Origin of the sequence: Arachnia propionica (assembly GCF_003859805.1) — a bacterium.
In the GTDB taxonomy this organism is placed as follows: Bacteria; Actinomycetota; Actinomycetes; order Propionibacteriales; family Propionibacteriaceae; genus Arachnia; species Arachnia propionica_C.
In genome coordinates this window covers 113,894-171,564 of record NZ_RQZG01000003.1, presented here as the reverse complement: position 1 = coordinate 171,564, position 57,671 = coordinate 113,894, and the positions used below count along the sequence as shown (strand labels likewise).

The 57,671-nt window shown below is 67.2% G+C and carries 48 protein-coding genes (2 of these 48 running past the window's edge); 20 read left to right on the top strand and 28 right to left on the bottom strand.

Annotated features, from left to right (window positions below; genetic code table 11):
* Window positions 1–3,661, bottom strand: the 5' portion of a protein-coding gene (locus tag EII34_RS04320; RefSeq protein ID WP_185711170.1) for a S8 family serine peptidase. 1,229 nt of this gene lie to the left of the window's left edge; the window shows 3,661 of its 4,890 coding nt (coding positions 1–3,661); it begins with the start codon at window positions 3,659–3,661; the stop codon falls past the left edge of the window.
* A 288-nt stretch (window positions 3,662–3,949) separates the two neighbouring features.
* On the opposite strand from EII34_RS04320, the gene EII34_RS04315 reads away from it, so the two are divergent.
* Window positions 3,950–5,398 (top strand): hypothetical protein, encoded by a 1,449-nt coding sequence (locus EII34_RS04315; RefSeq protein WP_124843271.1) that lies wholly within the window; start codon window positions 3,950–3,952, stop codon window positions 5,396–5,398.
* 116 nt (window positions 5,399–5,514) lie between these two features.
* Window positions 5,515–5,940 carry a hypothetical protein gene (locus EII34_RS04310; RefSeq protein WP_124843269.1) on the top strand — a complete coding sequence of 142 codons (426 nt, stop codon included), beginning with the start codon at window positions 5,515–5,517 and terminating at the stop codon, window positions 5,938–5,940.
* A 24-nt stretch (window positions 5,941–5,964) separates the two neighbouring features.
* Here the strand turns inward: EII34_RS04310 and EII34_RS04305 are convergent, their stop codons facing one another.
* Window positions 5,965–7,380, bottom strand: coding sequence for a heparan-alpha-glucosaminide N-acetyltransferase domain-containing protein (locus EII34_RS04305; RefSeq protein ID WP_185711169.1), 1,416 nt, complete (start codon window positions 7,378–7,380; stop codon window positions 5,965–5,967).
* A 268-nt stretch (window positions 7,381–7,648) separates the two neighbouring features.
* On the opposite strand from EII34_RS04305, the gene EII34_RS04300 reads away from it, so the two are divergent.
* From EII34_RS04300 to EII34_RS04285, 4 genes are read left to right on the top strand one after another with little or no spacing between them, the layout of a single operon-like run.
* Window positions 7,649–9,142 carry a methylmalonyl-CoA carboxytransferase subunit 5S gene (locus EII34_RS04300; RefSeq protein ID WP_124843265.1) on the top strand — a complete coding sequence of 498 codons (1,494 nt, stop codon included), beginning with the start codon at window positions 7,649–7,651 and terminating at the stop codon, window positions 9,140–9,142.
* An 8-nt stretch (window positions 9,143–9,150) separates the two neighbouring features.
* Complete coding sequence (locus EII34_RS04295) at window positions 9,151–10,707, top strand: acyl-CoA carboxylase subunit beta (RefSeq protein WP_124843263.1); 1,557 nt, start codon at window positions 9,151–9,153, stop codon at window positions 10,705–10,707.
* A gap of 12 nt (window positions 10,708–10,719) precedes the next feature.
* Window positions 10,720–10,977 carry a hypothetical protein gene (locus EII34_RS04290; protein WP_124843261.1) on the top strand — a complete coding sequence of 86 codons (258 nt, stop codon included), beginning with the start codon at window positions 10,720–10,722 and terminating at the stop codon, window positions 10,975–10,977.
* Between the two features lie 16 nt (window positions 10,978–10,993).
* Window positions 10,994–11,356 (top strand): biotin/lipoyl-containing protein, encoded by a 363-nt coding sequence (locus EII34_RS04285; RefSeq protein WP_124843259.1) that lies wholly within the window; start codon window positions 10,994–10,996, stop codon window positions 11,354–11,356.
* 95 nt (window positions 11,357–11,451) lie between these two features.
* On the opposite strand, the gene EII34_RS04280 is transcribed toward EII34_RS04285, so the two are convergent.
* The 5 genes from EII34_RS04280 to EII34_RS04260 all read right to left on the bottom strand — a co-directional run bounded on the left by EII34_RS04280 (window position 11,452) and on the right by EII34_RS04260 (window position 17,490).
* On the bottom strand, window positions 11,452–11,955 hold the full coding sequence (locus tag EII34_RS04280) for a universal stress protein (protein ID WP_124843257.1): 504 nt from the start codon (window positions 11,953–11,955) through the stop codon (window positions 11,452–11,454).
* Window positions 11,956–11,972: 17 nt separating this feature from the next.
* Complete coding sequence (locus EII34_RS04275; RefSeq protein WP_124843255.1) at window positions 11,973–13,328, bottom strand: MFS transporter; 1,356 nt, start codon at window positions 13,326–13,328, stop codon at window positions 11,973–11,975.
* Window positions 13,325–13,792, bottom strand: coding sequence for an SRPBCC family protein (locus EII34_RS04270; protein ID WP_260425053.1), 468 nt, complete (start codon window positions 13,790–13,792; stop codon window positions 13,325–13,327). The genes EII34_RS04275 and EII34_RS04270 overlap by 4 nt, the downstream gene beginning before the upstream one ends.
* 105 nt (window positions 13,793–13,897) lie before the next feature.
* Window positions 13,898–14,905, bottom strand: a complete 1,008-nt coding sequence (locus EII34_RS04265; protein ID WP_124843251.1) for a YeiH family protein — start codon at window positions 14,903–14,905, stop codon at window positions 13,898–13,900.
* A 233-nt stretch (window positions 14,906–15,138) separates the two neighbouring features.
* Window positions 15,139–17,490, bottom strand: a complete 2,352-nt coding sequence (locus EII34_RS04260; protein WP_124843249.1) for an ATP-binding cassette domain-containing protein — start codon at window positions 17,488–17,490, stop codon at window positions 15,139–15,141.
* 91 nt (window positions 17,491–17,581) lie between these two features.
* Between EII34_RS04260 and EII34_RS15895 the strand changes: the two genes are divergently transcribed.
* A complete protein-coding gene (locus EII34_RS15895) occupies window positions 17,582–17,743 on the top strand; it encodes a hypothetical protein (RefSeq protein ID WP_185711168.1) in 162 nt (53 codons plus the stop codon).
* Between the two features lie 119 nt (window positions 17,744–17,862).
* On the opposite strand, the gene EII34_RS04255 is transcribed toward EII34_RS15895, so the two are convergent.
* The gene (locus EII34_RS04255; protein ID WP_185711167.1) at window positions 17,863–18,933 is read right to left on the bottom strand and encodes a hypothetical protein; all 1,071 of its coding nucleotides are present in this window, start codon (window positions 18,931–18,933) and stop codon (window positions 17,863–17,865) included.
* A 130-nt stretch (window positions 18,934–19,063) separates the two neighbouring features.
* Between EII34_RS04255 and EII34_RS15890 the strand changes: the two genes are divergently transcribed.
* Window positions 19,064–19,900, top strand: coding sequence for a CPBP family intramembrane glutamic endopeptidase (locus EII34_RS15890; protein ID WP_185711166.1), 837 nt, complete (start codon window positions 19,064–19,066; stop codon window positions 19,898–19,900).
* Window positions 19,901–19,965: 65 nt separating this feature from the next.
* Here the strand turns inward: EII34_RS15890 and EII34_RS04245 are convergent, their stop codons facing one another.
* From EII34_RS04245 to phoU, 4 genes are all read right to left on the bottom strand, one after another.
* Window positions 19,966–20,715, bottom strand: coding sequence for a phosphoglyceromutase (locus tag EII34_RS04245; RefSeq protein WP_124843243.1), 750 nt, complete (start codon window positions 20,713–20,715; stop codon window positions 19,966–19,968).
* Window positions 20,716–20,744: 29 nt separating this feature from the next.
* Window positions 20,745–21,683 carry a polysaccharide deacetylase family protein gene (locus EII34_RS04240; protein ID WP_124843241.1) on the bottom strand — a complete coding sequence of 313 codons (939 nt, stop codon included), beginning with the start codon at window positions 21,681–21,683 and terminating at the stop codon, window positions 20,745–20,747.
* A gap of 95 nt (window positions 21,684–21,778) precedes the next feature.
* Window positions 21,779–22,366, bottom strand: a complete 588-nt coding sequence (locus EII34_RS04235; RefSeq protein ID WP_221620194.1) for a DM13 domain-containing protein — start codon at window positions 22,364–22,366, stop codon at window positions 21,779–21,781.
* Between the two features lie 73 nt (window positions 22,367–22,439).
* On the bottom strand, window positions 22,440–23,105 hold the full coding sequence (gene phoU / locus EII34_RS04230) for a phosphate signaling complex protein PhoU (protein WP_124843331.1): 666 nt from the start codon (window positions 23,103–23,105) through the stop codon (window positions 22,440–22,442).
* Between the two features lie 60 nt (window positions 23,106–23,165).
* On the opposite strand from phoU, the gene EII34_RS04225 reads away from it, so the two are divergent.
* The 5 genes from EII34_RS04225 to ispF all read left to right on the top strand — a co-directional run bounded on the left by EII34_RS04225 (window position 23,166) and on the right by ispF (window position 26,751).
* Complete coding sequence (locus EII34_RS04225; RefSeq protein WP_221620193.1) at window positions 23,166–24,332, top strand: sensor histidine kinase; 1,167 nt, start codon at window positions 23,166–23,168, stop codon at window positions 24,330–24,332.
* Complete coding sequence (locus EII34_RS04220; RefSeq protein ID WP_124843239.1) at window positions 24,329–25,009, top strand: response regulator transcription factor; 681 nt, start codon at window positions 24,329–24,331, stop codon at window positions 25,007–25,009. Before EII34_RS04225 ends, EII34_RS04220 begins: the two co-directional genes overlap by 4 nt.
* Window positions 25,010–25,101: 92 nt before the next feature.
* Entirely contained in the window at window positions 25,102–25,587 is a 486-nt protein-coding gene (locus EII34_RS04215) for a CarD family transcriptional regulator (protein ID WP_124843237.1), read from the top strand.
* Between the two features lie 4 nt (window positions 25,588–25,591).
* Complete coding sequence (gene ispD, locus EII34_RS04210; RefSeq protein WP_124843235.1) at window positions 25,592–26,293, top strand: 2-C-methyl-D-erythritol 4-phosphate cytidylyltransferase; 702 nt, start codon at window positions 25,592–25,594, stop codon at window positions 26,291–26,293.
* A complete protein-coding gene (gene ispF / locus EII34_RS04205) occupies window positions 26,290–26,751 on the top strand; it encodes a 2-C-methyl-D-erythritol 2,4-cyclodiphosphate synthase (protein WP_124843233.1) in 462 nt (153 codons plus the stop codon). Before ispD ends, ispF begins: the two co-directional genes overlap by 4 nt.
* Before the next feature lie 4 nt (window positions 26,752–26,755).
* Here the strand turns inward: ispF and EII34_RS04200 are convergent, their stop codons facing one another.
* Window positions 26,756–27,838: a neutral zinc metallopeptidase gene (locus tag EII34_RS04200; protein WP_124843231.1), complete on the bottom strand. Its 1,083-nt coding sequence runs from the start codon at window positions 27,836–27,838 to the stop codon at window positions 26,756–26,758.
* 239 nt (window positions 27,839–28,077) lie between these two features.
* Here EII34_RS04200 and EII34_RS04195 point away from each other — a divergent pair, with 239 nt between their 5' ends.
* The 4 genes from EII34_RS04195 (at window position 28,078) to EII34_RS04180 (ending at window position 32,645) form a co-directional block, all read left to right on the top strand.
* A complete protein-coding gene (locus EII34_RS04195; RefSeq protein ID WP_124843229.1) occupies window positions 28,078–29,739 on the top strand; it encodes a DUF2207 domain-containing protein in 1,662 nt (553 codons plus the stop codon).
* 132 nt (window positions 29,740–29,871) lie between these two features.
* Window positions 29,872–31,095: an inorganic phosphate transporter gene (locus EII34_RS04190; protein ID WP_185711173.1), complete on the top strand. Its 1,224-nt coding sequence runs from the start codon at window positions 29,872–29,874 to the stop codon at window positions 31,093–31,095.
* Window positions 31,092–31,382, top strand: coding sequence for a hypothetical protein (locus tag EII34_RS04185; protein WP_124843225.1), 291 nt, complete (start codon window positions 31,092–31,094; stop codon window positions 31,380–31,382). The genes EII34_RS04190 and EII34_RS04185 overlap by 4 nt, the downstream gene beginning before the upstream one ends.
* 33 nt (window positions 31,383–31,415) lie before the next feature.
* Window positions 31,416–32,645, top strand: a complete 1,230-nt coding sequence (locus EII34_RS04180) for a glycoside hydrolase family 3 N-terminal domain-containing protein (RefSeq protein WP_124843223.1) — start codon at window positions 31,416–31,418, stop codon at window positions 32,643–32,645.
* A 15-nt stretch (window positions 32,646–32,660) separates the two neighbouring features.
* Here EII34_RS04180 and EII34_RS04175 read toward each other — a convergent pair whose 3' ends face one another.
* Window positions 32,661–37,484, bottom strand: a complete 4,824-nt coding sequence (locus EII34_RS04175) for a WD40 domain-containing protein (protein ID WP_185711165.1) — start codon at window positions 37,482–37,484, stop codon at window positions 32,661–32,663.
* 165 nt (window positions 37,485–37,649) lie between these two features.
* Entirely contained in the window at window positions 37,650–39,119 is a 1,470-nt protein-coding gene (locus EII34_RS04170; RefSeq protein ID WP_124843327.1) for a glycine hydroxymethyltransferase, read from the bottom strand.
* A 27-nt stretch (window positions 39,120–39,146) separates the two neighbouring features.
* Between EII34_RS04170 and EII34_RS04165 the strand changes: the two genes are divergently transcribed.
* Window positions 39,147–40,163 (top strand): SMI1/KNR4 family protein, encoded by a 1,017-nt coding sequence (locus EII34_RS04165; RefSeq protein ID WP_185711175.1) that lies wholly within the window; start codon window positions 39,147–39,149, stop codon window positions 40,161–40,163.
* On the opposite strand, the gene EII34_RS04160 is transcribed toward EII34_RS04165, so the two are convergent.
* From EII34_RS04160 to EII34_RS04145, 4 genes are read right to left on the bottom strand one after another with little or no spacing between them, the layout of a single operon-like run.
* Entirely contained in the window at window positions 40,164–41,903 is a 1,740-nt protein-coding gene (locus tag EII34_RS04160; RefSeq protein ID WP_124843217.1) for an ABC transporter ATP-binding protein, read from the bottom strand.
* On the bottom strand, window positions 41,897–43,681 hold the full coding sequence (locus EII34_RS04155; RefSeq protein WP_260425052.1) for an ABC transporter ATP-binding protein: 1,785 nt from the start codon (window positions 43,679–43,681) through the stop codon (window positions 41,897–41,899). Before EII34_RS04155 ends, EII34_RS04160 begins: the two co-directional genes overlap by 7 nt.
* Window positions 43,659–46,166: an ATP-binding cassette domain-containing protein gene (locus tag EII34_RS04150; protein ID WP_124843215.1), complete on the bottom strand. Its 2,508-nt coding sequence runs from the start codon at window positions 46,164–46,166 to the stop codon at window positions 43,659–43,661. The genes EII34_RS04155 and EII34_RS04150 overlap by 23 nt, the downstream gene beginning before the upstream one ends.
* 3 nt (window positions 46,167–46,169) lie before the next feature.
* On the bottom strand, window positions 46,170–46,769 hold the full coding sequence (locus EII34_RS04145; RefSeq protein ID WP_124843213.1) for an ECF transporter S component: 600 nt from the start codon (window positions 46,767–46,769) through the stop codon (window positions 46,170–46,172).
* Window positions 46,770–46,981: 212 nt separating this feature from the next.
* Here EII34_RS04145 and EII34_RS04140 point away from each other — a divergent pair, with 212 nt between their 5' ends.
* Complete coding sequence (locus EII34_RS04140; protein ID WP_124843211.1) at window positions 46,982–48,688, top strand: alpha/beta hydrolase; 1,707 nt, start codon at window positions 46,982–46,984, stop codon at window positions 48,686–48,688.
* A gap of 67 nt (window positions 48,689–48,755) precedes the next feature.
* Here the strand turns inward: EII34_RS04140 and rlmB are convergent, their stop codons facing one another.
* From rlmB to EII34_RS04095, 9 genes are all read right to left on the bottom strand, one after another.
* Window positions 48,756–49,700: a 23S rRNA (guanosine(2251)-2'-O)-methyltransferase RlmB gene (gene rlmB, locus EII34_RS04135; RefSeq protein ID WP_124843209.1), complete on the bottom strand. Its 945-nt coding sequence runs from the start codon at window positions 49,698–49,700 to the stop codon at window positions 48,756–48,758.
* Window positions 49,700–51,130 (bottom strand): cysteine--tRNA ligase, encoded by a 1,431-nt coding sequence (cysS, locus tag EII34_RS04130; protein WP_124843207.1) that lies wholly within the window; start codon window positions 51,128–51,130, stop codon window positions 49,700–49,702. The genes rlmB and cysS overlap by 1 nt, the downstream gene beginning before the upstream one ends.
* Before the next feature lie 74 nt (window positions 51,131–51,204).
* Window positions 51,205–51,534, bottom strand: coding sequence for a helix-turn-helix domain-containing protein (locus tag EII34_RS04125; RefSeq protein ID WP_260425051.1), 330 nt, complete (start codon window positions 51,532–51,534; stop codon window positions 51,205–51,207).
* A 62-nt stretch (window positions 51,535–51,596) separates the two neighbouring features.
* Window positions 51,597–51,872, bottom strand: a complete 276-nt coding sequence (locus EII34_RS04120; RefSeq protein ID WP_260425050.1) for a type II toxin-antitoxin system RelE/ParE family toxin — start codon at window positions 51,870–51,872, stop codon at window positions 51,597–51,599.
* Between the two features lie 36 nt (window positions 51,873–51,908).
* A complete protein-coding gene (locus tag EII34_RS04115; protein ID WP_124843205.1) occupies window positions 51,909–53,279 on the bottom strand; it encodes a DUF4032 domain-containing protein in 1,371 nt (456 codons plus the stop codon).
* A 76-nt stretch (window positions 53,280–53,355) separates the two neighbouring features.
* A complete protein-coding gene (gene pflA, locus EII34_RS04110; protein WP_124843203.1) occupies window positions 53,356–54,243 on the bottom strand; it encodes a pyruvate formate-lyase-activating protein in 888 nt (295 codons plus the stop codon).
* Complete coding sequence (grcA2, locus tag EII34_RS04105) at window positions 54,240–54,491, bottom strand: autonomous glycyl radical cofactor GrcA2 (RefSeq protein ID WP_124843201.1); 252 nt, start codon at window positions 54,489–54,491, stop codon at window positions 54,240–54,242. Before grcA2 ends, pflA begins: the two co-directional genes overlap by 4 nt.
* A 26-nt stretch (window positions 54,492–54,517) precedes the next feature.
* Complete coding sequence (locus tag EII34_RS04100; RefSeq protein ID WP_124843199.1) at window positions 54,518–56,623, bottom strand: pyruvate formate lyase family protein; 2,106 nt, start codon at window positions 56,621–56,623, stop codon at window positions 54,518–54,520.
* A gap of 102 nt (window positions 56,624–56,725) precedes the next feature.
* Window positions 56,726–57,637, bottom strand: coding sequence for a nucleotidyltransferase domain-containing protein (locus EII34_RS04095; RefSeq protein ID WP_260425049.1), 912 nt, complete (start codon window positions 57,635–57,637; stop codon window positions 56,726–56,728).
* Here EII34_RS04095 and EII34_RS16465 point away from each other — a divergent pair.
* Window positions 57,617–57,671, top strand: the 5' end (the start) of a protein-coding gene (locus EII34_RS16465) for an AAA family ATPase (protein ID WP_260425048.1). Its footprint extends 443 nt past the window's final position; the window shows 55 of its 498 coding nt (coding positions 1–55); it begins with the start codon at window positions 57,617–57,619; the stop codon falls past the right edge of the window. The two genes, EII34_RS04095 and EII34_RS16465, sit on opposite strands and share 21 nt — an antisense overlap.

Below are 57,671 nucleotides of genomic sequence, written 5' to 3'. Positions count from 1 at the left end.
GCTGGGCGTCCTGGTTGACGATCTCCAGGTTCTGGAAGGCGGGATTGACGAGGTAGGCGGACTGACCGAACCGGCCGCCCCGCATCATCGGGTCGTCGAAGATGGCGTGCAGGCCCTCCTGCGACGCGCGTCCCGCGATGGGCCAGGCCTTCGCGGCGGAGTTGGCGTAGTCCTCCCGTTGCTTGTACGTGGATGCGTGGTCGAGGGCCACCAACACCAGGAAGGACTGCTGCTCGGTCGGGGTGAAGACGTGCGTGAACCGCCCCTCGTCGTCCAGGGTGATCTCCTCGAGCCCGTTCTCGAGCAGGGCCACATCGGTCGGAGCGGCGAGGTCGTCGCTCACCCGGCCACTGATGGTCACCGTCCCGTCCGGGGCCGGTACCAGCTCTCCGTTCTCGTTGAGCGGGGCCGAGGTGATCTGCAGGGTCGGTGGGGTGGTGTCGTACCCCAACCAGTGGTCGGTACGACCCAGCTCATCCCCGTTGGCGGAGTGGGCGACGAAGTCGAGCTCGGTCCTGCCCGGCGTCAACGGGACCAGCACCCGCGCCCTGCCCTCGGTGATCTCGACGGGGGCACCGTTCCACTCCACCCGGGCCACCCCCGGGGCCACGACGAGGTCGATCACTGCCTTGCCGTCGATGATCTCCGGGTGCAGGAAGGGCACGGAGTCCTTCCCGATCCAGCGATCCACCTTGTGGCTGTTCAGGACCCTGATGGGACGGGTCTGGTAGAAGTCGCGCAGCTCCGTGGTGTTGCCGGCCTTGTCCATGGCGAGGATCTCGACGTAGGAGTCGCCGCCCGCGATCGCGGCCGGGATGGTGAAGGTGTAGGTGCCCGGGGAGGTGATCGTCGGCTCGAACACCGTCGCGCTGGCCGCGTCCCTGGCGAACACCCCGGCGGGGTTCTCCAGACCGGAGCGGTCATCCGACGCGGTCACGGTGTACAGGCGGGACCCGTCGGGCTGCGGCACGACGGTGAACGAGGCCTCGGGAGCGACGGTGTCGATGCCGATGGACAGCTCCGTCACCTGCCAGTCGAAGTCCTCGGACAGACGCGAGCGGATGCGGTAGCGGTAGGTGCCGAGATCAGCATCAGGGACCTTCTCGAAGGTGGCGGTGTCGGGATCGTAGAGGGTGCCGTCCCAGGCCTGGTTCGTCGCTCCCTCGGCCGCGGACTGGATCGCAGGCGGAACCAGGCGCAGCGGCAGTCGGCTCATGTCGCGTTCGGTGCCGAAGCTTCTCACCACGGCGCCGTCCTTGACCACCTCGAACTGGATCTCACCGGCGGAACGCAGCAGCATGTACAGCGGGAACAGTTCGTCGAAGAAGCCGTCACCGTTCGGGGACATCCACTGTGATGAGGTCTCGGTGTGGCCCAGGGGTCCGTAGAGCTGGGTCAGGTTGGCCTGGTCCGGGCCCAGGACCCCGTCCAGGACGGGGGTCCTCCCGTCCTGCCGTGGATGGTCGATGATCGGTTCGGCGTTCCAGTCGCCGACGAAGCCGAGGTAGGGGATGGCCAGGTCGGGCTGGTCGTCCTCGCCCGAGTCGAGGGTGGCCCACCCCTGGATCCAGTGCCGCTCCGAGGTGTCGGGGGTGAGGGTGTAGTCGAGCGTCGCGGTGCCACCGGCCGGGACGGTGACGCTGCGGACCTGTGGGCTGAGCTCCTCGGTGTCGTGGCATCCGGTGGTGTTGGCCTCGCCCGCCTGCTGGCTCTCGGTGACCACGCAGGTCGCGCCGGTGGTGAAGGTGTGGTCACGGTCGTCACGGTTGGTGAGGGTCACGGTGAAGGTCCGGGGTCCGTCGACCTGGCGCAGGGCGATCGTGGGGTGGCCGTCGACCGTGGCGAACACCCGGGTGTTGACGGCGTCGACGGTCTGGATCAGACCGGCCCCGATCTGACGGGGTGCGTAGGGCTGGCCGGGGCTGTGCTCCAGGATCTTCGCGGTGTTGGAGAAGGCCGTGCGGAGCAGCTGGTTTCGTTCGCCCGCCGTGAGATCCGGGTACATCTCCCGGTACTTCGTCAGGGCGAGGGCGAAGGCGCCCGCCACATGGGGTGCGGCCATGGAGGTTCCGGACTCCTCCAGGTAGGCGTTGTCGTTGATCGTCGAACGCACGTTGCCGCCGATTCCTGCCAGCTGCGGCTTGAAGTCCAGCTCCGGGGTGGCTCCCCAGGAGCTGAAGTCGGAGGCCCGCAGGGTGGGGCTGAGCTCCAGCAGCCTGGTCTTCCCGGTCAAGGTGATCCGGGCAGTTCCGTCGTTGTTCGCGATGGCCTGTTTCAGTTGCTCGCCCACCGAGTGGAACATGAACGCCCCGGGAATGGTGAAGTCCTGCAGACCTGACATCCCCGTGAAGTTCTCACCGCCAGCGGCGTTGTTGTAGACGATGACGCCGATGGCCCCGGCCTCGACGGCGTTGGTGAACTTGTCGGTGAAGGACACCTCGCCACGCTCGATGAGGGCGAAGTTGCCGGTGGTGTGGGCCGGGAAGTCCTCCGGGCGTCCGAATCCGGCGAAGACGATGCCGTGTTCCTGCTCGTCGGTCCGGCCGATCTGGAGCTTGTAGGGAAGCTCCACCGGCCCGTTCGCGGTGTTCACCGTCGCGAGGGTGGCCAGGCTGTGGCTGTTGTCCACCGACGCGATGGACAGGGCCTCGGTCGTCGAGGCCGGGTTGCCCATGGTCCCGTCGTCGAGCATGGAGCTGTGGTCGACGGTGCTCCCGTTCGAGGAGCCGTTCAGGCCGTCGTTGCCGGCGGCGACGATGACCTGGACACCGGCGGCCTGGGCGGCGGCGATCGCCCTGCCCTGCCCGATGGAGGACTCGTTGGTGCCGTTGGCGGCGCCCAGCGACATGTTAATGATGTCGGCCCCCATCGTCACCGAGTCCTCGATGGCGGCGATGATGTCATCCTCCTTCGCGCCCCCCTGGGCCGGATCGTTGGAGAACACCTTCATGGCCAGCAGCTGGGCATTGGGGGCGATGCCGTTGATCCGACCGTTGGTGGTGACGTCAGCATCCGGGCCGCCGTTGGCCGCGACGATCCCGGCGACGTGCATGCCGTGCATCGAGGCGGTGGCGTCGACGAAGTTGGAGTTCTGGTCGGCGTAGTTCCAGCCGTAGGGCACCTTCGCCGTGGCGTGCTCGCCCTGGGGGGTGAGCTTGGTCGCCACGCCGTCGTCGAGCCGCATGTCCTGGTGTGTCGGGTCGATGCCGGTGTCGATGACGGAGACCACGATGCCGGCGCCGTCGACACCCAGGTCGGTCCGGGCGGCAACACTCTGGGTGAGCTCGCCTGCGGTCTGCATCGAGGTCTGGTAGGTCTTCACCTTCTGGACCGTCTCGACGTCCGGGTCGGCGGCCAGGGCCCGGAGCCGACTCTTCGGGAGGGTGGCGGAGAACCCGTCCACCAGGTGGCCGAACCTGCGGCGGACGTCGAACCCCTCGACGCCGGCCCAGCGGCCGAGCACCCGGTCCAGGGCCTCTTCCTGCTTCAGCAGGACGATCACGTGCTGGGGTTCGTCAGGGCTTCCCGGGCCGGTCCCCGGCACAGCGGGGGTCTCGCTCCGAAACGGTGGTGGCGCAGGGGGTTCCTCGGCCACGGCGGATGGGCTCACCAGGGTGAGCAGCAACGACAGGGCAGCTGTCGTCACCAGGGCTTTCCTCATTGATCGTCCTCGGGGTCGGGGCCCAGCGGTTGGGCCTGAAGGTCGCGTCATCCTAACAACGCCGACTCGTGGGAGGAAGGGCTTGTCCAAGCCCTTCACCTTTGGCCAGGAACTGCTTCTCGGGCCCATTCCGAGGGGGTCTCCGCGCATCGTCGCACCCCCGTGAAGTGGCAGTCGGCCACAAGGATGACACCCGGTTCGTGGTATCCCATCCGATCGGCCACCTCGGGATGACTGCCACACTTGCGACGTGCGGACGCGACGGCGTCCCCGTGGTGAGGAGGAAACGTGTCTGATCTTGGTCTCCAGGAGCTGGTCGGGTGGGTCGAGCACTCAGGGACCCTGTCGCAGTTCATGCACCGCCCGCTCGGTGAGGAGATCGTCGCCGCGTATCGAAGGCATGCGCGGCGACTCCACCCCCGGCTCCACATGGCCGGGCTCTCGGCCAGAGGGGCGGTGCTCGCGCTGCGTTGCGACGGTGCGCTGACCCACGTGCTGGCCGGGATGAGGGCATCCGGCCGCAACGAGTTCCTGGCCGAACCCGAGGCGTGGGAGTCCTGGGTCCAGCTGTGCTCGTCACGCGGCGCCCAGTGGACAGAACGGCTCGTCGCAGCGGCGGGAGGCGGTGACCTCGATGCCCATCCCCTGCTGGAGCGACTGGTCACCGAGCACGGGTTGTCCGAGCCGGGATGGTTCCGGCTGGCCCGGCTCGGGCACCCGGACGGCGTCGGGGTCGTGCCCGAGGCCGGTGACGAGGTGCTGTGGTACCGACATCTGCTGGAGGCCCTCGACGCCATGCCGCAGGCGGAACGCGCGGAGACCGGAGCCGCCGTCGTCGAGGCGTTGACCGACCACTCGACATGGCACCCCTGGCACCTGGGGGACTGGGCGGTCCCACTGCTGGTGCGGCTGGGTGCCACGGAGGAACAGGTCCTGTGGCGACCCCGTGAGTGGCCGGTGTCGGTCACGGCTGGAGAACGCGAGCGGTACCACGACGAGTTCCTGGCCGCCGTCGTGGAGCGCGGTCACGGATTCGCGGCGGAGGTCGTCGCGGTGGCCGAGGGTGATCCCTTGGCCCTGCGTGGTGCCCTCGACCTGGTGGAGCTGCTCGTCCACCACCACGACCTCCCGTTGCCCACGCGGCGGGAGTACTGGAAGGCGTGGTGGCGCGACTCGTCCACCCCGAAGGTCGGGCGACGGTGGCAGGAGCAGTTCCTCGCCGCCTGCGCGGTCCGGGATGCCATGGCGCCCTTCGCGGAACCCGAGGAACGCATGCGTGAGGTCGAGGATGCGGCCGTAGCGGTCCGCACCGCCGGGGAGGTCGATGATGCGGCCCTGACCGGCGCGCTCATCGCGGTGTGGGAACGCGGGGACCGGGTCTCCTCGCAGCGGGCCGTGGTGCAGTGGGTCCAGGCGCTCGCTCTGGCGGATCGCCTTCGTGTCGAGCGTGCCCGGCTCATCGCGGTCCTGCCCGTGCTGGACGGGGTGGCCGTGACCTTCGTGACCGAACTGCTGCTGACCCTGGACCTGGACGAGGCCGAGCTGACCGAGATCGCCCTCGTCGTGCTGCCCCACGGCTCCCGAGCGGTTGTCCGCAAGGTGCTGGGGGCCCTGGAGGGGATCGAAGCGGTGTCCGGGGAACTCGTCGAGACCGTCGCGATGGTGGCGGACGGAGCGGATGTCCGAGCAGCGCAGCAGGCGCGGGTACTCATCGAGATCTGGGGTGGGAACGGCTGAACACGTTCCGGTGAGTCAGACTTTTGGCCATCACATCGGGTGGAAGTTCGACCTGGCCAAAAGGCCAGCCGAGTCGTCGAACCCGTCGGGGTGTCCCGCCCTTAGCCTCGCTGAACATGACTGGATTCCATGCGGCCCTGGCCACACTTGCGCCCTTCCCCAGCGAGGCCTCGAGGAAGGAGGACGAGGCCTACCGGTTGGTCTACCGGCGGTGGACCTCGACGGGGCCGCTCGGTTCCCGGGAGTACACGGTGGAGGGGAACCGGGTGCGGCTGGTGGAGGTGGACTCCGCGGACCGTGTCGTGCAGGACAAGGTGCGGCTGCTCAGCTCCACCGAGCAGGACAGGGCCTCCCGGTTGGCGGAGGAGACGCTGCGTGACATCCGTGACCGCGGGGAGGAGGACCCCTCGGCCTGCGAGCTTGCCATCATCCGTGACTTCAGTGACCCGGCTGAGGGGCACTACCTGCGCAGTGGCGACGCCGCCGAGTCCTCGCTGGTCAGGCTGGAGCGCATCCTGCGTGGTGAACCGCTCGCCAGCTGATCGGCCCAGCGTCGACCAGAACTGCTAGCCCCTGGGGCGTCCTGCCAGCCGATCGGCGACGGCCCCGGTGAGCTGCTCCAGCGGGCCGGAGGTGAACACCCGCAGCCACAGCGAACACAGCACGACCAGTCCCAGGGCGAGCCCTCCGGCCACCAGCAGCTCGTCGGGCTGCATCCCGATGCTGGTCAGGACGATGATGTGCACCACGTAGGCGGTCAGGGCCATGGCGCCGACGCCGGTCAGCGGCCACAGCACGAACCGGCTCCAGGCGATCCTGCCGAGCAGCACCAGCCCGGCGATCGTCGCCAGGGCCAACCCGCCGGAGGAGAAGCTCTCGAACGGGGTGCCGGAGTGCGGGGCGAAGTTCCACACCGCGAGCTTGATGTCCACGGGACGGGTGGGGTCGAAGATCGACGGGAACCTGTCGTCCTCCTCCGGGTCGCCCGGCTCCGGGAGGGACTCGTCGATGCCGAGTTTCTCGTTGATGAGTTTCTCGTAGCTGGCGAACTGTTCCTCGGTCATGGTCTCGAGCTGTTTCTCGAGCTCTTCGAGGGAGCAGCTCTTGAGGGCGGTCCCGGATGCGTCCAGACACCAGTTCTCCTCGGGGTCGGGGTAGTCCTCGCCGCCCTCGGAGATGCTGCTGCTGGGGTTGCCGTTCTGCGCGAACAGGGGGTCGAGGGACCTCGCCTCGATGAGGAACGGGGCGGCGAACCCGATGAAGAGCACCAGGCCGACGATGAGGAAGTTCCGCAGGGCGACGACATTGTCCAGGCCGTAGCGGCCGAGGGCCAGACCGGCGAGCACGAAACCCATCCACACGAAGGCGGGGTAGACGGAGCTGGCGATCATGAGAGGGACGAAGGCGTTGTCGGTCCCGCCACCGCCCCAGAGGGGGAACCAGGTGGGCATCGCCATCACGAGGAAGGACCCGAGGGTGGCGTGACAGGCGGCCACGATGAGCAGGGTGCGGGGTCGCCAGCGCAGTGCAGGCAGCGCCAGGATGAACCAGAACGCGTAGGAGGCCAGGATCACCTGGACACTCGTCGGGATGAGCGACAGGCCACCGGCCAGGAAGAGCAGCACGATCGCCCGTCCGAGGATGGTGAGTCGGGCCTGCATGAGCTCGGTTCCCTCGAGACGGCGTCGTCCGCCGCTCATGATGGCCAGCGACACCCCGGCGATGGTCGCGAACAGGATGGCGGAGCGCCCGTTGGCGAAGTTCAGCAGGGCCACCGGGTCACCGGGGGAGGCCGGGGTGAGGACGGTGTGGGCCACCACCATGCCCAGCACCGCCAGCCCACGTGCCGCGTCCAGCCCGCGCACCCGCGGCCGGACGCGGGAGAAGTCACGCAGTCGGGGCCACCAGGGCCGGGCAGGGCGGGGTGCCGCCTCGGGGGCGGCGACGGGCTCAGGGGCGGGGTCGAGAACAGTGCCAGTCACAGGCCACAGGGTAGGGGGCCATGAGGTGGAGTGGAAGGGGCTTCGGGTCGGAATCCGCGGCGGTGGCGGAAGACCCTGGTCGGATGCCTGTCGGACCTGGGGCTGGTGGTGTGTGTCCTGCTGGTGACGCCGCGTCGTGAGAACTGGCCTTTGAACAGCGTTCAACCGTTTGTCCTCGTCAGCCCTTGGTCCGACCAGAATGCGAGTGGGACCTCCGAAGCGGGGGGCGGGTGTCGTGGCCGAACCCCGGCATGGTTGGATAGGGACCATGAGTCCTCGAAAGATCGGCGTCACCGAAGTAGCCCTCCGGGACGCACACCAGAGTTTGATGGCAACCCGCATGGCCATGGAAGACATGGTCGATGCCTGCGCTGACATCGATGCGGCCGGTTACTGGTCCGTCGAGTGTTGGGGTGGCGCGACCTTCGATTCCTGCATCCGCTTCCTCAACGAAGACCCGTGGGTCAGGCTGCGGACCTTCCGTGAGCTGATGCCCAACTCCAGGCTGCAGATGCTGCTGCGCGGCCAGAACCTCCTCGGCTACCGCCACTACGAGGACATGGTGGTGGAGAAGTTCGTCGAGAAGTCCGCCGAGAACGGCATGGACGTCTTCCGGGTCTTCGACGCCCTCAACGACCCGCGCAACATGGCCCGTGCCATGCAGGCGGTCAAGAAGGTCGGCAAGCACGCCCAGGGCACCATCTGCTACACCATCTCCCCGGTCCACACCGTCGAGGGATACGTGAAGCTGGCCGGTCAGCTCATCGACATGGGGGCCGAGTCCATCGCCCTGAAGGACATGGCCGCCCTGCTCCAGCCGCAGCCCGCCTACGACATCATCCGCGGTATCAAGGAGACCTACGGCGACATCCAGATCAACGTCCACTGCCACTCCACGACGGGGGTCACGCTGGTCTCGCTCATGAAGGCCATCGAGGCAGGTGCCGACGTGGTTGACACCGCCATCTCGTCGATGAGCCTGGGCCCCGGGCACAACCCCACCGAGTCCCTCGTCGCGATGCTGGAGGGCACCGAGTACACCACGGGGCTCGACATGGACCGTCTCATCAAGATCCGCGACCATTTCGCGGCCATCCGCCCCAAGTACGCCGAGTTCGAGTCCGCCACCCTGGTGGACACCGACATCTTCTCCTCCCAGATCCCGGGCGGCATGCTGTCGAACATGGAGTCCCAGCTCAAGGCCCAGGGCGCGGGGGACCGTATCCGCGAGGTGATGGAGGAGGTGCCCCGGGTCAAGGCCGATGCCGGGCACCCGCCGCTGGTCACCCCGTCGTCGCAGATCGTCGGCACCCAGGCCGTGTTCAACGTCCTCATGGGTCGCTACAAGGTGCTCACCGGTGAGTTCGCCGACCTCATGCTCGGCTACTACGGCGAGTGCCTCGGGGAGCGCAACCCGGAGGTCATCGAGTTGGCCCGCACACAGGCGAAGAAGGACCCCATCACGGTGCGTCCCGCCGACACCCTGACCCCGGAGTGGGACGAGCTCGTCGCTCAGGCGGGGGCCCTTGAGGGAGCCGACGGCACCGAGGAGGACGTCCTGACCAATGCGATGTTCCCGGGCGTCGCGCCCGGGTTCTTCAAGACCCGTTCCGAGGGGCCGAAGAACGTCGGCAAGACCCCGGAGCAGCTCAAGGCCGAGGAGGAGGCCGCCAAGCGCAAGGCGCAGGGCATCTCCGGCCCCGTCAAGTACAACGTCACCATCGCTGGCCGTTCGCACAGCGTTTCCGTCGAGCCCGCCTGAGGAGCACCATGAGCAAGGAACACACGATGGCCGAGCGCCTCCAGCAGCTGGAGGACGCCCGTGCGAAGGTCGAGGCCGGAGGCGGCCTCGACAAGCTGGAGAAGCAGCGGTCCAAGGGCAAGCTGACCGCCCGCGACCGCATCGAGGCCCTGATCGACGAGGGCACCTTCCAGGAGACCGGGGCCTTCCGCCGCAACCGCACCACCACCTTCGGGATGGACAAGGCCGACATGGCCGCCGACGGTGTGGTGACCGGCTCCGCGACGGTGCTGGGCCGCCCGGTCCACCTGGCCAGCCAGGACTTCACCGTCATGGGTGGCTCCGCCGGTGAGGCCCACTCCATCAAGGTCACCGAGATGCTCAAGGCATCGCTGCAGACCGGTACCCCGTTCGTCTTCATCAACGACTCGGGTGGCGCCCGTGTCCAGGAGGGCATCGACTCCCTGTCGGGCTACGGCAAGGTCTTCTACGCCAACGTCCTGCTCTCGGGTGCGGTCCCGCAGATCTCGATCATCGCCGGGCCCTGCGCCGGTGGCGCGGCCTACTCCCCGGCCCTGACCGACTTCATCATCCAGACCCGCAAGGCCCACATGTTCATCACGGGCCCCGGCGTCATCAAGCAGGTCACCGGTGAGGAGGTCACCCAGGACGCACTGGGTGGTGCCGATGCCCACATGTCCCGCTCCGGCGTGGTCCACTTCGTGGCCGACGACGACGAGCAGGCCATCCTGATCGCGAAGAAGCTGCTGAGCTTCCTGCCGCAGAACAACACCGAGGAACCGCCGATCGTCGATCCGGATGACTCGATCGAGCCCAACGAGAAGCTGCGGGAGATCATCCCGACCGCATCCAACAAGGGCTACGACATCCGCGAGGTCATCGCGGAGATCGTCGACCACCGCGACTTCCTGGAGGTCCAGGCCGGGTGGGCGATGAACATCGTCGTCGGGTTCGGACGCATCAACGGCCGCACCATCGGCATCATCGCGAACCAGCCGTCGGTGATGTCCGGTGTGCTGGACATCGACTCCTCCGACAAGGGCAGCAAGTTCATCCGCTTCTGCAACGCCTTCAACATCCCCGTGGTGAACCTCGTCGACGTCCCCGGCTTCCTGCCGGGCGTGGCGCAGGAGCACGGTGGCATCATCCGTCACGGCGCGAAGATGCTGTACGCCTACTCGGCCGCGACGGTGCCGAAGATCACCGTGGTGCTGCGCAAGGCCTACGGTGGCGCCTACCTGGCGATGTGCTCGAAGGATCTCGGCGCCGACAAGGTGTTCGCCTGGCCGACCGCTGAGATCGCCGTGATGGGTGCCGAGGGTGCCGCGAACGTGGTGTTCCGCCGCGAGATCGAGGCCGCCGAGGATCAGGACGCCCGCCGTGAGGAGCTGGTGGAGGAGTACCGCGAGACCTTCTCCACCCCGTACATGGCTGCCTCCCGCGGGCTGGTCGATGACATCATCGACCCGGCCGACACCCGACGCGAGATCGCCCTCGCGCTGGAGCTGCTCGTCGGCAAGCGCGAGGTCCGGCCTCCGAAGAAGCACGGCCTCGGCCCGGCCTGATCGGAGTTGTTGATGGCTGACACCAATGCCGAGTTGCTCGCAGCGGTCGAGAAGCTGACCGCGCAGCTGAAGGTCCTCGACGAGCGCATCGCGAAACTCGAGGCCCGCCAGCAGATCCCTGAGTCCGACCTGGTCGCGATCGGTGCCGCCGTCGCCGCCTACTTCGGACACAAGGCCAAGATCCGGGCCGTGCGCTTCGGATCCCAGACCCGCTGGGCCGCGGCCTCCCGTGGCCAGGTCCACAACCGTGTTGTCCCGCACACCCGCTGATTGAAGGAGAAAACCCATGAAGCTCAAGGTGACCGTCAATCAGACGGAGTACGAGATCGATGTCGAGGTCGAGGAGGAGGAGCGCCAAGGACTCGGCCCCATCATCATCGGTGGCTCCGGGGGTCCCACCCCGGTGGCCCCGACGACCGCGTCGGTCAGTGCTGTGAGTTCGAACGCCGTCGTCGCCCCCCTGGCCGGTTCCGTGGCCCGGATCCTGGTCAACGAGGGTGATGAGATCGAGGCCGGTCAGGTCCTGCTGGTCCTCGAGGCCATGAAGATGGAGACCGAGATCACCGCCCCGGCTGCGGGCAAGGTGGTCTCGATCCTGGTGAGCCAGGGCGAGCCCGTCCAGGGCGGCCAGGCGCTCATCGAGCTCTGACCAGCGATTCTCACGGCGGGGCCGCACCTGTTGGGTGCGGCCCCGTTCGTCATGTCAGGTCATGGGTGCTCGACCCATGACCTGACCGGGGGTGCTCAGCCGTCGCTCTCCGGGCGGTGCTGATCGCCCTGGGGCACGTCCCCGAAGGGTCGCACCATCAGCACGTCACAGTGGGCACGGCTGACCACTTCGCGGGCGACGTCGCCGAGCAGACGGCCGGTGATGGAGCGGTCCCGGATGGCACCGATGACGATGAGGTCACCGAGCCGTTCCTTCGAGGTCTCCAACAGGGCGTCTGCCGGGTCGGCCTCCACCAGCAGTGCCGCCCTGACCGTCGCACCGGCTGCACGGGCGATGTCCTGGGCGTGCTGGACGGCCCGGGTGGCCGCCTCCTTTCCCGGTACCTGGCCGAGACGGCTGGCGGTGGTGTCACCGAGGTTGATCTTTGCGTCGCCGCGGCGGGAACCACCGCCGTAGGCGCAGACGATGACCAGCTCGGCCTCCTCCTTGACCGCGATCCATGCGGCACGGGTGACCGTTGGGCCTGCCAACTCGGAACCGTCGGTTCCGACCACGATGGTGGTGTAGTCCTTGAGCATGTCTCCTCCTTCACTGGTCAATGCCCAGCAGGTGCTGGGACGGAGAGGTCGTCGACGTCCTTGACGATGGGCGGTTCCTTGATCCACAGCATCGCGACACCTGCCAGGGCGAGGAACACCGCGGCGAAGGTGATGGCATGGCCGGGGTCGTCACCGATCCACCTGTAGACGGTGCCGAAGGTGACGGTCTGGATCAGCATCGGGATGACGATCATCATGTTGATGATGCCCATGTAGACGCCGTAACGGGTGGACGGGACCATGCGCACCGCCATGATGTACGGCACCCCCATGATCGAGGCCCATGCGATGCCGAGCCCGATGATCGGCACGAACAGCAGGTACTTGTCGGTGATGTGGGGGAAGAAGGCCAGTCCGAGGGCGGCCAGGAACAGGCAGCCGGTGTGGACGTACTTCGCCCCGTAACGTTTCGCCATCGCCACCAGGGCGAAGGCGACACAGAAGGTGACGACGTTGTAGCCGCCGTTGACCAGACCGGTCCAGGCGACGGCGTCGGCATAGGCTGAGCTCTTGGTGTCGGTGGTGTTGAAGGCGGATTTCGCCACCGACAAGGAGACGTACTGCCAGTAGCAGTTCATGGCATACCACTGGAACAGGTAGACCAAGGCCAGTTTGCGCAGTTGGACGGGCATGTCGAGGAGGGCGTCCCAGATCTCCTTGACCGCACCGCCGAAGGACAGCTTGTTCCTGCGGATCTCCGCCAACTCCTCGGGGCTCGGCTCGATCTCCTTGGTGGACAGCACCGAGATCAGCACGGTGGCCAGGGAGGCGACGGTGCCCAGCATGAAGGCCGACATCACCCAGTAGTAGATGCCGTTGCCCATCGCGCTCTCACCGAGCAGGGCCTTGAAGATGAACAGGGAGACATTGGCCAGGGTGATGCCCAGACCGGTGAAGAAGGACTGTGCCAGGAATCCCTTGGCCAGCTGCGAGGGAGGCAGCTTGTCGGAGATGAAGGCCCGGTACGGTTCCATCGCGGTGTTGTTCGAGACGTCCAGCAGCCACAGCAGCAGCACCGCGATCCACACCGCGGAGGCGAAGGGGAACAGAAACAGGCCGATGGAGCAGCCGATGGCCCCGATGAGCAGGAAGGGACGTCGTCGTCCCCACTTCGGGACCCAGGTCTTGTCGGAGATCGCACCGATCATCGGTTGGACCAGCAGACCTGTGATGGGTCCGGCCAGGTTCAGCAGTGGCATCTCCTCAGGGTTGGCCCCCAGCATCGTGTAGATCGGGTTGACGGCGGTCTGCTGCATCCCGAAGGAGTACTGGATTCCGAAGAATCCCAGGTTCATCAGCAGGATCTGCCGCATCGTCATGAGCGGCTTCTGCCGCACCACGGTGGCGCTCATCGGGTGACCCCTTCTGGATTGGCCGCCAGGAACTCCTGGAGGCGGTCGAGTTCGAGTTCCCATCCCTTGGCGTGGAACTCGGCGCGGGATGGGTCGTAGGGGCCCTGCACGATGCGCACGAAGCAACTGGAGCTGTTGCGTCCGTTCTTGACGAACTCGACGCGCAGCTCCATGGGGACGTCGGGGTCGATGCCGGGATCACCGGTGATCCGCTGCTTGGCGACGAAGACGTCCGGTTCGAAGAACTCGGTGAAGGTGGCGTCCGTGGTGACCCGGACGCTGGGGTCGTTGTCGCGTACCTTGACGTGGTGATGTCGGCCGCCGAGTCTTGGCTCGGAGCTCACACTCTCCTGCTCGACGTGCCATCCGGGACTGCCTCGCCACAGCATCATCTCCTCGGGGAGGGTCCAGGCCCGGAACACCCGCTGCTGCGGATAGGAGAACTGCCGTTCGACGATCAACATGACATTTGCAACCATTGTGCACTCCTGCTGAGTGGAATTGCGATACAGCCTGCTACGTTTCGTCGTGGAAGTCCATACCCCGTTGGGTATGGAAGGGGTGGCGGGCTAGGTCAGCGCAATCCCGGTGCAGGCGATCCCGGCCACGAGCACAGTGGACAGGGCGGCCAGGGCGAAGGGACGTGGTCCCACCCTGCACAGGGCGCGGATCTTCACGCCGCAACCCAGTGCGAACATGGCTGCGGCGAGCAGCGTCGTCTGCAGGATGGCACCGAGGTCGAGAACCGGCTGTGGCAGCGCGACGAAGGAACGCAGACACACCATCGCCAGGAAACCCAGGACGAAGGGCGGCACGATGGGGGGCAGCTTCGTCCGGGAGGAGTTGCGTTGGGCGATCCGGCGTTGCCGGAGACTGAGGATGGCGATGACCGGGGCCAGCAGCAGCACACGGGCCAGTTTCACCACCACTGCGATGGTCAGTGCGCCGCCACCGATGATGCCGCCGACCGCCACCACCTGGGCGATCTCGTGGATGGAGCCCCCGGCCCACATCCCGGCGACGTGTGGCTCCATGCCCAGCAGGGCGGCGACGAGTGGCACCAGCGGGATCATGAGGGTGCCGAAGATCACCACCAGGGCGATGGCGGTGATGGTGTCCTGTTCGTGCTCGTCGTCGGGGTCGATGACCCCGCAGGCCCCGGCGACGGCGGCAGCACCGCAGATCGAGAACCCGCACGCCACCAGCAGACTCAGTCCGGTCGGTATCCGTAGCCAGCGTCCCAGCAGCAGGGTTCCGACCAGCCCACCGGTGACGATGCACACCACCACCAGCAGCATCGGTGCCCCCAGGGCGAGGATGTCACCCAGCACCAGCCGGAGCCCGAGCAGGATGATCCCGGCACGCAACAGTTTCTTGGCCGAGAAGTCGATCCCGGGGCTGAGGTTCGCCTGCAACGGCAGCACATTGGTCAGGGTGATCCCCAGGACGATCGCGATGATGAGTGGGCTGGCAGTGGGCAGGAACAGACTGAGACCGTAGGAGATCAGGGCTGTGACAAGGCACAGCCCCGCCCCGGGAAGCAGCGGAAGCAGACCTTTGATGAACACGGGGGTCATTGTGCACCCCTTGGCCCAGTCCTTCCAGACCCCGGACCCCATCTCCGCCGTTCACACCAGGGTCTTCCTTCCCTCGCTGGTCACACCGAGGACTGCCCGCTGTCTGATGGTCAGGACCTCTGGCGCATGGTGCGGGGTCCCGGGGCCTCGACGTGGGATCTCCGCAGAGCTTCGAGGATCGTCGTTGGTCGTCGTGGTGACGGTGAGGCCATGACGACCTTCAGGAGAACAACTCAGCCGGTGACGTGGGCCGCCAGGTGCTGACCGGTCAGGGTGGTGGCCGTGGTGACCAGGTCGTGGGGGGTGCCCTCGAAGACCACGCGGCCGCCGTCGTGCCCGGCTCCCGGACCGAGGTCGATGATCCAGTCCGCATGGGCCATCACCGCCTGGTGGTGCTCGACGACGATGACTGAGCGGCCGTCGTCGACCAGCCGGTCGAGCAGGCCGAGCAGCTGCTCGACATCGGCCAGATGCAGGCCCGTGGTGGGTTCGTCGAGCACCAGCACCTGGGCGTTGGTGCCGAGCTCGGCGGCCAGCTTGAGGCGTTGCCGTTCCCCGCCGGAAAGGGTGGTCAGGGGTTGGCCCAGGCTGAGGTATCCCAGCCCGACCTCATCCAGTCGTGTCAGGATCGTCGTCGCCTGCGGCACCGTCGCCTCGCCGGTGAAGAACTCGAGGGCGGTGTTCACCGGCATCTCCAGTACGTCCGCGATGCTCCGGCCAGCCAGGGTGTGTGCCAGCACCTCGGCCTGGAACCGACGCCCCTCGCACTCGTCGCAGGTGGTGGCGACCCCCGCCATCATCGCCAGATCGGTGTAGATCACCCCGGCTCCGTTGCACGACGGGCAGGCGCCGTCGGAATTGGGGGAGAACAGCGCGGGCTTGACGCCGTTGGCCTTCGCGAAGGCCTTGCGGATGGGCTCCAGCAGACCGGTCCAGGTGGCCGGGTTGGAGCGCCGCGACCCCTTGATCGCGCCTTGGTCGATCACCGCCACCTCGTTGCGCGGGGCCACCGAGCCGTGGATGAGGGAGCTCTTGCCCGACCCCGCCACCCCGGTGACCACCACGAGGCAGCCCAGCGGGATGTCCACGTCCACGTCGCGCAGGTTGTTCGTCGATGCGCCTCGGACGGGGAGCACGCCCTTGGGGGAGCGGACCTGATCCTTGAGCCGCGCCCGGTCGTCGAGGTGGCGGCCCGTCAGTGTGCCGGATTTCCGAAGCTGGTCGACGGTGCCGGTGAAGCACACCCGCCCGCCGGCGGTCCCGGCTCCCGGTCCCAGGTCGACGACGTGGTCGGCGATGGCGATCATCTCCGGCTTGTGCTCCACCACGAGCACGGTGTTGCCCTTGTCGCGCAGCTCCGTGAGCAGGGCGTTCATCTGCTGGATGTCGTGGGGGTGCAGTCCGATGGAGGGCTCGTCGAAGACGTAGGTGACATCGGTCAGCGACGATCCCAGGTGCCGGATCATCCTGGTGCGTTGCGCCTCGCCGCCGGACAGGGTCCCCGATGGGCGGTCCAGGGACAGATACCCCAGGCCGATGGCGACGAAGGCATCGAGGGTGATCCGCAGTGAGTCCAGCAGCGGGGCCACGCTCGGTTCGTCGAGTTCGCTGACCCACACGGCCAGATCACTGATCTGCATGGCACAGACCTCGGCGATGGACAGGCCCCGAATCCTGGAGCTGCGGGCGGCCTCGTTCAGCCGGGTGCCGTCGCACCCGGGGCAGGTGCCGAAGGTGATGGCCCGCTCCACGAAGGCGCGGATGTGGGGCTGCATCGCCTCGACGTCCTTGCTCAGGAAGGACTTGCGGATCTTCGGGATGAGCCCCTCGAAGGTGACGTTGACGCCCTCGACCTTGATACGTCTCGGCTCCGAGTGCAGCAGGACATCGAGCTCCCGGGCGCTGTAGTCGCGCAGTCTCTTGTCCGGGTCGAGGAACCCGGAACCCTGGTAGATCCGGCCGTACCAGCCGTCCATGGAATACCCGGGTACCAGCAGCGCCCCCTCGGCGAGGGACTTCTCGGCATCGAACAGGGCCGCGTGGTCGACATCGGAGACCTGACCCCGTCCCTCACACCGGGGGCACATCCCACCGATCACCTCGAACTCGCGACGCTGTTTGACCTGTCGGCCGCCCTTGGTGGCGGTGATCGCCCCGGCCCCGGAGACCGAGGCCACGTTGAAGGAGAAGGCCTTGGGGCCGCCGATGTAGGGCTGACCCAGGCGGGAGAAGAGGATGCGCAACTGGGCGTGCACGTCGGTGACGGTACCGAGCGTGGAGCGAGGATTTCCGCCGAGGCGCTCCTGGTCGACGATGATGGCGGTGGTCAAACCGTCGAGCAGGTCCACGTCGGGTCGGTCGAGGGCTGGCATGAAGCCCTGCGCGAAGGCCGAGTAGGTCTCGTTGATGAGCCGCTGGCTCTCGGCGGCGATGGTCTCGAACACCAGCGACGACTTGCCCGACCCCGACACCCCGGTGATGACGGTGAGGCGGCGTTTCGGCAGGTCCAGGGAGATGTCGCGGAGGTTGTTCTCCCGGGCACCACGCACCCGGATCAGGTCGTGGGAGTCGGCAGGGTGGGTCATGGGGCTCCTTGGGCAGGCAGAGGTTCCAAGTATGCCCGTCGCGGTGTTCTCAGCCATTCCTTGTCCCAGGACATGCCGGAGCGGCAGAAGAATGGCAGAGAACAAGGGCGGCACCGGCAGAGCTGGTCTGAAACCCATCGCGGGGGAGGGGCGTCGCCTGTTCGACGACGCCCCCACCACCCGGCTGCGCCTGCTCAGCGCCAGCAGTACCACCAACGGCAACGCGATCCTCACCGATGGGTCGTATGCCTGAGGGCGCTGCCAAGCCCCGCTGGTCGGGCCAGCGGTGATCAGGGTTGGCCTGGGGGTGGGTCACCGCGTGTGGTCACCGGGCCTCGAGTTCAGCGCACCGCGAAGGACAGGCCAGCAGGGTCACGCCGTGGTGAAGTGACCCTGCTGCTGACCCGTCGTCTGGTCGAGGACGGTGACCCCTTCCATGGTGGTGGCCAGCAGGCGCGAGTCCGGGAGCAGGACCGTGCCGCCCGTCTGGATGGTCAGGGACAACTCCCGGGACTCACCGGTCGTCACGTCGGTGAACCGGAAGGGACGCGGCTCCAGCGAGGTCCCGACCGGGTCCTGCGGAGAGGTGAACAGGGTGGCGCCGTCGGGGGTGAGGGTGTCCCAGTGCGGCATCTCACTGGCCAGGTGAGTCAGTTCTTCCCCGGTCGCCGGGTCGATCCGGTCCCAGCCACCGTCGGGGTTGCTGACCAGGAGGGTGTCCCCCGCGACCAGCGGCCGATGAGGGGTGTGGTCGAAACGGAACGCCTCGGTGCCGTCCATCGTCAACAGCAGCGTGGCGCCGTCATGGCTGACGACGAGCTTGTCCAGGATGAAACCGTGAACCATCGCCCTCTCGTCCGAGCTGACCTTCACCCAGGTGAGCCGGGTGGCGCTGGCCCAGTCGAAGATGCCGACGTGCCCGTCGAGACCAGCGGTGGCAACGTACTTCCCGATGGAGGAGCAGGCCACGGAGGTGATCGCGGTCACGCCACTGCAGGGCGGCTCGAACAGCGCGTGGCCGGTGCCGAAGTGACGTGCGGTGCCGCCTGCCTGGTCGACGTGGACGACGAAGGCCCCGACGACATCGATGAGCGAGTCATCGTTGCGGAAGACGGTCAGACGTGACCCGGCGCCCAGCAGGGAGTCCGGCAGCAACCGCTCGGCCGCGACGTCCCACAGCATCGCTCCCGACCGCCCCGCCACATCGACCAGAACGTCGGCGGTGAACAGCAGGGCGCCCGTTGGGGAGAGCACCGGCCGGGGCAAGACTGGTCGGGAATCGCAGACGGCGGTGTCCTTGCCGAGCCTTTCCGGGCGCTCCGGCACGCCGTCGGCCCAGCCGCTGGGTTCGGTCGGCCGGGACTCGCACCCGGCCAGGACGCCCACCCCGGCCAGTGCGGCGACAGTGAGCAGTGAGCGACGGGTGAGAGGGAGGTCGGTCATGGAGTCCATTGTGTCGCAGAACTGGTTCACCGGGCTCAGCCGAGCGGTGGTGACAGGTATCGTTTCGCATCCAGTTGACAAGGCAAGACGTTGGAACACGGAAAGGGCTCACATGACGAGCGTTGACCTGATGCGCAAACACCCCCCGAGGGCATGGTGGACGGCCTGCCTCATCGCCATCGCGGTACTGTTCCTGGTGCAGACGATCTTCGCCGTGCCGCTGGTCTTCCTGTTCGAGTACCTGGTGCCCACCAGTGGCCTGGTGCTCGGCAGCCTGTACTCCTTCGTCTTCGGGCTGCTGGCGATCCTCATCATCAACGAGAAGCTGAACAAGCGCACGGATGCCGCGCTCGGCTTCCACCGGCCGAGGGCGGGGCGCAACTACCTGATCGGGCTCCTCATCGGCCTGGCCATGATCGTCATGGTGGTGGGCGCCGCCGTGGCGCTCGGTGCCGTGAGGCTCAGCGTCAACCCGGAGAGCAGCTGGGTGCTGGTCCTGGTCACCATGGTCGCCTTCGCCGTCCAGGGCATGACCGAGGAGGTGCTCTGCCGGGGCTACATCCAGAGCAGCATCGCGGTGTCGAAGGGCATGTGGTTCGCCGTCCTCGTCCAGGCCGTGATCTTCGCCGTCATCCACGCCGTCAACCCGGGAATGCAACTGCTCCCGGCACTGAACCTGCTCGTCTTCGGGTTCCTGTTCGGTCTGCTCTACTGGTACACCGACAGCATCTGGCTGGTGGGGGCCATGCACTTCGCCTGGAACTTCCTCCTGGGGCCGGTCATCGGCATCGAGGTCAGCGGCATGGTCCTGCCCTCGACCCTGTTCACGGCCACGGCTGTCGGCAGTGACCTGCTGACCGGAGGAGCCTTCGGTATCGAGGGCAGCATCCTCACCACCATCATCGGCGTCATCGGATGCGTGATCCTGCACGTCCTGATCCAGCAGAAGCGGAAGCAGCGGGCCTGACCCGATGAAAAACCGCAGTGGTCGTGACCCGTCGGACGACGGACCACGACCACTGCGGTGTCAGGTCACTTCTTGCCCTGGTTCTTCACCGCCTCGATGGATGCGGCGGCGGCCTCCGGGTCGAGGTAGCGGCCACCCTTGACCACCGGCTTGAGGTTCTCATCCAGCTCGTAGAACAGCGGGATACCGGTCGGGATGTTCAGGCCCGCGATGTCCTCGTCCGAGATCTCGTCCAGGTGCTTGACCAGTGCCCGAAGCGAGTTGCCGTGCGCGGTGACCAGCACCGTGTGACCGGCCTTCAGGTCCGGCACGATGTCGGACTCCCAGTAGGGCAGCATCCTGGCCACGACGTCCTTGAGGCACTCGGTGCGGGGACGCTCGGCCTCGGGGATGTCGGCGTAGCGCGGATCGTTGAACTGCGAGTACTCGGCGTCGGTGTCCTGCACCGGCGGCGGCACGTCGTAGCTGCGACGCCACAGCATGAACTGCTCGTCGCCGTACTTCTCGCGCGTGGCGGTCTTGTCCAGGCCCTGCAGCGCCCCGTAGTGACGCTCGTTGAGCCGCCAGTGACGACGCACCGGGATCCAGTGGCGGTCGCAGCCGTCCAGCGCCAGGTAGGCGGTGTGGATGGCACGGCGCAGCAGCGAGGTGTGCAACACCGTCGGCAGCAGGTCCTCCGCCTTCAACAGCTCGGCGGCCCTGCGGGCCTCGGCCTGGCCCTTCTCGTTGATGTCGACGTCCACCCAGCCGGTGAACAGGTTCTTGGCGTTCCACTCGCTCTCGCCGTGGCGGAGCAGGATCAGCTTTCCGGTCATGGCGTCAGCCTACAAGGACGAGGCGGTGCTCAGGCGATCACCCCGAACTTGTACCCGGCCTTCTTGTACTCCGCGATGATCTCGGGCAGTGCCTGGACCGTCAGGTCCTTGCCCTCCGAGTCATGGGCCAGCATCACCGAGACGTTCTTCTCCTCGAAGATGGGGCTGACGGCCATGTTCTTCATCTCCCGGGCACTCTTCGGACGTCGGCTCTCCGGCTCCGCGTCACCGGTCATGCAGTTCCAGTCGACCCAGTGGCAGTTCTCGGCGGCCAGGGCCTCGTCGGCGGGTTCGATGTTCTTCCAGCTCATGTGACCACCGGGGTAGCGCCAGCAGCTGGTGTCGAAGTCCTCACCCAGGACGGCGCGGATGTCCTCCTTCGTCCTGTGGAACTCGTCCATGATGGTCTCCACCTTGGCCTTGCGCCCCGGATAGAGCTTCTTGTAGTCGTGGGTGTAGCTGTGGAGGGCGACGGAGTGTCCCTCGGCGATCTCCCGCTTCAGGACGTCAGGGGCGCCACTGACGATCTTCCCGACCACGAAGAAGGTGGCGGGGACCTCGTGTTCCTTCAGGATGTCGAGGATCTGGACCGTGGTGGAGTGGTTCGGACCGTCGTCGAAGGTGAGGAAGACCACCTTCTCCTCCGGCGTCGACTTCTTCTCCAGCCAGGCCTGGACGTCGGCAGCGGGGTAGGCGTGCTCCTTCGCGGACCCGTTGTGGTTGGCGCCCGGCATCACGGCTGTGGGATCTGCCTTCGGGGTGGGGGTCGGCTCCGGGGTGGGGGACTGCTCGACCGGGGTGCTGGTCTCCGGCGTGGTGGTCTCCTCACCGGTGCTGGTCTCCGGGGTCGGTTCCGGCGTGGGGGCTGGGCTGTTCGAGGCCTCCAGGCCTGCGGGGGCACATGCGGCGACTCCGAACGTCGTGGACAGGCCCGCGGCGAGAACGAGACGGCGGCTGATGGGGGGCATGGGTGTCCTTCTTTCCGGGGTGGTTCCCGGGCAGATTCTAACTCCGTCCGGGAACCTTCCCCGCCATGTTCGGTCAGACCAAGGTCTTTGTTTGGTCAGACCAAAGGAGTGAGTGGGGCGGCACCGAAGGAGACCCCGAAGGCGACGCACCACAGATCCACCGTCGGCCACTGTGAGGGATCGACGTCATCGGGCAGGGCGTAGACCTGATTTCCGCGGTTTCCCTTCAGGGGTGCCAGCTCCAGGTGCGGGTGCTGACCAGCGGTGAACCAGCCGTCGCGGCCTTCGACGACTGGGCCTGCGGACAGCCACACCCGGACGTCGGGTCCGGTGGTGGTCTCCAGGTTCTCGAGGGCCAGCTGATGGGTGCCGTCGGGAAGCCGGTAGATGGAGGCCTTGCCGGTGGTGGAGTGCTCGTGGGAGATGAACTCGCCGCTGGAGATCAGGACCGGGCCGGTGGGCTCGGGGGAATCGTTCCCGGCGGGGGCAGCGGCTTCCTCGGAGCCGCTCGTCGCTGATGAATCGGCGGGTGCAGAGGTCTGCGCGACCTGCGGGATCGCGTCATCGACCTCGACATTGACGAACAGCAACCAGGGTTTGAACACCAGCGCACCGATGGTCACCACGACCAGGGCGACTGCGGCACCGATGATCCAGGTTCGACGGGAGAGCTTGATGGTCAAGGAAGGGTCCTTTCGTGGAGTCGATCGAAGGGGACCCAGTGTGCACCTCACATCGGTCCGACCAAAATGACGCTCACGCGTTCGGCCACTCCTCGCCCTCGGGCACCTCCCCGGTGATGATGTAGATCACGCGACGCGCGACTGCGACGGCATGGTCGGCGAACCGCTCGTAGTAACGGCCGACCAGGGCCACGTCGATGGCCTGCTCCACCGTCCCGCTCCAGTCCTCGCCGAGCAGCACCCCGAAATGATCGCGCCGCAGGCTGTCCATCTCGTGGTCGATCTCGGCCATCCGGCGGGCCGCCTCGGCATCACGGTTCTTCAGGGAGGCGTTGGCCAGCCGGGTCATCTGGATGCAGACCTGCGACATGCGCTCGAAGTTGCCCCGCAACGACTCGGGCAGGGCGGACTCCGGGAACCGCAGCCTGGCGATCTTCGCGACATGCGCAGCCAGGTCCCCCATCCGGGCCAGCTCGAACACCACCCGGATGGCGGAGACGATGGTCCTGAGCTCCCCGGCCACCGGGGCCTGCAGGGCCAGCAGGGACAGACAACGGAACTCCAGGTCCTCGTGCATCGCATCGAGCTGGGCGTCGTCGCTGACCACGGCCTCGGCCTTCGCCAGGTCCGGGTCCATCAACGCGGAGGAGGCCTCCGTGATGGCCGTCTCCACGATCAGCCCCATCGAATGGAGAGCGTCGAGCACACCCTCCAGTTCCTCGTGGTAGTTGGCGCGCATCATGTGGCCCTCCCGGAGCAGTTCGGCGTTGAGGGGATTCTATCCACCTAGGATGGCGACATGGGTCCTTTTCAGTGGGCCGCGTCGGGGGCGGTCATGGCGCTGCTGCTGGTCGGGGTGGTCCTGCTCGCCAGCGGGTACCGGTTGCGCAGGTCCGTCGCGACGGCGGAGGCGCTGCGCGAGGCGGCCCGGCAGGATCTTGCCACCGTCATCGACGCCCTCCCCGTCGCCGGGATGCTGGTCGGCCCCCACGACGAGGTGCTGAGGAACAATCCCCAGGCCGAGGCGGACGGGGTCAGCCGGGGCAGTCGCGTCGGTTTCATCGACCTGCTGGACCGGGTGCGTGCCGTCAGGGAGTCGGGGGAGGGATTCACCGGTCAGCTGGTCCGGGAACGTGACCCGGTGACCCCGATGACCGAGTTCCAGGTGAGCGTGCTGCCGCTGACGGCCGGTCACGTGCTCGTCCTCGCGGAGGACGAGGCCGAGGCCCGCCGGGTCGATGCGGTGCGGCGCGACTTCGTGGCGAACGTCTCCCACGAACTGAAGACCCCGATCGGGGCCATCACCATCCTGGCCGAGACCATCGAGGCCGCCGCGGCGGACCCGGACGACGTCACACACTTCGCCCGTCGGCTGCAGCAGGAGTCCACCAGACTGGGAGAGCTGGTCACCCAGATCATCGAGCTCTCCCGCCTCCAGTCCTTCGACCCGATGCTGAACAGCGAGGTGGTCGACGTCCCGGCGATCATCGAGGACGCCCTGGCACGCACCCGGGAGTCGGCTGAGGCGAGGAAGGTCCGTCTCGTGAGCGGGCCTGCCGTGGCCACCCACGTGGTCGGGGACCGGTGGCAGCTGACCGATGCCCTGGTCAACCTCGTCCAGAACGCCGTCAACTACTCCGACCCCGGGGCGAGGGTCGCGGTCACCGCGGTCAGGAGCCGTCGGGAGGGTGCGGAGGTGGTGGAGATCAAGGTGGCCGACAACGGCATCGGCATCCCCCCGGAGGACCAGGAACGCATCTTCGAACGGTTCTACCGGGTGGACCATGCCCGGTCCCGGGACACCGGTGGCACCGGACTCGGGCTGTCCATCGTCCGGCACATCGCCCTGGCCCACGGTGGTGGCGTCGCGGTGTGGTCCAGACCCCACCAGGGATCGACGTTCACCCTCCACCTGCCCGCCCATGACCCTGAACCGGACCCAGCCGTGGCAAGGACGACACCATGACCCGCATCCTGATCATCGAGGATGAGGAATCCTACCGGGAGGCCCTGACCTTCATGCTGGAACGGGAGGGCTTCGAGGTCAGGGCCAGTGCCGACGGCCTCGCAGGCCTGGCCGAGTACGATCGCGACGGTGCGGACCTGGTGCTGCTCGACGTGATGATGCCGGGGATGTCCGGAACGGAGGTCTGCAGACAGCTCCGGATGCGTGGTGGTGGGGTGGGGATCATCATGCTCACGGCCCGCGACTCCGAGGTGGACAAGGTGGTTGGCCTGGAGGTGGGGGCCGACGACTACGTCACCAAACCGTTCTCCCACCGGGAACTCGTCGCGAGGATCCGGGCGGTGTGCCGCCGTGGTCAGCAGGAGGAGACGCTGTCGTCGACCGTGGTCGAGGCGGCCGGGGTGCGCATCGACGTGGACCGGCACCAGGTCAGCGTCGACGGTGAGGCGGTGCAGTTCGCGCTGCGCGAGTTCGAGCTGCTCGAACTGCTGGTGCGCAATGCGGGACGCGTGCTGACCCGGTCCCAGCTCATCGACCGGATCTGGGGCAGCGACTACGTCGGTGACACCAGGACCCTCGACGTCCACGTCAAACGGATCAGGGCCAAGATCGAACCGGACCCGTCGCACCCGGTGCGGCTGGTGACCGTGCGGGGTCTCGGCTACAGGTATGGATGACCCACGAGACCTGATCTATCCCCTGGAGGCTGGACGCCCGGGGACGACACGCCGACCCATGGTAGGATTGCCTGCGGAAAGGGGCCTGAAATATGACTTTTACGGTCGGAGAGACGGTGGTCTACCCCAATCACGGGGCGGCAGTCATCGAAGACATCGAGACGCGGCAGATCAAGGGAGAGGACAGGCTGTACCTGGTCCTCAGGATCATCGGACAGAACGACCTGGTGGTGCGGGTCCCCGCCTGCAACCTCGACCTCGTCGGGGTGCGTGACGTGGTGGACGCCGACGGCCTGGAGCGGGTGTTCCAGGTGCTGCGTGCGGAGCACACCGAGGAACCGACGAACTGGTCCCGCCGCTACAAGGCGAACCTGGAGAAGCTGCACTCGGGCAACGTCATCAAGGTGTCCGAGGTGGTCCGCGACCTGTGGCGTCGTGACCGTGACAAGGGACTGTCGGCCGGTGAGAAGCGCATGCTGGCCAAGGCCCGCACCATTCTCGTCGCCGAGCTGGCGCTCGCGGAGGACGTCGCTGAGGACCGCGCCGAGGTGATGCTCGACGAGGTCCTCGCCTCGTGATCCGTTGAACACAGTCGTCGAACCGGTCGTCGCCGTCGTGGTGGCGGCCGGTTCTGGTTCCCGCCTCGGGGCCGAGGTCCCGAAGGCTCTCGTGGACCTCGGTGGTGAGTCCCTGGTGGGGCATGCGGTCCGGGCGATGGTGGCCGGAGGAGCACTCCGGGTGGTCGTCACGGTCCCGGCCGGACACCTGGCCGACTTCGAGGCCGTGCTGGCCGGGCGGACAGAGGTGAGGCTCGTCGTCGGCGGGGCCGAGCGTCAGGACTCGGTGCGGCTGGGGCTGGCGGCACTCGCGGAGGAGTTCGGACCCGAGACGGTGGTGCTGGTCCACGACGCGGCCAGGCCTCTCGTGCCGCAGCGGGTGGTCCGGGACGTGGTGACCGCGGTCCGTGACGGGGCCGATGCGGTCGTGCCCGTCGTGGACGTCCACGACTCGATCCGCACCGCTGAACCGGTCGGGTCCCAGCCGGTGGACCGGAGCACGCTCCGCGCGGTCCAGACCCCACAGGGGGCGAGGCTCGCGGTGTTGCGGCAGGCCCACCGACTGGTCCAGGAAAGAGGTCTCCCGGTGACCGACGACGCGAGCGCCATCGAGCTGCTGGGACGTGCGGTGACCCAGGTCGCAGGGGACCGTGAGGCCGCGAAGATCACCGAACCGGCGGATCTGCTGCTGGCCGAGGCGGTGCTGGACAGGAGGAGGAAGACGTGAGGGTCGGGATCGGAACCGATGTGCACCGGCTGGTCGACGGGGTGCCGATGTGGGTGGCGGGCCTCCACTTCCCCGACGAGCCACAGGGGCTCTCCGGGCACTCCGACGGCGACGTCGCGGCCCACGCCGCCGTCGACGCGTTGCTGTCAGCGGCGGCTCTGGGCGACATCGGGTCCCGGTTCGGCACCGACCGTCCCGAATGGGCCGGGGCCAGCGGTGTCGCATTCCTCCGCGAGACCGCACGGCTGGTGCGTGAGGCGGGGCTGCGGATCGGCAACGTCTCGGTGCAGGTCATCGGCAACCGCCCCCGGATGGCGGCCCGCCGCGCCGAGGCGGAGCAGGTGCTGGGCGAGGCCCTCGGGGCCCCGGTGAGCGTGTCCGCCACCACGACGGACGGGTTGGGCCTGACCGGACGCGGCGACGGTGTGGCCGCCGTCGCCGTCGCCCTGGTTCACTGACGACTCACCGCACCTCGGAGGACGGGGCGACGAAGCTGTTGCTGACCCCGACGTCGGCGGAGTTCAAGCCACGCTCCCCCCACATCCGGCGGTTCTCACCCCGACCGTGGTCACCCTCCTGGTCGGGGTCGAGTCCGGCACGCCTGCGCAGCTGGTCGTCACCGATCTCGTAGAGCATCTCAGAGATCTCCTGGCGGTCCTTGTCGGTGACCCCCAGGCTGTGCCCGAGGGAATTGAGCGCCAGCCCGGCCAGGGCGTCGGCCTGCACCTCCTTGCGACGGGAGATGTCCAGCACCTCCTTCTCGCTCGTGGCGTGGTACTGGAGACGCAACCCGGCGCCGAGGATGCCTGCGCGTCCCTGGACGGCGTGCCCGTACTCATGGGCGATGATCAGGTGGAACATCGAGCGGGCCTGGGGACCGCCCTCGGCCAGGGACTCGGCGACCTCCTGGTTGAGGAAGATCCGTTGGTCCAGGAGGCAGAAGAACGCGTTGGGTCCGGCCTCGACCTCACACTTCGACTGGAACGGGGAACCGGAGGGAACCACCGTGACCTTCGGAGTGATCGGGATGAAGCCGGCCTCCTCGAGGGCGGGGCCCCACACCCGGGTCAGGCAGTTCATGTAGCTCTGCAGCTCCTCCTCCAGGGCCGCGTCGCTCTTCTTCTGCTTGTCCGAGAGCTGGATCTCGCAGCGCACCGGGGAGGGCAGGGTGATGTCGTAGAGCGGGTTGTCCTCGAGGTACTTCCTCGCCTCGGTCTCGGTGTCCGGGATGTGGAAGTCCGGTGGGTTGTCGCTCACCGGAGGCACCTCGTAGTCCTCATTCTGGTACTGCACGTCGACGGTGGAGCCCTGCGAGTCGGTGAGGATGAGCAGCATCACGCCCAGCAGGGCGGCGGAGGCGACGACGAGGGCGACCAGCAGCCCCGTCGAGGACCTCCTCGGGGGGTGCTGCTGCCACGGCGGGGGTGCACCGTGGTACCGGGGAGGTGGGAAACCCTGCCCGACCGGGCTCCACTGTGCACCGGGCTGGAAACCGTACGGGGTGGGGCGGAACCCGCCCTGGGGGGTCAAAGGTGGGTGCATCATCACCGGGCCCGACGTGGGTCGCACCGGGGGCGGGGCATGGAAACCCCGCGCAGGAGGCGCCGGGGGATACCAGCGCGGAGGGTTCGGCTGTCCGGGGAACGGCGGCTGGTTCGGTTGCACCACGCAGACAGGTTAGCCAACCACGGGACCAGTTCCGCAAGAAACCGGCTGAACCGCCGCGGTGCTCAGCAGGTGCGGTACCGTCTGCTCTGAACGCTGGTAGGACAAGGAGCTGCAAGGTGCGTTTGATCCGACTTCTGATGATCCCGGTGGCCGCGTTGGCCCTGGTGTTGGGCGTGCCCGTGGCGCATGCCGAGGAACCGATGGCCACGTCCTACCAGTTCGAGGGGAAGCTGGAGGCCGATGGCACCCTGCAGGTGACCGAGACCCTCACCTTCGACGCCCTGCCGGCGCGGGTGACACAGCGGTTCGCCACACGTGCCCCCATCGACCGGCACAGCTACCACCAGTACGAGTTCTCCGAGTTCAGCATCGAGGGCGGCGAGGACGTCGAACGTTCCCGTGACGGCGACTACGAGGTGGTCTCGTTCACCCCGTCGCAGGAGGTGAGGATCAGCTACGGCGTCAAGGGCACCACCCGCGTCGACGAAGCCGCCGGTGATGGCGGGACGGTCTTCTCGTGGCGGGTGCTGCAGGGCCTGTCCGTGCCGGTGGCGAAGGCCGAGGGTGTGCTGAAGGTGGCGGCGTTGCCGCAGTTCGTGGACTGCACCGCCGGGCCGCCCGGGGCGCTCGACAAGTGTGTGATGGCGGCGGCCGGGACCCACGACGCCCCGATGCCGGTCTTCGAGTCCGATGCGCGGGGTGCCGGGGAGCAGGTGACCTTCACCGTCGGCCTGCAGGGCGGCTCCGTCGCGGCCTCGGCGGTGGTGAAGGAGGAGTGGAACCTGGACCGGGCCTTCACGGCCGACCTGACGACGGTGGGGGCCGCCCTGGCGACGCTGGCGCTCGGGTCGCTGCTGCTGTGGTGGCTGTTCCGCCGCACCGGTCGCGACACCGGGTTCGACGGTGATGCGGCCGTCGTCGGGGCCTTCCGTCCGGTCGGTGACGGCGAGTCCGTCTTCGAGACGGCCGACGGCGTGCGTCCCGGCCTGGTGGGGACCGTCGCGGACGAGCGGGTCGATCCGGTGGACATCACCGCGACGTTGCTGGACCTGGCGGTGCGGGGGCACCTGCGCATCACCGAGCAGCAGCACCCGCAGCACGGGATGCTGGACTGGGAGCTCACCCGGCTGGAGAACCCGGCGGACCGGGTGGCGGCCTTCGAGGAACGACTGCTGGATGCGATCGTGCCGAACGGCCGGTCGTCGCTGGTCTCCGAACTGCCCACCGCGCTGGCCCCGGCCCTGCCGGGCATCCAGGACGCGCTCTACGACGAGGTGGTGACCCGCGGCTGGTTCGACTCCAGGCCCGATGCGACCCGCTCGTCGTGGAAGCTTCGCGGCTGGGTGGCCCTCGGGACCTCCGTGGTGGCGCTGGTGCTGCTGGCGGCCTTCACCAGGTTCGGACTGCTGGGGTTGGTGCTCGTCGCCCTGGCGGCCGGGCTGCTGTTCATCGGCAACCAGATGCCGCGTCGCACGGCCGAGGGGGCGCGGGTGCTGGGTGGGCTCGGGGCCCTGTCGTCGTTGCTGGCGACGCACTCGACCACGCAGATGCCGAAGGGCAGGGAACTGGTGGAGATCTCGCGGCTGCTGCCCTACGCCGTCGTGCTGGGTGGCCGGCAGCGCTGGCTGGAGGCGATGGCCGCCGCCGATGACGACGACCTGCCGGACCCGACGGATCTCGACTGGTACCACGCACCCGAGACGTGGCACCTGAGGGATCTGCCGGCCTCGCTCAACCAGTTCGTCAACACGGTGCAGGGGGAGCTGTTCAGCCGCTGAGAACGCCGTGCCGAGGGCCGGGACGCCGCTTCGTGCGGCTCCCGGTCCTTGAGGTCTCCTTGAGGTTTCGGGACCCCCGGTTTTCACAGTTGAGGGGATAGGGGGGACACTTGGGGGGTGACCCCCGAACTGATGGTTGTCCTGTCGCTGGTCGTCGTGACCGCCTTGGCCTTCGATTTCACCAACGGATTCCATGACACCGGCAACGCGATGGCCACCTCCATCGCCACCGGGGCGCTCAGACCCAGGGCCGCCGTCACCCTTTCCGCGATCCTCAACCTCATCGGTGCGTTCCTGTCCGTGGAGGTGGCGTTGACGGTCACCAACGCGGTGGTGAAGCTGCAGGACAGCAACGGGGCGCCGCGTGCCGAGTTGTTGAGCGACGGTGGTGAGGGGCTGCTGCTGATCGTGCTGGCCGGGTTGGTCGGGGCGATCGTGTGGAATCTCGCGACGTGGCTGTGGAGTCTGCCGTCGAGCTCCTCCCACGCCCTGTTCGGTGGGCTGGTGGGTGCCACCATCGCGGGCCTCGGCTTCGGTGGGGTCAAGTGGATGGGGGACGGCACGAAGCTCGACGGTGTGGTGGGCAAGGTGGTGCTGCCCGCCCTGCTGTCCCCGGCGGTCGCGATCATCGTGGCCGCGGTCGGGACGTGGCTGGTGTTCCGGCTGACGAGGGGGGTGGTCGAGCGCCATCGGGAGGCCGCGTTCCGCTGGGGACAGATCGGCTCGGCGTCGCTGGTGTCCCTGGCGCACGGCACGAATGACGCCCAGAAGACGATGGGGGTCATCACCCTGGCGCTGATCGCGACCGGTTCCTGGACGGACCTGGCGGGGGTGCCGCTGTGGGTGAAGGTCAGCTGTGCGGTGGCGATCGCGGTCGGCACCTATGTCGGGGGGTGGCGTGTGATCCGCACCCTGGGCAAGGGGCTGGTGGAGATCTCGGCGCCGCAGGGCATGGCGGCGGAGTCGTCGTCGGCGGCGGTGATCCTGGCCTCCAGCCACATGGGCTTCGCCCTGTCCACCACGCATGTCGCCACCGGGTCGATCCTCGGCAGCGGCGTGGGACGGCACGAGGCGAAGGTCAACTGGAGGGTGGCGGGACGCATGGCGGTGGCCTGGCTGGTGACGCTCCCCGCGGCGGCGGTGGTCGGTGCCGTGATGTGGTTCATCGGGAACCTGTTCGGTGGTCTGGTGGGGGCGCTCGTCATCTTCAGCATCCTGCTGGCCTCGTCGGGCTGGATGTACCTGCACTCCCGCAAGTCGGCGGTGGATCACCGCAACGTCAACGACGACTGGGTGGATGAGCTGGCGGCCTCCCGTGAGGCGGGCGTGGCCCTGGGTGAGATGGGGAAGGCATGAACAACCTGTGGTTGGCGTTGACGGGGGCCTGGCAGGTGCTGCTGGCGGGACTGCTGCTGGGGGCGGGGCTGCCCGCGATCTTCGCGCTGGGCATCCGGGTGCTGTCGGTGGGGGCGGCCGGGACCCCGGACGATCCGCAGCCCACGTGGCTGGGCAGGTCCTTGGCCGGGATCTGTTTCGCGGTGGTGGGGCTCGGCATCCTGGCCGGGATCGGCACCATCGTCGCGCACGGTTTCGGGGCCCAGTTGACCTTCGACGGCATCATCCCGGTCTTCGTCCGGAGGTGATGTGGACCTCGTCGTGGCGTAACCTCGGGGAGCATGCGCACCTTCACCGTTCGACATCGACAGCTGTCCGCCTGGGTGGTCTTCGCGGGGATCACCGTCGCGGGATGCACCGCGGCACCAGCGACCTCGCCCGGGGCGTCCTCGGACAGTGGGATGAGTGCGACGCAGAGCGTCAGCCCGACTCCCAGCGGGTCGTCCTCCCCGGAGCCGTTCTCGGCGTCGGCGGGTCAGGGGTGTCGTCTGCTGGCGGAGGGGCTCAGCACCGAGCAGCAGGCGGGGCAGTTGTTCATGGTGGGCGTGGAGACCAGTGGGCTCAGCAGTGCGGCCCGGAGGGTGATCAGCGACGGTGCGGCGGGTTCGGTGGTGCTGCTCGGCAACAGCGAGGCCGGGAGCGCCCGCATCGCGGCCCTGACCGAGGAGATCGCAGCGGCGGCCCCGGAGGGGATGCCGGTCCTGGTGGCGGTGGACCAGGAGGGTGGGAAGGTCACGAGGCTTCGGGGACCCGGTTTCAGTGAGATCCCGTCGGCGGTGGAGCAGGGGAGGCTGGCCGACGGTGAGCTGAGGGAGCAGGCCAGCGTGTGGGGCAGGGAGCTGCGGGACGCCGGGGTGCACGTCGACCTGGCCCCGGTGGCGGATGTGGTCCCGCCGGGCAAGACCAGCAGCAACGCGCCCATCGGGAAGTTGAACCGGAACTTCGGCACCGACCCGGGGCAGGTGTCGCGTTCGGTGGTGGAGTTCACCGAGGGCATGCAGGAGGCGGGCGTGCTGACCTCGCTGAAGCACTTCCCGGGGCTGGGTGAGGTGACGGTGAACACCGATTTCGGCCAGGCGGAGGATTCCGACATCACGGCCGACCACGAGGCCCTGGAGCCGTTCCGGGCGGGTATCGCGGCGGGGGCGGACTCGGTGATGATCTCCTCGGCGGTGTTCACCCTCATCGACGCGGAGCAGGAGGGGGTCTTCAGCCCGGCCGTGGTCACCACACTGCTGCGGGAGCAGCTGGGCTTCGAGGGCGTGGCGATCAGCGACGACCTGGGGGCGGCGGTCTCCGTCGGCGGGGTCTCGCCGGGGCAGCGGGCGGTGCGGTTCTTCGCGGCCGGTGGGGACCTGCTGATCAACGCGGACCCGGCGCTGATGGACGAGATGCTGCAGGCCACCGTCGACTGGGCCGCGGAGGACCCGGCGAATGCCGAGCGCCTGGCCGAGTCGGCGGGCCGGGTGCTGGAGCTGAAACAGAAGGCGGGCCTGCTCAGCTGTGACTGAGCATCGCCAAGAACCTCACAACGGCCGGGCGGGTTCCGTCTCCGCCACGGGAACCCGCGTGACGTTTCCCGCCTCGTCGTGATACTCCCATTGCAGGCAGCGCCATGCCTCGCCGACGCAACAGATCACCTCGTTCGTGTTCGGGTCCCATGAGGCATAGCTCTCCAGCCGGAACGGCCCCGGTTTCGCGAATCCCATGATCCGCAGGGGTTTCCCGGTGTGGGTGTCCCAGATGATGGCGGTGCCGTCATCACTGGTGGTGGTGAGGGTGTCGCCGTTGGGGTGGTAGGCGACGGCAGTGACGGAGTTTGTGTGGCGAGTGAGGGTGTGGATGGGTGTGGCGGTGTGGGTGTCCCAGATGATGGCGGTGCCATCTTCGGTGGCTGTGGTAAGGGTATTGCCATCCGGGTGGTAGGCGATAGCTGTGACTGAGCTTGTGTGGCCTTTTAGGGTGTGGATTTTCTTGCCAGTGCGGAGATCCCAAGTCCTGACGAGGTTTCCTCCAGAGGTTGTAGCGAAAGTAGTATCTGGATGGTAAGCAAAAAGGGATATTCGGCGAGTCCTGTCGACTATAGGGAGTCTGATCCTGTTGCGAATTCTCCCAGTCTGAAGCTCTTGGATGGCTATAAGGCCATCTTTATGTGCTGTGATAAGTGTTGAGCCGTCTGGGTGGTGAGAAATGGCTACAGCATCGCTGGCATGCTCGGTTAGGGGTTTCATAAAATTATTGTTTGTGGCATCTTGGATGAAGATGGCTCCGTCGTCGCTGACGCTAGTGAAGGTGGCTCCGTTTGGGTGGTATGCGATGCTGGTGAATCGGTGAGTTCGACGGGTGAGGCTATTGAGTTTTTCGCCGTTTTCGGTGTTCCAGGTGATGAAAGTTCCATCTTTGCTGGTCGTGGTGAGTGTGTTGCCATCCGGATGGTAGGCGATGGCAGTAATGGGGCTTGTGTGGCCCTTGAGGGTGTGGATTTTCCTTCCGGTGTGTGTCTCCCATATGATGGCGAAGCCATCTTCGGTAGTCGTGGTGAGTGTATTGCCATCCGGGTGGTAGGCAACGGCGGTAACGTTGTCGCTGTGTCCTTTGAAGACGTGCAGTTTCTTTCCGGTATAAGTGTCCCAGATGCTCGGTCCCTTATCGCCTCCGCTGGCGGTTAAGATTGTTCCGTTTGTCTGGTAGATGATGGAGGCTATGGGGTGGCGAAGATCTCGGATTTTCTCGCTGGTTTCAGCATTCCAGATGCTGGCGCTGTTGTCAGAGTTGACGATGGTTAAAGTTGTGCCATCTGGGTGGTAGGCTACTGATGTAATATTTCCTGTCGTGGTTCCAATTGCGTGAAGCTTCTTGCCTGTGAAAGCCTCCCAAACGATTGCGGGGGTATCGTTGCTGGTGGTGGTGAAAGTTGTGCCGCTTGGGTGGTACGTGATAGTTGTTGCTCGGCGTGTTCTGCCGATAAGGCTGTTGAGCTTTTCGCCGGTTCGAGCGTCCCAATTGATGAATGTTCCGTCTTTACTCGTTGTGGTGAGCGTGCTACCATCTGGGTGGTAGGCGATGGCGGTTATCGGGCTTGCGTGGCCGTTGAGTGTGCGAAGAATTTTTCCGGTCTCCGTGTCCCACGTGATGGCTTTGCCGTCCCAGGTTATAGTGGTAATAGTGTCGCCGTCAGGATGATAAGAGGCGGCAATCATGTGGCCCTTTAGGGTGTGAATTTTTTGCCCGGTTTGTGTGCTCCATATGGTGACGGAATGGCCCCAGGTTGTGGTGGCAAGAGTATTGCCGTCTGGGTGGTATGAAATATTGGACTTTATCCCTACGTGCCCCTTTAGGGTATAAAGAATCTCCCCGCTGCATGAATCCCAGATTATGATCATGCCATCGGAGCTCGATGTGGCCAATGTGCTGCCGTCAGGGTGGCATGCGATAGAGGTGATATTTTGCCTGTGTCCTGTTATCCAAGATAATCTTCTGGTAGATTTTTTACTTCCTTTCGATGTGCTTGGATATTGCGAAGTCCACATGTTGCTGGATGGTATGTATTTTTGTGGAAATTTTGGGCAGTCGCGTAGGTATAGACTTGGTTTGTGTGTCCCTTCAAATAAAGTCTCAGCGAGATTTATCTTGCCGAAATTGGCGAACCCAAGGCTAGCATTACTAAAGTTTGCGTTGCTCAGATCGATGGGATGTTGGGACCGATAGCCGTCAACCACAAGCCCGTCCAGTTGAGCTCCGGTCAGGTTGATGTCCCTCAGCGTCGGGGCGGGGTGGCCAGTACTCAGCGCATGCAGCCCGTAGTACAGGATCAGCTCGCTGGTCTGTGGCCGGTACTCGGTGCGCCAGGAGTTCAGGGTGTGGATGAGATCGGGCTCCGCGTCGAAGAGCTGACCGAGGAACTCCAAGGTTTCCTCGCTGGGGCGCCGGATGGCCCAGCCTTCCGGTCGGTCATCGCGGACGGCGCTCAGCAGGTGACGGGCCAAGAAGTACTCGTGCATGGAGGTGTGGGCGAAGCCGAAGGTGCTGTTCTTGCCCTCGTCGCGTCGGGCCAGAAAGGTGGCCACGCGAAGGTCCTCCTCCAACAGGTCTGGGCTCATGCTGTTGTACCGTTTGAACGACCGCTGCGTGTCCCGCCACTCGTGGAACCAGTCCTCGATCTCGATGGCTGCCAGTCGAGTGCTCTCGTGCCGCCAGAGATAGGCCGCCAAGTGTTCCATGAGGCTCAGCTTGTGCTCCGGTTTGATGTGCTCCTTGGCTGCGTCGCGGTCCAGCCATCGCTGAGTGAGCCCCTCGTAGATGTCCACCCCACGGATGATCTGGCCCGAGCGGCGCTTGGCCTCCAGGTTTTCCAGCTGCTCGCTGATCATCTTCAGGGTGACGGGACGTGAGGCCAGGTCAGCCAGGTTGTGGACCTCGTCCAGCAACTCCATGGTCCCGTCCACATCTGTATTGCCCGCCAGCCCCTCGAGGTAACGACGGATCTGCTCGCGGGTGAAGGGCAGCAGCTGCAGGGCGGCGAAGGAATCGGCCGACTTGTTGCCGCGTTCGTTCCCCGTGAGGTGGTTCCGCTGCTCGTTGAGAGTGCGGAAGTACTGGGTGCGGCAGGAGACCAGCACTTTCGGGAGCTTCCGGCTGGGGTCTTCATTCTGGCGCTGTTGCGCCGTGTCGAGGAGGCTGAGTAGGCCGCGGGTGAAGGCGCTGCCGTCCTTCTCTTCGAGCTTGACCAGCACCTCATCCAGGCCGTCGAAGATGACCACTGCGCCTTGGTCCACCCAGCTCCAGAACTCGTCGAGGGAGTAGCTGCGGTCGGCGCGCCAACCGCGGTTGAAGCACTCCTGAACCGTCTCGGCCAGCGTGGGAACGCCCGATCCCAAGTTCTGGATCTCCCGAAGGTCAAGGTAGATGGGGAGCGGGGCGCTCGGATCGGTCGTGTGCTCCTGGTGGAGCCGCTCGGAAAGACGCTGGCAGCTGACGGTCTTTCCGCTGCCGTACTCGCCGAGCAGAGCACAGAGGGGCGGTGAATCGGGGTTGTCGACCCAGTCCGTCAAGAAGTCCAACACATCAACACCGTCATACGGGGCGATGGAAGCCGGTTTCGTCTTGACCAAGGACCACGAGGTTCCTTGTACATCGTCGATGCGAGAAGGCATGTCCCGTAAGTCGGAGAGAGGGGGAGGGCAGAAGGCTGTGGGAGGGTGATCGAGGACCCCAGGTGTCGAGCTGTCAGCGTACAGGGGGCCTTGGCCCAAGGCTGCGTGCACCACGACGGCGGCGTTCTGGGCTGCAGTCCGTTGATCGCGTTCCTTCGTGGAATTGCCCTTGTTTCCGTCGGCGAAGTCACAGATGGCCTTGACGATGATCCAGTCGCAATGATGCCCTTTCAGGGCATGGTGAAGCCCCAAACCTTCCATCTCGCCGCCGATCACCTCACGGTCGGTGAGGTTCTTGAGATGGTTTCGGTAGTCCACGTCATCGATCAGCTTGTCTCCGCTCAGTATGTTTCCGAAACGGACTCTCGGCCAGCGCAGGGGCTCCTGCAGGGTGTGCTGCCACTCTCGAAATCGGTTCAAGAGATGATACGAGGCCTCGATTCCAGCGTGCCGGAGCTGGAGCCTGCCATTTCTCATCTTGCCCAGCTGGTAGTCGATGACTCCGGAGGAGACCAGGACATCTCCGATCTTCTGGCTCTGCTCTTGTGTCCCAAAGGCTATCCCCACTCCAATGATCGCCTTGGGGTTCCAAGCCTGCCAAGCGTCTGTGGCGGTGCGTTGGGAGTCGTGGGTGCCTTGTTGGCTGATCCGATGCACGACATCCATTCCGCCAACCGTTCCAAGTTGGAAATATCGATGCCCGTCTACTGTGATCGATGAAGGGGACTTCTTTCCACAGAACTGCCTTTGCAGTTCCCGAGCCTCGTGCTCGTTGAAGGTGATGAGAACGACGACGTCGCGTTCTCTGGGGATCATCCCCTTCGTGTTGGTGATCTCGGTGTGGTGCCGGATGCGGTCCAGTTCCGGGGTCAGCGCGGCGTCCGGGGGTGGGGTGGGGCCCTCGAACCACAGCCGCCGCGCGGCGGCCCCACCCTTCTTCTCGGTGCTGCGGCGCACCGTGATGTCGATGCCTTGGGCCTCGGCAGCCGCGTTGAAGCGGTTGCACAGGTTCTTCAGGAGGTTGTTGGCCGAGGCAGTGTCCGCGAACGGGTACAGGGCCTCGTGGATGTCCGCGATGACGGCCTCGTTTTGCTCGTTCAGCAGCTGGAGGATCAGCTCGAAGGCCTTCTGGTCCTTGGCGGACAGACCCAAGCGCTCCATGATGCGCCCCACCTGGTAGTGATTCAGAACGGCCATCGGTCCTCCTTTGGGTCGATGGCAGCAGCCTACCACAGCATTATGCTGAATGAGCCGAATAAAGCTGAATGAACTTCTGTGCAGTTGTTCCTGGTCGGCAATAGGGTCTTGACAAGCAACGATGCCCCCGCAGTCCGCCTGCGGGGGCATCGGTGGGCTGGTGCCTCAGAGGTCGAGGCCCGGGTAGAGGGGACGCATCTCGAGGAGCTTCGCCGCCCGGTCCTGGGTGGTGCTGGCCAGGTTCTCCGGCATGGTGTACTTCGCCTTGCCCGGCTTGCCCTCCTTCGTCGTGGTGGGCTCGGTGGCCGTCAGCACGTCGGTGATCATCGCCGCCACCTCGTCCATGTCCGAGGTGGTGAAGCCACGCGAGGTGAGGGCCGGGGTGCCCAGCCGCACCCCCGAGGTGTACCAGGCGCCGTTCGGATCGTTCGGCACCGAGTTGCGGTTGGTGACGATGCCCGCGTCCAGCAGCGCCGACTCGGCCTGGCGGCCCGTCAGGCCGAAGCCCGTGACGTCGAGCAGCACGATGTGGTTGTCCGTGCCGCCCGTGACCAGCTTCCCGCCCCGCTTCAGCAGGCCCTCGGCCAGCGCCCGGGCGTTGTCGACCACCCGGTGCGCGTAGTCCTGGAAGGCCTCGGTCCGGGCCTCGGCCAGGGCCACCGCCTTCGCCGCCATCACGTGCGACAGCGGGCCACCCAGCACCATCGGGCAGCCGCGGTCCACATCCGCCGCGTAGTCCTTCGTCGCGAGCACCAGACCACCGCGCGGACCACGCAACGACTTGTGGGTGGTGGTGGTCACCACGTCGGCCCACGGCACCGGGTTCTCCTCGCCCTGGAACACCTTGCCCGCGACGAGCCCCGCGAAGTGGGCCATGTCCACCATGAGCACCGCACCCACCTGGTCCGCGATCTCTCGCATCCTCGCGAAGTTCACCCGACGCGGATACGCCGAGTACCCGGCCACGATCACCAGCGGCTTGAACTCGGCGGCCTGCTTCGCCAGCGCGTCGTAGTCCAGCAGCTGGGTCTCGGGATCCGTGCCGTAGGAACGCTGGTGGAACATCTTCCCGGAGACGTTCGGCCGGAACCCGTGGGTGAGGTGACCGCCGGCATCCAGGCTCATCCCCAGCAGGCGCTGGTTGCCGAACCGGGCCCGCAGCGTCTCCCAGTCCGCCTCACTCAGCTCCGAGACGTTCTTCGCGCCGAACTCGGCCAGGGCCGGGGTCTCGACGTGGTGGGCCAGGATCGCCCAGTAGGCGGTGAGGTTCGCGTCGATCCCGGAATGCGGCTGCACATAGGCGTACTCCGCGCCGAACAGCTCCCGCGCGTGCTCGGCCGCCACGGACTCGACCACATCGACGTTCTGGCAGCCCGCGTAGAACCGGTGCCCGACGGTGCCCTCGGCGTACTTGTCGCTCAGCCAGGTGCCCATCGTCGCGAGCACCGGCAGGCTGGCGTAGTTCTCGGAGGCGATGAGCTTCAGCGAGGCCCGCTGATCGGTCAGCTCGTCACGGGTGGCCTGCGCGATGCGCGGCTCGACGGCCTCGATCGCGGAGAGGAGAGTCTGGTAGGCGCTGGACAACTGCTCGGTCACGATGACTCCTGGTGGAAGACGACGGTGTCCCCAATCTATCCCGCCCGGCCCCCTAAGGTGTACCCCATGACCATGTCCCGACGTCAGCAGGAACTGTTGTCCCGACCTCGCTGGGAGCAGGTGAGACGTGTCATCGGCTGGCACCGGGACCCCCTCGTCGCGGCCGACGGCTGCACGGCCGAGGAACTCGCCGTCATCGAGGAACGTCTCGGCCTGCCGCTGCCCGCCGTCCTCCGGGAATGGTTCGAGATCCTCGGGCACCGACTCCGCGCGGTCCAGGACCCGGCCGCGACCCCGGAGACCATCACCCGCGACGGCGACCGCATCGTGATCTGGACCGAGGACCAGGAGGCCTGGCTGCTGCTGGTGCCAGCGGGCGGCGACGACCCCGTCGCGGAACTCGAGTTCTCGCCCCACGAACTCCCGACCAGCGTGTGGCTCACCGGAATGCTCATCTCGGAGTGCCTCGGAGCCATGTGGAGCTGGAACGACGGCACCGGCCCGCTCGGCGAGTTCCGCCCCGGGGTTCGCGGTGACGGTCCCATGGACGAGGTCAACGCGTCCGTCTTCGCGGCCGTGCCACAGCACTACCCGGAGCTGCCGTGGCCGCTGCCCCCGATGTGGCAGGCCTGGCACGGCGACGACGAGACCGTCATCCGCGTCAACGGCACCGATGTCCTCGAGTGGTTCACCACCTCCGACGCCGCCCACGCCCGCATCCGGCACCTCCTCGCCGAGGGCGGCGGCACACCGACGGTCGTCGCGCGCATCTCAGGGATCACGGAAGAGGAACACGAACGCCACAGCGAGAGCGGCCGATTCGACCCCTGGCCGGACCAGGGGATCGACGAGATGGCCGCCGTGTTGTCCCACGCCCGGCGGATGAGCACCGCCACCGGAGCAGAACCCGACCGCTGGCACGAGATGACCCTGCCCACCGACGACCCCGAGACCCTCGCGGCCGCCCTCGTCGCCTCGCTGGCCCCCACCTGGGGTGACCGCCTCACCGTCGCCTGGCGCGCGGACGACGACGCCCCCTGCCACGTGGTCCACCCCAGCGGTGGGGAGTTCACCCGGTCCTGATCAGCCGAGCCGCCAGCGGCTCACGGCCCGGGAGTCCGCGACCAGATCAGCGAACAGCCCACCGGAAGCGACCAGCTCATCGGGGGAACCCTGCTCGACGATGCGGGTCGCCTCGCCCTTCTCCCGGCCCGAGAGCACCGCGACCGAGTCGGCGTTCATGATGGTGGTCAGCCGATGGGCGATCACCACGACGGTGCGGCCCTCCGACAGCTCCGCGAGGGTCCGGGTCAGCAACGCCTCGTTCTCCGCATCCAGCGCCGAGGTGATCTCGTCCAGCAGCAGGATCGGGGAGTCCTTGAGGAAAGCCCGGGCGATGGACACCCGCTGCCGCTCACCGCCGGAGAGCCGCAGTCCACCCTCGCCCACCCGCGTCTGAAGCCCTTCGGGAAGCCGAGCCACGACCGAGTCCAGCCGTGCGCGACGCACTGCCTCGGCCACCTCCTCGTCGCTGGCGTGTGGACGGGCCAGCCGCACGTTCTCCAGGATCGTGGTGTCGAACAGGTACACGTCCTGGAACACCATCGAGACCATCCCCATGAGCTGCTCGGTGGGCATCTCCCGCACATCCACACCACCGATGGTGATGCGCCCGGAATCCACGTCCCAGAACCTGGCCACCAGCTTCTGGCACGTCGACTTGCCGCACCCCGACGGTCCGACCAGCGCCGTGATCCGACCCTGCGGTGCGCGCAGCGAGAACCCGTCGAGCAGCGGCCGTGAGGCGTCGTAGGCGAAGCCGACGTCGTGGAACTCGATGTCATGGCTCGTCAACGGCTGAGGTGCGGTGCCCTCCGGGAGGGTCGGCTCATCCAGCACCCTGCCCATCTCCTGCAGGGCGATGCCGGCCTTCTGCACCTCACCCTGGTACAGCAGTGCCTGGGACAGTGGGGTGGTGAACCGGGTGCTGAGCAATGCGATGGCGAGGAATGTCGGGACATCCAGGGAACCGCCGAGTGCCAACCACAGACCGACCGCCAGCACCGCCGTGAACAGGGTCTGGGCGACCAGGGCGGAGGCACCGAGCGGTGGTCCCTGCAGCCGCAGCAGCCGGGTCATGGCCGTGTCCTCCTCGGACAGGGTCCGGCCGAGCGGTCGCCAGGCCGTGCCGTGCAGACCACGGGCCCTCAGCACCGGCTGCAGCTGCGCGTACTCGATCAACCGCCCGGCACTGGCGGCCACGAGCGCCGGTTCCTGGTCCTGTTCCGCCTTCAGCACCTTCAGCCCCCAGTGCCACACCAGCCAACCGGCGGGCACCGCCAATCCCAGGACCAGGGCCATCCGCCAGTCCACGAACAGCAGGGCCACCAGCACCGTCGCGGGCACGACGGTGGCCCCCAGCAGCCCCGGCAGGACGATGGAGCCCAGGTGCGACAGCACATTGGCCTGGGTCGAGGTGAGCGAGGCGACCTCACCGGGGGTGGTGGCGGTGAACCAGCCGAGCCGCAACCCCGCCACCTTCTTGCCGATCTTGTGGATGAGGTTGCCGCAGACATCGACCACCGAGACCCGGTGGGAGCGGTAGAGGGTGAGGAACTGCAGCAGGAAGGTGGCCGCTGCCAGCCCCAGCAGCAGCCACAGCCACGGCAGTGCCGTCGCCGGGTCGCCGCTCAGGTAGACGCGCAGGAAGGGGATCATGGCGACGAAGGTGAGCCCCTGCAGCACTGCGGCGACGGAATAACCCACCACGGTGCGCAGGAGGACCTGCGGCCTGTCCAGGTAGCGACGGAACTGCTTCAGCATGGCTCCTCCTCGGTGTTGTCGGCCACCGGCTGCTGCCCCCGCCACATCTGGGCGTAGCGGCCCTCGGCGGCGACCAGGTCGTCGTGGGTGCCGCACTCGATCAGCCTGCCGCCGTCGATGACGGCGATCTGGTCGGCCCCCTGGATGGTGCCCAGTCGATGGGCGATGACGATGACGGTACGACCCACGGCCAGGTTGCTGATGGCCTGCTGGATCAGTCGTTCGGAATGCGCATCGGCCTGGGCCGTCGCCTCGTCCAGGATCAGGATGGGGGCGGCGGCGAGGAAGGCCCGCGCTATGGTCAGCCGCTGCGCCTCACCACCGGAGAGATGGGCCTGCTCACCGATCACGGTGTCGTAGCCGTCGGGCAGTTGCATGATGCGATCGTGGATGCAGGCTGCCCGTGCCGCCTCCTCGATCTCCTCGTCGGTGGCGCCGTCCCGTCCGAGTGCGATGTTGGCGCGCACCGTGTCGTGGCTCAGCCGGACCTCCTGGAACACCAGGGACAGCGACGACATCAGATCGCTGGTCCGCAGCTGTCGCACGTCGCGACCCGATATCAGGATCTGTCCGGAATCGACGTCCCAGAACCGGGAGATCAGCTTCGCCACCGTCGATTTGCCACCGCCCGAGGGACCCACCAGCGCGGTGACGCAACCCTTCGGACAGCTCAGCGACAACCCCTCGATGACGTTGATCCCCTTCTCGTAGGCGAAGGAGACGTCCCGCAGCTCGACGGCGGGGGCGTCCTCGACGGCGGGGAGGGAGACCTCGGGCTCCGGCAGGCGGGGGGCCTGCAGGATGGCCAGCGTGTTGGTGGCGGCCTGTTTGGCGGTGTAGAGGCGCTGGGACATGTCGGCCAGGGTCGTCATCCCCTCCGGCAGGCCCACCCACACCAGCGCGAAGGCCACCACGGTGACCGGGTCCAGCCACCCCTGGAGGGTGCACAGCAGCCCCACTGCGACGGTGACGGTGAAGACCACGGCGGGCTGCATCGCCGCTGCCACCAGTGACATCCCGAGGCCCTGGCGCTCCAGCCAGGTCACCGAGACCTGCTCGTGGTGCTTCTGGGCACGGTCGAACCGGCCGAAGACCCTGTCCGCCATCCCGAAGTTCTTCACCTCCTTGATGCCGTCGACCAGCTCGACGGTGGCATGGGACAGTTCCCGCTCCGACTCCCCGTAGGCCCGGTAGGTCTCGGCCAGCCCGGTCATGCTGAGGAAGTAGACGACCACGAGCAGGACCGCCGTCCCCCCGAGCAGGAGGAGGGCGAAGCGCCAGTCGAGCCAGAACAGGTAGACCAGGGAGGCCAGTAGGCTGAACACGGCATTGGCCAGGTCCCCGGCCAGGTGGGCCACCAGCACGTGGATCTCAGCGGTGTCCTTCGCCACGGACTTGCGGATCTGTCCCGAGCTGCGGGAGGTGAACCAGCCGAGGTTCACCTGTCCCAGCGTGTCGACGAGGCGTTGCCGCAGCTCTGCTCGCAACTTGGCCTCGGCGACGTGGCTGCGGCCGAGCGCGGTCCCGTACAGCACCACGTGGAGCAGCATCGAGACCACCGCGACCAGCACCCAGGACCACAACGGCCCGGGGCTGAGGTCCCGGGACAGGAGGCGTCGGGCGATCTCGACGAGCGCGATGTAGGGGACCACCTTCAACACCGCTCCTGCCGCGGCCAGACAGAATGCGAGGATCATCGATCCCCTGGCGCTGGCGATGAGGTCCCAGACGGTGCGCGGTGGCTGGGTGGTGGGTTCAACCATGGTGTTCGAGCTCAAGGCTGATCCTTCCGAGGAGGTTGAGGTGGTGGAGGACGAGGGCCACGGCGAGGATCGTGGCCCACAGGGTGATGAGGGCGAGGGTGTCGGTCGTGCGCCACCGCACGTCGCTGAGTTCGGTGCGGCTGCGGTGGGCCCCGAAGGCCCGCGCATCCATCGCCATCGAGACCCGCTCGGCATGACGGACGGCGCTGACCAGCAACGGGATCACCGAACCGGCCCACACCGTGATCGGGGCCAGCCAGCGGGGAGCGCGGGTGCCGCGCAGGTGCCGCGCCTGACGGATGACGCGGTGCTCGGCGCGGAACCGTTCCACGAAGGCGGTGGCCGCCATGCCGGCGTGCGCGATGCGCACCGGGAGCCGGAAGGTCCGGGTGAGGGATCTCAACAGGTCCTGCGGTGAGGTCAGGGTGCCGGAGACCAGCACCAGGGCCAGCAGTGCCGCGATCCGCACCCCGCTGCGGAGCCCGGCCAGCCACTGCCCCTGATCGAGGACGAGGGGACCCACCTGGATGCTCTCGGAGACACCGTGCAGGTCGAAACGGTAGGCGGTCATGCCCGACCAGGTGAGCAGGGCCGCCACGAGCCACAGGGCGGCCACCATGACGGACCGCCCGCCGAGGGTGCCGCGACCCTTGAGCAGCAGGAACAGCGACGAGAGGGCGAGACAGCTCAGGGCGAACTCGGGGCGTCTGGCCGTCAGCACGAGGAACAGCGCGGGAAGGACACCGAGGAACAGGGTCAAGGGGCCCAGGCGCGACCCGGCGGGTTCGGGGAGCTCCGAGAGCGCCTCGTCCGGCTGCGACGACGCCGTCGCCTCCGGCTGCGCGGCCTCGACGGGCTCGTCGACGAGCTGGAGCAGCGGGGGTGGCCTCAGACCGCTCTCGGTCAGGCCGGGGCTGGTGAGCACGTCGATGGGGCGGCCCTCGGTGATGACCCGCCCCTCGTGCAGCAGCACCACGTGGGCTGCGTGCTCGAGGACCAGTCCGAGGTCATGGGTGGCCATGATGATGGTGGTGCCCTGGGCGGTGCTGCGGTGCAGCAGGTCCATCAGGGTCCGGGTGGAGGCTGCGTCCTGACCGAAGGTGGGTTCGTCCAGGCACAACACCTCGCGGCCCTCACCGAGTGCGGTGGCCACCGACAGGCGGCGCTGCTGTCCACCCGAGAGCAGGAACGGGCTCTGGTCCCGGGCGTCACCGAGGGCCAGGTCCGCCAGTGCCGCATCCACCCTCGCCTGCAGTTCCTCCTCGGGAACCCGGTTGATGCGGCCCGCGTGGGCGAGCTCCTCACGCAGCGTCGGGTGGAGGAACTGGTGCTGCGGGTTCTGGAACACGTGTCCGACACGATGGTCGGGGCGGGTCAGGCGCAGTGGCCCGGAGGGGAGCCGACAGGAGTCGACCCGGGCGGTGGGGTGGAGACCGGCCAGGGTGCTGAGCAGGGAGGACTTCCCGGCACCGTTGACCCCGATCACGGCGGTCACCGCACCGGCCGGGGCGTGGAGGCTGACCCCGTCCAGCACGGTTCGTCGCCGTTCACCCGGGCCGAGTCGCAGGCTGAGGTTCACCACGGACAACCCGGGGCTGTCAACCGCAGGGCGGGCGGAGTCCGTCACCTGCGCGGCGAGCCGATGGCGTGCGGCAGGGTGGGCCCGGAGGGCGTCGACGCCCTCGGTGAGTGTGAGGGTGCCCTCCAGTTCGGGGAATTCCGCCGCCCAGCGGACGCAGGTGGGCAGCACGATCCCGGCCTCGGCCAGGAGGTCACGGCCTTGGTGCAGGACCTGGCGGGGAGGGCCCTGGAGCAGGGTCGCGCCGGTGGCGTCGAGGGCGATCACCTCGTCGACGTACCCGATCACCGGATCCAGGTCGTGCTCCACGACGAGCACCGCCGTTCCCTGCCCGGCCACCTCGGCGAGAAGACGGTAGAGGTGCTGGCCGCTGGCCGGATCGATGTTCGCGGTGGGTTCGTCCAGCACCAGCAGGGCAGGACGCATCGCGAGGGCGCTGGCCAGGACGAGACGTTGCCGTTGTCCACCCGAGAGTTCCCACGGGTTCCTGAATGCGTCTTCGAGCAGCCCGACCTGCATCAGGGCCTGACGGGCACGAAGCCGGATCTCGTCGGTGGGCACCCTGAGGTTGCTGAGCCCCCAGGTCACCTCGTCCAACACCGTCGTCGTGACGATCTGGGAGTCCGGGTCCTGGAGCACCATCGCGACGGTGGTCGCCAGCTGCGCGATGCTCTGCTCCCCGACCTCATGGCCCCGGATCAGCACGGATCCCCGGTACGCCGCGGGGACGGAGTGCGGGATCAGACCGTTGAGCGTGAGGGTCAGTGACGACTTGCCGCAGCCGGAGGGGCCGATGAGGGCGATGAGTTTCCCCGGGGTGAGGGAGAAGGTGGTGCTCCGGGGCCGCCAGGTCTCGTGCCCGGCATGCCTCACCCCGACCTCACGGCAGGTGGCCAGCGAGTTCTCTGAGGGGCGGAGCATGGGTCAGTGGTTCCTGACCCCGATCCCTGCCCGCCGCAGACTGCGCACGACGACCAGGGTGATGGCGACACCGACGAGGGAGGAGAGCAACGCGATCGTTCCCATCAGGAGCAGTTCAGGGGTGGTGACCTGGATCTGGAGCATCGACGAGTAGAGCAACCCGTTGAACAGCCCGAAGGTCGAGGCGGCCAGCCCGTATCCCAGCCAGTTCCAGTGCTTGTAGAACAGCAGGGCCAGGGGGATCTCCACCAGGGCGCCGCCGATGAGGTTGCCCAGGATGGAGCTGACCCCGGACGGGGTGGTGAAGGTGCCGATGATGCCGATGATCAGGGCGGCGATCATGATGGCACCCGGTTTCTGGGTGAGGGCTCCCGGCAGCATGAAGGGCAGCAGCCACAGCCCCATCAAGGAGCAGACGGCCATGATGCCGACGGGGGACACCGCGAGCGTGATGCTGACGTAGCTGAGGGGGATGACCACGACTGCTCCGACGACGGCGCAGGCGGCGACGGTCATGAGGGTCCGGGTGTGCAGGACGGAGTTGCCTGGACGATCAGCTCGAGCGGTGTGGATCTGCAGTGTGTCATTCTCGCCCGCTGTCATCGGATCTCCATTCTCATGTCGCTTAAGGCAGACCTAACATAACTCTTCCGGAGAACCATGATCACTCCGGGGTCGCCATCGCGCACCGCTCCTGGAGACTCCGATGTCGTCTGGGTGTCCATTCGAGACCTGTTTGCCTGTCCGCTGCCCCCTTCGCTTCCTAGGCTGAGTGATGGGCACCTCTGCAAGGACGCTTGGAAAGGCAAGGAACGATGTCAACACACACCCCGAGACGGTCAACATCACGACGGATGTGGGCCGGTGGTGTCGTCGCTGCGTGCCTGGTGGGGCTGGGGATCGCATCTCCCGCCCCCCACGCCGTTGCCGATGACCCACCCCCGCACGAGACCACGTCACCACAGGAGGCAGCCCGGGTGGACAACCTGCCCACCCCCACCCTGGACTGGCAGCCCTGCAAGCAGTCCCAGTACCGGGAGAAGCTGTGTGCCGAGGTGAGCCTGCCGCTGGACTACGACGAGCCGGACGGCGCCCGGATCACGGTGTCGGTGCTGAAGGTGCCCGCCCGGAACCCGGAGCAGCGGATCGGCAGTCTCTTCGTCAACCCCGGTGGGCCGGGGGGGTCCGGCATGGACTTCGCCGCGAACTCTGGGGCCACCCTCAGCCCTGAGGTGCTGGACCGCTTCGACATCATCGGCATGGATCCACGAGGCATCGGGGCCAGCAGCCCACTCGAGTGCTTCGAGGATCCCGACGCGGCCATCGAGGCCCTGAAACCGGCCTGGGAGATGATCTTCCCCGTCACGAAGGAGGAGACGGCCGTCTTCCAGAAGAGTGTACGCACCATCGGTCAGGCCTGCGGCAGTCACGGGAAGGAGATGGCATCGGCCATGAGCACCTCCCAGGTGGCACGTGACATGGAGATGCTGCGTCGGGCCGTGGGCGACGAGAAGCTGTCCTACTTCGGCTTCTCCTACGGCAGCTACCTCGGCCAGGTGTACGCCAACATGTACCCGGACCGGGTGCGGGCGCTGGTGATCGACGGGGTGATCAACCCCACCGAGTGGCTCGGCAGCTTCAACACCTCCACGATCCCGTTCGGGGTGAGGATCGGTTCTGCGGAAGGTGCCGATCACGCCATCAAGGCCCTCATGGAGCGCTGCGCGAAGGTGCAGGACTGTCCCGTGGCCGATCCCGAGGCGGCCCTCGACCGGGTGCTGACCCGACTCCAGGAGCAGCCCATCACCTTCTCGGATCCGGACGGCAGCGAACAGGTCATCACCTACCAGCGCTTCACCGGGGTCATGCTCGGCCTGCTCTACGCGCCGGAGACCGTCGAGCTCGTCGTCGAGTACGTCGGTGTCGTCGACCAGCTGAACCCGACCACCCCGATGCCCGAGGCCGAACGGGCCGTGCTGGGACAGTCCTTCCTCAGGCTGGAGGAGAAGGCGCAGGAGGCGGTCGAGGACAACACCGGTTCTCCCAACGACCCGAGGATCCGAGAGGCTGGCCTGATGAAGCTCCGGAACGACAGCCGGATGCTGAGCGTCATCTGCTCTGAGGGCTCGCATCCCAGTGAGCGGGTCATGCGTCGCTACAGCGAGGTCGAGAAGCAACGCTCACCGTACTTCGGACAGAGTTGGTTCTGGAACCAGGCGGCCTGCGCCTCACCCGCGTGGAAGGCCCGTGACGAGGACTCCTACCGGGGACCGTTCAACAAGCGGACCTCGGCCCCGGTGATGGTGGTCGGCAACGTGTTCGACCCTGCGACCAACGTCCACAACGCCTCCGAGGTGGCCCGGATGCTGCCGAACTCGCGGCTGATCATCGCCAACAGCTGGGGTCACGTCGCCTACCGGCGCAGCACCTGCGCCACGGAGAAGGTCGACTCCTACCTCATCGAGCCCAAGGACGACCGGAACTTCAAGTGTGATGACGGCTGGCAGCCGTTCAACGAGTGAGGATTCGCCCACGACAGGTGTGTGGCCCCCACCCGGTACGGGTGGGGGCCACAGCCGTCCAGGGGGTTCAGGTGCGCTGCTGGGTGATCTCGTACAACGCGATCGAGGCCGCCACCGAGGCATTGAGGGATTCGACGGTGCTCGCGATGGGGATGGCCACCAAGGCGTCACAGTGCTCCCGCACCAGCCTGGCCAACCCCTCACCCTCGGAACCGACCACCAGCAGCACCGGGCCCTCACCGCCCGGCAGGGCGCTGAGCGGGGTCTCACCCTCACCGGCCAGACCGACGACGGTGAAGCCCGCATCGGAGGCCTTCCGCAGGGTCTGGTTGAGGTTGGTGACCTTCGCCACCGGGATGCGGGCCGCTGCCCCGGCCGAGGTCTTCCACGCGGCGGCGGTCATCGATGCCGAACGTCGTGCCGGGATCACCACGCCCTGGGCCCCGAAGGCCGCTGCGGAGCGGATGATCGCGCCCAGGTTGCGAGGATCGGTGACACCGTCCAGGGCCACCACCAGGCCCTGGGAGGGAACCTCGAAGGCGGCGTCGAAGACGTCCTCGACATCCGTGTACTCGAAGGCCGGGAGCTGCAGTGCCACCCCTTGGTGGACGAGCCCGCCGGTGACACGGTCCAGCTCGGCTCGGGTGACCTGCAGCAGCGGCAGGGAGTGCTCGGCGGCGAACTTCAGGATGTCGCGCAACCGGTCGTCGCGTTCCGCGCCGTCGGCGACGTAGGCCTGCTTGACCGGCAGTCCTACCTCCAGGGCCTCCAGCACGGGATTGCGGCCCACCACCCAGTCGGCCCCGACGGCGGTGCGGGTGGTCTTCCTGGGACGGTTCGCCTGTCTGCGCAGCGCTTCCTGTTTGGCCTTGTAGGCCTTGTGGTAGACGCGGTCCTCGGCCTTCGGGGTGGGGCCCCTGCCCTCCAGGGAGCGCCGGATGCGCCCACCGGAACCGGCGGTGTTGGACCTGCCGCGACGACCTGCGCCGCGTCGTTGTGAATTACCGGGCATCAGTTCTTCTCCAGACTCCACCGTGCCCCGTCGGGGGTGTCGGTGATGGTCAGGCCCGCATGGGCGAGGGTGTCACGGATGGCGTCGGCGCGGGTCCAGTCCTTGGCGGCCCTGGCCTCGGCACGTTCGGCCAGGAGCGTGGCCACGAGCTGGTCCACGACGGGGGTCAGGTCATCGACGGCGGCATCTCGGACCCACGGGTCGTCGTCGGGGTTGATCCCGAGCACGGTGGTCATCCGGGCGACGGTGGCGTACAGGTCGGCCGCCTCGGTGCCGTGATCGGCGAGGGCCCGGTTGCCCGCACGGACCGCATCGAAGAGGGCGGCGACGGCAGCAGGGGTGGCGAGGTCGTCGTCGAGGGCGGCGGCGAAGGCCTCCCACTGCGGTCCGCCCACGGTCCCGTCGGTGTGGCCATGCTCCTTGGCCGAGGCGAGGAAGGCGTCGATGCGCTGGATGCTCTTCTCCGACTCTGCGAGTGAACCGCGGCTGTCGACATCGGCGGGGGAGAACTCGATCTGGCTGCGGTAGTGCGGGGCCAGCAGGAAGAACCGGACCGCGCGGGGGTCGAAGAGTCTGGTGACCTCCGACACGAGCGCGGTGTTGCCGAGGGACTTGCTCATCTTCTCGCCCGCCATCGTCACCCAGGCGTTGTGCATCCAGACGCGCGCGAAACCGCGTCCGGCCGCGGCGGACTGCGCCAGCTCGTTCTCGTGGTGGGGGAACCGCAGGTCGATGCCGCCGCCGTGGATGTCGAAGACCTCCCCCAGGTACTTGCCCGCCATCGCGGAGCACTCCAGGTGCCAGCCCGGTCGACCACGCCCCCACGGGGTGGGCCACGACGCGGTGAGGGGTTCGCCCTCCTTGCGGCCCTTCCACAGGGCGAAGTCACGGGGATCCCGTTTGCCCCGGGGGTCGGCGTCCTCGGCCGGGGCCATCTCGTCGAGGCGCTGTCCGGACAGCTCGCCGTAGCGGGGCCACGACCTCACGTCGAAGTAGACGTCCCCCGAGCCGTCCGGGGCGACGTAGGCGTGGCCGCGCTCGATGAGTGCCGCCATGAGTTCGATCATCTCGGGGATGTGGCCGGTGGCGCGGGGCTCATAGGTGGGGGGCAGGCAGCCGAGCGCGGCGTAGGCGTCGTGGAGTTCCCGCTCGTAGCGGTAGGCGTGGGCGAACCACTCCACCCCGGCCTCGGCGGACTTGGCGAGGATCTTGTCGTCGATGTCGGTGACATTGGCCACGACGGTGACCTCGAGGCCGGAGTGGGTGAGCCAGCGTCGCAGCACGTCGAAGACCACCTCCTTGCGGATGTGGCCCAGATGCGGGGAGGCCTGCACGGTCAGGCCACAGTGGTAGATCGAGACCTTGCCCGGAACCAAGGGCTGGAACGGCTCGACCGTGCGGGTGGCGGTGTTGTACAGGCGTAGCGTCACCCGCAGCAGTCTACTGGAGCCGACCTCTCCCACGTGTTCAGCGCGGCCGTGGTCCGCGGGTGGTCAGCAGGATTTCAGGTGCGAGGCAGGAGGACCAGCGTACGATCACCGAAGGTGGCGGTGACCTCAATGGTGCCGCCAAGGGCTTCGACATAGGACCTGAGGGTAGCGAGGCCGGAACGATCAAGGTCTCCAGATTCCAGCGCGGAGATTGTTGGTTGGGTGAGAGACATGCGCTCAGCCAGTTCCTTCTGGGTCAGACCCTGCTCCTCGCGGACCTCTCGGAGGCGCCAGGCGCGTTCCGCTGTCTCCATGCGTGTGATGTGTGCGGCAACGGCCTGCTCGTCAACAGGACGCTTGGCTCGCACATCACGCCAAGCCGTCACGCGGACCTTGGCCATCATTCCGTTCCTCCTCACTCGTCAGCCACTCGTCGAACCTGTCATCTGCGATGGGTATGGTGTGGTCATACCACTGCTGCCACCTGCCCGCCTTGTCCCCCGCGACGAGCAGGGTCGAATGCGAACAGTATTCGAACCTCGCTTCGTCCTGCTGATCCCGGCCGAAGCTCTTTCATGTTGTGATGCCTGGAACCTTTGATGCGGTCAACCATCGGACGACCGAGCTGGGGCCCAACCGACTCCAGGCGAGTGATTGCGGCTACAACCAAGTCGTAGGTTTTGCTGTCCAGCGCCAGAAGCCATGTCTCCACGTCCTCCCAGAGCCACACGTCCCACGACATCTAGTGAGTATAGATGCCAGACGATATGTGCGGGCTCTACTGCCCCTTTGCGGCCCTGGCCCTCAGCGCCTCGATGTCGAAGCCGACCATCACCGGCACCTCCGGGTCGTTGGCCTCGTCCTCCCACGGGTCGTAGGGCTTCTCGTAGTCGTCGTCGACGAAGCCGTGCGACGGGTCGTACTTGTTGACCAACTCCTGCCCGACCGGCTCCACGTTGCCCATGTGCTCATCCGGCAGGGTCGTCAGCACGTCCGCGATGTAGCCTGCCGCGGCCTCCTCCGTCGAGACCTCCCGGTGCTCCCGCTGCGACTGGTACCAGCGGTAGTCCAGCAGTTCGTGGAAGAACTGGGCCGGGTCGCGTTTGCCCTGCAGGTGGGCCGGGATCCGACCCACCGCCGGTTCGAAGACCTCCATCAACCACTTGTGGGCCGCCACCGACTCACTCATGGTTCCCGGCAGCTTTGCCCGGAAGGTGTCCATGTCGTTGAGCAGCCGCCGGGCCTGGTGCTCCTCCGCGTCGAGACCCGTCAACCGCATCAGGCGACGGGCGTGGTGCCCGGCCTCCACGACCTTCGGCTGCATCGTGATGGTGCGGCCATCCGGCGAGGTCCGCACGTCGATCTCCGCGACGTCGAAGCCGAGCGCGTTGAGCCGACGCACCCGTCCTTCCAGCCGGTACATCTCCTCCTCGGAGAACTCCTCGACCCCGGTCAGCTCCGCCCACAGGTTGTGGTAGCGCTCCTCGATGGTCTCCACCAACCACTGCGGGTCCAGCGACGGGTCGAGCATCCCGCCCGCCTCCAGGTCACAGAACTCGCCGAACAGGTTGGTGCGGGCGATCTGCAGGTCGTGTGCCCGCTGCCCGTTGGTCAACCGCTCGTGCACCTCGCCGGTCTCGGCGTCGACGAGGTAGGCGGCGAACTCACCGGCGTCACGCCGGAACAAGATGTTGGACAGCGACACGTCGCCCCAGTAGAAACCGGTGAGGTGGAGGCGGGCGAACAACGCCACCATCGCGTCCAGCAACCGGTTCACGGTGTCCAGCTTCACACCCGAGTAGAACAGCGCCCGGTAGGGCAGGGAGAACGGCAGGTGCCGGGTGAGCAGGATCGGGTCCAGCGGTTCACCGTCGCTGGTGGTACGTCCGAGCACCACACCGACCGGTTCGACGCAGGGTACCCCGAGCCGTCGCAGTTCGGTGAGCTGCCGGTACTCGTGGACCGCGACCTCCTCCAGGATCTCCTTGGCCGCCAGGATGTCGTCGCCCACCTGGAGGAACCGGACGACGTGACGGGAGATGCCTCGTGGCAGGGCGACGAGGTACTGGGTGGGCCAATCCGCCAACGGGGTGTTCCACGGCAGGCGGATCAGCGCTGCATCGGGCTTCGCTGCGAGGAACCTGGGCACAGGGTGATTTTAGGGCCTCTCGACGGACGAACTGGAGATTTCGGCCGATGACATGCGGTTTTTCCCGAAGAAACTCTCACAGAGCGGTCAGCCCGCGGGTCCGGAACTGCTCCCGGACCCGGTCCACCAGATCCTGTGACGGTGGGGAGGTGTCAGCCAGGTCGTAGGGCAGACCGAGGCTCGCCCACTTGTCGCGGCCCATCTGGTGGAACGGCAGCACCTCGACCCGGGTCACCACCGGCAACTGGCTGACGACGTCTGCCACCGCCTCGATGTTCTCGACGGCATCGGTGAGACCCGGGACCAGCACGAACCGGACCCACACCTCCTCCGAGCCACGCTCAGCCAGTCGGCGGGCGAATTCCAGGGTGGGTCCGAGGTCGCGGCCCGTGACGCGGCGATGGGTCTCCGGGATGCCGGACTTGATGTCGAGCAGCACCAGGTCCACGTCGTCCAGCAGGGAATCGGAGGCATTGGCCCCGAGGAAACCCGAGGTGTCGACGGCGGTGTGGATGCCCAATTCCTTCGCCTCGCGCAGCAGCCGTGCCACGAAGGCGGGCTGCATGAGTGGCTCCCCGCCGGAGATGGTGAGCCCACCTCCGGTGGTGCGGAAGATCCCGCGGTAGCGCCTCAGACGTCCCACCAGATCCGTCAGGTGCACCGGCTGGCCCTTGGCCGCGAACATCGTGTCCGGGTTGTGGCAGTACAGGCACCGCAGGGGACATCCCGACAGGAACACCGTCATTCGGGTGCCCGGTCCGTCCACGCCGGTCACCAGCTCCCACGAGTGCATCGAGGCCAGTCGGCCGTCGCGCACCAGTGCCAGATGTTCCGGACGCTCGAGATCGTCGGTGATGTCGATCCCGGCGGTTCCCGCCCCTCCCGGCCGCAGCCGGGGGAGCCCCAGCGGGGTGGGGGCGAGGCGGAACTCGCCGGAGACACCGTCGACGGCGGGTGAGGTCACGACCCCTGGTGGAAGGTGCGGGACAGCACGTCGCGCTGCTGCTCCTTGGTGAGTTTCACGAAGTTCACCGCGTAGCCGGAGACCCTGACCGTCAGGTTCGGGTAGTTCTCCGGGTTCTCCATCGCGTCCTCGAGGGTCTCCCGGTTGAGCACGTTGATGTTGGCGTGGAACAGCCCCGGTGCGTCACCGCGCTCCTGACGCTGTGCCTTCATGTCCGCCACACGCTCGGCGTAGGTCTTGACAGCCATTGTTCTTCTCCTCCAGTGGTCGTGGGTCAGCAGCCCTCGGGCACGAAACCGGCATCGAGGATGCCGACGAGGTTGTCCACCTGCTCCTGCTTGGTGCGTCCGAGGGCGGACGGGGTGATGGTGTTGGTCAGCGAGATGCCGTCCAAGGCGTCGGCGTAGTCCAGCTTGCCCACGGACAGCATCGAGGCCAGCATGCCGTGGTTGTCGGCGCCGTTCTCCGGGTTCGCGCCCGGGGCGAAGGGGGTGCCGGCGCGGTGGCCCGACGGGAAGGACCCCGTCGCCTTGCCGTAGACGACGTTGGAGGTGATGGTCAGCACCGACTGGGTGGGGATGGCATCCCGGTACAGCGGGATCTCCTTGATCTTGCTCATCACGGTGTGCACGATGGCGGCGGCGATCTCGTCCGCCCGGTCGTCGTCATTGCCGTAGGTGGGGAAGTCACCCTCGGTGACGTAGTCCACCACCAGACCGGTCTCGTCGCGCACCGGGGTGACCGTGGCGTACCTGATGGCCGACAGGGAGTCCGCGACGATGGACAGCCCCGCGATGCCGCAGCCCAGGGTCCGGACGATCTCGGAGTCGTGCAGCGCCATCTCGATGGCCTCGTAGGCGTAGCGGTCGTGGCACCAGTGGATGATGTTGAGGGCCTCGACGTAGGTGGCCACCACCCAGTCGAGCATCTTCTCGTAACGCAGCCACACGTCGTCGAAGTCGAGTGGCCCGTCGCCCTGGACGCCCTCGTGGTCGGGGACCACCAGCTTGCCGGTCATCTCGTCGCGGCCACCGTTGATGGCGTACAGCAACGTCTTGGCCGCGTTCATCCGGGCGCCGAAGAACTGCATCTGCTTGCCGACCCGCATCGGGGACACGCAGCACGCGATGGCGGCGTCGTCGCCCCAGTGGGAGCGGATCTGCTCGTCCGCCTCGTACTGCACCGAGGAGGTCTCGATGGAGATCGCGGCGCAGAAGTCCTTGTAACCCTGGGGCAGTCTCGGGTCCCAGAAGATGGTGATGTTCGGCTCCGGTGCCGGGCCGAGGTTGCGCAGGGTCTGCAGCAGGCGGAAGGAGGTCTTCGTCACCAGAGGGCGACCGTCCTCACCGAGACCGGCGTCGGACCAGGTGGCCCAGTACGGGTCGCCGGAGAAGATCTGGTCGTAGTCGATGGTGCGCAGGAAGCGCACGATCCGCAGTTTGATGACCAGGGCGTCGATGATCTCCTGCGCGCCCTCCTCGGTGAGACGTCCTGCGGCGAGGTCACGCTGGAACCAGCAGTCGAAGAAGGCCGAGAGGCGACCGATGCTCATCGCGGCACCGTCCTGGGACTTCACCGAGGCCAGGTACCCGAAGTAGGTCCACTGCACGGCCTCCTGGGCGGTGCGCGCCGGGCCGGAGATGTCGAAGCCGTAGCTGGCCGCCATCGCCTTGAGTTTCCTCAGGGCCTTGATCTGCTCGGCATGCTCCTCACGGAACCGGGCCCAGTGCTCGCTGAACGGGGCCTCGTCGACGGCGTCCTTGTCGGCCTGCTTGGACTCGATCAGCCTGTCGACACCGTAGAGCGCGACGCGACGGTAGTCCCCGATGATGCGACCCCGCCCGTAGGCGTCGGGGAGACCGGTGATGACGTGGGCGGAGCGGGCGGCCCGGATGCGGGGTGTGTAGACGTCGAAGACCGCCTCGTTGTGGGTCTTGCGGTACGTGGTGAAGATCTCCTTGATCTCCGGCCGGGGTTCCTTCCCGGCCTCCCTGATGGCGGTCTCCACCATGCGCCAACCGCCGAAGGGCATCATGGCGCGCTTGAGCGGGGTGTCGGTCTGCAGCCCGACGATCACGTCGTCGTCGGCACTGATGTGACCGGGGGCGAAGGCGTCGATGTCGGCCGGGGTGTCGATGTCGACGTCGTAGACGCGCCGGGCGCGCTCCACCGACAGGTAGTCGCGCTCGAGGGTCTCCCAGATGCGCAGGGTCTTGGCCGTCGGCCCCGCCAGGAAGGACGCGTCGCCGGTGTAGGGGGTGTAGTTGCGCTGCACGAAGTCGCGGACGTCGATGGTCTCCTGCCATGGACCGGGGCTGAACCCCTCCCACGGATCGGTGCTGGTGCTGGTTTCCGCAGGGGGGTCTGCGAGCGTGGTCATGCGTTTCTTTCCTGGAAGGGACTCAAATCTGGTCCGACCATTGTATTTGAGTCCCTCGCGCTGGGCCAAGCGGCGGTGCACATGGGTGAGCGGACTGACACCTCAGCTCGGCGCGAAACGTCGTACCAGGTCGATGAAGGTCGCCCTGGCCAGGGCGTACTCCTTGGGGGCGGGGCGAGAACCTGCGTCCTCGGCCAGGGTGAACTCGTGCATGACGAATCGCCGGATGGGTTCGGGGACGACACCCTCGCCCAGCTCCCGCGTGGTCGCCTTGGCCGCGATGAGTTCGGTGACGGCGTCGACGACGTCGGTCTCGGGCGGTGCCTCCGCCAGCAGCGTCGGTAGGTGCATCGGTGGCAGCGGGGAGCAGTGGGTCCTCATCCAGTGCAGGGCGGCTGCGGGGCGGATGGCGTAGAACAGCTTCTTCAGCGCGATGGTGTTGCCCTCCCCGGCGCCGGAGCGGTTCCAGTGGGACCGTCCGACGTGGTGGTAGTGGCGGGTGATGGCGGGCAGGGACACGACCTCGCGGCAGAGCTGGAGCAGCTCGGCGGCGAAGTCTGAGTCCCCGCGGTAGACGAAGGGGGACTGCAGCCACTCCGCGACGGTGGCGTTGCTGGCGGTCGCCAACTGCACGGCCTTGATGAGGTCCCAGCCGTTCACGTCGAGCACCGCGTCGAGCGGGGTCTCGATGACGTCGCGGGGGCGCCAGGGGGACAGGTAGTCCTCGAGCGGACGGACGTGGAGGAACCGGCAGTCGTGGTCCGAGTCGGGTGAGGGGAACCCCCAGGCCCGGCTGCCCGACTCCACCGCCCAGACCACCGCCACGCCGTGCTCGGTCTCCACCTCGTCGAGGCGGGCCTGGATCTGCTGGACCACGGCAGGGTCGAAGTCGTCGGTGAGCGTTGTCGGCACGGGATCAGGATAGCCCGCCAGGGCTGCGGCGAAACGCAGTTCTCGGGGTGGCGAATCGGAGATCCGGGCCATGGTGTGGGTGTGGAACTGGTACCCGGACACCTTCGTGAGCGTTTCACCGAGCTGCTCCAGTTCA

Excerpts from the sequence above, each read along its gene's own strand:
- EII34_RS04310 (WP_124843269.1), top strand. The coding sequence starts at position 5,515 with ATGACTGGATTCCATGCGGCCCTGGCCACACTTGCGCCCTTCCCCAGC.
- EII34_RS04300 (WP_124843265.1), top strand. The coding sequence starts at position 7,649 with ATGAGTCCTCGAAAGATCGGCGTCACCGAAGTAGCCCTCCGGGACGCA.
- EII34_RS04295 (WP_124843263.1), top strand. The coding sequence starts at position 9,151 with ATGAGCAAGGAACACACGATGGCCGAGCGCCTCCAGCAGCTGGAGGAC.
- EII34_RS04290 (WP_124843261.1), top strand. The coding sequence starts at position 10,720 with ATGGCTGACACCAATGCCGAGTTGCTCGCAGCGGTCGAGAAGCTGACC.
- EII34_RS04285 (WP_124843259.1), top strand. The coding sequence starts at position 10,994 with ATGAAGCTCAAGGTGACCGTCAATCAGACGGAGTACGAGATCGATGTC.
- EII34_RS04280 (WP_124843257.1), bottom strand. The coding sequence starts at position 11,955 with ATGCTCAAGGACTACACCACCATCGTGGTCGGAACCGACGGTTCCGAG.
- EII34_RS04275 (WP_124843255.1), bottom strand. The coding sequence starts at position 13,328 with ATGAGCGCCACCGTGGTGCGGCAGAAGCCGCTCATGACGATGCGGCAG.
- EII34_RS04270 (WP_260425053.1), bottom strand. The coding sequence starts at position 13,792 with ATGTTGATCGTCGAACGGCAGTTCTCCTATCCGCAGCAGCGGGTGTTC.
- EII34_RS04265 (WP_124843251.1), bottom strand. The coding sequence starts at position 14,905 with ATGACCCCCGTGTTCATCAAAGGTCTGCTTCCGCTGCTTCCCGGGGCG.
- EII34_RS04260 (WP_124843249.1), bottom strand. The coding sequence starts at position 17,490 with ATGACCCACCCTGCCGACTCCCACGACCTGATCCGGGTGCGTGGTGCC.
- EII34_RS15895 (WP_185711168.1), top strand. The coding sequence starts at position 17,582 with ATGGCAGAGAACAAGGGCGGCACCGGCAGAGCTGGTCTGAAACCCATC.
- EII34_RS04255 (WP_185711167.1), bottom strand. The coding sequence starts at position 18,933 with ATGACCGACCTCCCTCTCACCCGTCGCTCACTGCTCACTGTCGCCGCA.
- EII34_RS15890 (WP_185711166.1), top strand. The coding sequence starts at position 19,064 with ATGCGCAAACACCCCCCGAGGGCATGGTGGACGGCCTGCCTCATCGCC.
- EII34_RS04245 (WP_124843243.1), bottom strand. The coding sequence starts at position 20,715 with ATGACCGGAAAGCTGATCCTGCTCCGCCACGGCGAGAGCGAGTGGAAC.
- EII34_RS04240 (WP_124843241.1), bottom strand. The coding sequence starts at position 21,683 with ATGCCCCCCATCAGCCGCCGTCTCGTTCTCGCCGCGGGCCTGTCCACG.
- phoU (WP_124843331.1), bottom strand. The coding sequence starts at position 23,105 with ATGCGCGCCAACTACCACGAGGAACTGGAGGGTGTGCTCGACGCTCTC.
- EII34_RS04225 (WP_221620193.1), top strand. The coding sequence starts at position 23,166 with ATGGGTCCTTTTCAGTGGGCCGCGTCGGGGGCGGTCATGGCGCTGCTG.
- EII34_RS04220 (WP_124843239.1), top strand. The coding sequence starts at position 24,329 with ATGACCCGCATCCTGATCATCGAGGATGAGGAATCCTACCGGGAGGCC.
- EII34_RS04215 (WP_124843237.1), top strand. The coding sequence starts at position 25,102 with ATGACTTTTACGGTCGGAGAGACGGTGGTCTACCCCAATCACGGGGCG.
- EII34_RS04200 (WP_124843231.1), bottom strand. The coding sequence starts at position 27,838 with ATGATGCACCCACCTTTGACCCCCCAGGGCGGGTTCCGCCCCACCCCG.
- EII34_RS04190 (WP_185711173.1), top strand. The coding sequence starts at position 29,872 with ATGGTTGTCCTGTCGCTGGTCGTCGTGACCGCCTTGGCCTTCGATTTC.
- EII34_RS04185 (WP_124843225.1), top strand. The coding sequence starts at position 31,092 with ATGAACAACCTGTGGTTGGCGTTGACGGGGGCCTGGCAGGTGCTGCTG.
- EII34_RS04180 (WP_124843223.1), top strand. The coding sequence starts at position 31,416 with ATGCGCACCTTCACCGTTCGACATCGACAGCTGTCCGCCTGGGTGGTC.
- EII34_RS04175 (WP_185711165.1), bottom strand. The coding sequence starts at position 37,484 with ATGGCCGTTCTGAATCACTACCAGGTGGGGCGCATCATGGAGCGCTTG.
- EII34_RS04165 (WP_185711175.1), top strand. The coding sequence starts at position 39,147 with ATGACCATGTCCCGACGTCAGCAGGAACTGTTGTCCCGACCTCGCTGG.
- EII34_RS04160 (WP_124843217.1), bottom strand. The coding sequence starts at position 41,903 with ATGCTGAAGCAGTTCCGTCGCTACCTGGACAGGCCGCAGGTCCTCCTG.
- EII34_RS04150 (WP_124843215.1), bottom strand. The coding sequence starts at position 46,166 with ATGCTCCGCCCCTCAGAGAACTCGCTGGCCACCTGCCGTGAGGTCGGG.
- EII34_RS04145 (WP_124843213.1), bottom strand. The coding sequence starts at position 46,769 with ATGACAGCGGGCGAGAATGACACACTGCAGATCCACACCGCTCGAGCT.
- EII34_RS04140 (WP_124843211.1), top strand. The coding sequence starts at position 46,982 with ATGTCAACACACACCCCGAGACGGTCAACATCACGACGGATGTGGGCC.
- rlmB (WP_124843209.1), bottom strand. The coding sequence starts at position 49,700 with ATGCCCGGTAATTCACAACGACGCGGCGCAGGTCGTCGCGGCAGGTCC.
- EII34_RS04125 (WP_260425051.1), bottom strand. The coding sequence starts at position 51,534 with ATGATGGCCAAGGTCCGCGTGACGGCTTGGCGTGATGTGCGAGCCAAG.
- EII34_RS04120 (WP_260425050.1), bottom strand. The coding sequence starts at position 51,872 with ATGTCGTGGGACGTGTGGCTCTGGGAGGACGTGGAGACATGGCTTCTG.
- grcA2 (WP_124843201.1), bottom strand. The coding sequence starts at position 54,491 with ATGGCTGTCAAGACCTACGCCGAGCGTGTGGCGGACATGAAGGCACAG.
- EII34_RS04100 (WP_124843199.1), bottom strand. The coding sequence starts at position 56,623 with ATGACCACGCTCGCAGACCCCCCTGCGGAAACCAGCACCAGCACCGAT.